The following is a 56425-nucleotide window of genomic DNA, read 5'->3' as shown; positions in this document are numbered from 1 at the left end:
AAAAAATTAGATTTAATCCTGAATATGAAATTACGCCACTTTTACATTTCTTCTCTGATAAAATAGTAGAATCTTTCTTGACTAAGAAAATTAAAACTGAAGTATCATGAGAGGACATTAGCCATGTGGAGTAAATTTCAACAAAGATTATTGTGGATATTGACTTACTCTCCCCTAATAATTGTTATGATTTATAGATTTATCGCGGGAAATGAATTCTTCGGAATAGACAAATGGATTAAAACCAAAGAGTGGATATCAATAGAAAGCGTTTTTATAAGTTATATGGCACTAGAAGTCTATTTCATTCTTTTTATCTTGATCTATACTTACGCTATATACAAATTAGCTATCAAGTGGTTTTTGTCAGGATATGAAACTCGAATTGTGAGAGGTCAAGAAGGAGAAGATTTTTATATTAGAAAAGCTGAGAAGTTAAGTGCTAATGATTACTCTTTTTTTCTATTGACCTTACTTTTACCTTTAATTTCTCTAGACCATTCATCAATTACTAATCTTGTTGTATCTTTATTAATTATATTTTTTGTAATATCAATTTATGTTAACACTGACGCTATTAGTGTTTGTCCAATTTTGTTTTTCTCCGGAAGAAAGATATACAAAGGAATAATTTCAACAGGAGAAAAACAAGAGGAAGAAGATAATCCAGCTTTAAGAAAAGAAGTAGTATTTATGATAAAAAAAGATAAGATCACCTTTGATAAAAAGGTTCGAGGCGAAAGTTTGGTTAATGGCTTTTATTATTTGACGAATAATAGTGAAGATTAAACATTACTAAACACTATATTAAATATTAAGAAGAATAGAGGTGACTTAATGGCAATTCCAGGCTACCAAGAATTCATGTATCCGTTTCTAAAAATGCTTGAGGACGGTCAAGAGCATTCACTTCGCGAGTCATACCTCCGCCTAGCAGAAGAGTTTAGGCTTACAGATGAGGAACGGGAAGAAATGTTGCCAAGCGGCAAGCAGCGGATTTTACATAACCGCGTAGGATGGACAAGAACGTACTTAAAAAAGGCTGGTCTTTTAAATACTATTCGTCCAGGAGTCTTCGTAATAACTGAGCGTGGAAGGCAATTACTTGAAGATCCCTGTATTACAGCAATTGATAATGCATTCCTTATGCAATACGATGAATTTCGCCAGTTCAAAAACAAAGGCGACGATCAAAAGAATGTAACCATTTCTCCTTTGACAATAGAAAGCACGCCTTTAGAGGAGATTGAAAGCAATTACAGAATCTTAAAAGAAGAAGCGAAAGAAGACTTACTCGACAAAGTTAAAAACGGAACTCCTTTATTCTTTGAAAAACTTGTAGTTGAACTTCTTGTAGCCATGGGCTATGGCGGCTCCATGAAAGATGCTGGTCAAGCAATTGGGCGATCTGGCGATGAGGGAATTGATGGAATCATCAAAGAGGATATTCTTGGTCTCGATATGATTTATCTTCAAGCGAAGCGCTGGGAGAACACCGTTACTCGTCCGGAGATCCAGAAGTTTGTAGGGAGCCTTTATGGACAGCAAGCTAGCAAGGGTGTTTTTATCACTACTTCTTCTTTTTCAGATGGTGCTAAGGAATATGTTCAGAAGATTGATAAAAAGGTCATTTTGATCGATGGGGAAGAACTTACGGAATATATGTTTACTTATAACATTGGAGTTAATCATGAAGAGACTTTTGTTATTAAGAAAGTGGACGAAGATTATTTCGGTGAAGAGTAATGCTAGTAAAGAGAATCGCAATGGCTACTAAATTAGCTCAACTATATGGCTTAATGATTTAGGTAACGAGAATGCCGAAAACGAGGTACAGAAAATGGCTGATTTGAAATTTGAAATTATTGAGACGATTGGTACATTGTCTACAAAACAGAACGGATGGAAAAAACAATTAACACTAATAAGTTGGACCAATCGAGATCCTAAATATGATATCCGCTTTTGGTCAGAAGATCAAACTGAAATGAAAAAAGGGATAACTTTTGATTTATCTGAATTACAAACTTTAAAAGGATTGCTGAATCAGATGCCAGAATTAAAATGATATTTAAAAGAGCTGCCTGTGATGGCTTTCCTTATAGTAAGGAAGCCATTACAGACAGCTCTTTTTATTTGGTTATTTTCGCAAACCATGCTGGTTGATGAGAGGTTGTTATAGATCCATTTTTCATAAATCGGAAGAAAATACTATGTGATTTAAAAGATGCCAGCATCTCTTCTAATTCTTCATTTCCAACTACCCAGATGGTTTCAGATTTTTTTCGTTATCGATAACCTCGATTCCTTTGGTTTTTATGATCTCCAACATTTGATCGACTATTGTCACTTCCGAAAGACGTTGGCCTGAGATCATTTTTTCTTGTATCAAAAATGGGTTTAACGATTTAGTTTTTGGAACTGCTTTTACGATGTTTTGTTCATTTCTTTCTAACAGAGTAATCGACCAACAAGGAAGATAATCGGTGCTCTTAAATCCGTTCTTATGGAAAGAAAAAGAATTGTTTTTAGGTGCAAACCGTTCCAATTCGTTTTCGAGATTCGCCGATCCAAGAACAACTATGGTGTATTCAGAATCGGTTTCCAAAAGCACATTAAAGCCTTCGTTAGTTAATAAGTCTTTATACTCTAAGAGCGTTTGATTTGCTGACAAATTTTCTTTGCTCCCAACAATTGAAATGGCATCGATTAAGTCAGCTGCAATAGGTGAATCGGTTAAAGCTTCGAATTCAGACTCCGTTTCGTTTTTGGTCAGGATAGAAAATGCTCTTGAAAGTTCATCATTAATAGGAAGTTGAACGTCCACTTGCTGATTATCAAAAACCGAAGGATTTTCCAGGTCGGAAACATTAGCATCGCCCAACTCGAAACTTGATTCGTTTCGAGTTTTATTATTTATGTCGGCTTTGATTTTATTGATTTCCTCTGTGGTCATGTCGATAGTAGCTTCTTCTGCATCCGCCAGTTCCGAAATTTTCGGGCTCCATTCAAGATAAGGGCGGATGCCCATTTCATCCAGTCGCTGCCATAAGCTTTCCAATGCTTTTGAAGGGTTGAGGTAATAAGTGCTTCCCAGTACCCGCCAGAAACTCCAACCTGCCCGCTCAAGTACGCGCTGTCTGCGGAAATCATTTTCCATATCCTCTGATGATGTATGCCAATGATCTCCGTCGCATTCCACTGCCAGTTTAGCATTTTCCCCCATTACAACCAAATCAATTCGATAACCAGCGACTTCGTATTGAGTTAGTACACGATACCCTTTACGAACAATTGCATCGAAAACATCTTTTTCAAATTGGCTATCACATTTTTCGCGATTGCCATCTTGTTCTTCTTTTAAAGGGTTTTGAATATAGTTCAGCAATTGGTATCTCATGCAGTCAGAATTGTTAATGTCATTGACTGTAATGGAATGCATTAACCATATCTGATCTTTTGCCCGGCTGACTGCGACATTAAAACGCTGGCGATACGGTTCACTTGTCAACGAAGTAAGCCTTGTTGTTCCTTTCGCAGCTACCATGGATAGGAAGATGATATCACGTTCATCCCCTTGGAAAGCATACGCGTCGCCACAGATAATATTACGTTCTTCCATGGTTTCTGCTCCGATTTCAGTTAAAAGCAATTGCTGGATCAGGCTGGCTTGGCTGTTCCCTTGAAGGGAAATGACCCCGATGGACTTTCCATTGTAAGCAGGGTTGGAGACACATTTCTTAATTTCTTTGACAATTTCCTTAGCTTCAACTTCATTTATTGCAGATGTCGAACTTCCTTCACGGACTCCGTGTGGAAGATACTTTGATTTGATCGGTTCCAAGCGATTCGCCGGATATTGACGCAGAGCGAATAAAGGCTGATCTCTATAAGCGATCCTATTTGAGAACTCAATGATTTCTGGCATGCAACGGAAGTGCTCGCGGAGCGTAATCGTGTTTTTGAATAGAACATAGGCAACATCGAAAAATGAATTTCCAAGATTTAAAGTATCCATAAATGGATAATCGATCGGCTTCAAATAGCGATTTTGGAGTTTAGCCACGTCCTCGACTTGTATCCCTATTTTGCTGGGGCTGATTTGTTTGTCATCGCCGACAATGATGATTTTTTTCGCAATATATTTCAATAGTATTGCTTCGTGCCAGGACTGGCTCGCTTCATCTATGATTACAACGTCAAACAAATCAGGCTTCACTTCAAAATTCTCGAATACTTGATAAAGTGGCATAATCCAGGCAGGGATGGCATCCTTGCATTTCTCCATATGTCCCTGAGCTTCTTTACGGTATCTCGGAGCATTTTTTCCGGTTCCTTTTCCGACACGTTTAACAGCCTTGGTCCAAGCTTTTAAATGGCTATTCTGCAGATCTGTCATGGAAGTAAGCATGCTGTTCCACGCTTTTAATGCGCCGATATCAGTGATAGTCGCTTTAATGGATATTTCTGTTCTTTCATATTCATCAGCAAGATCTTTCTCGTTTTTATTTGAAAAATCTTTTAACCAAGTTTCTGCCATTCGCCAGTGAGCGGCTTTAGACCAATTCTGCAGCCGGATAGTCCATGCAGGATCAGAAATAGTTTCTTTAAGGTATCCCAAAAGCTTAGGATTGATTCTTTCTAGAAAGTCAGAGCTCTCTGTAATCAACTTATCTCGGTTCAGGATTTTTTGTAGATGCTGATAGCTTTCATGTTGCCGCTTCAATTCTTGCTTGTCACGCCATATCATACTTTCCAACAAACTCTTATAAACCGGATTAGTAGAATCAGAGATGGATGCCTCCATAGAACCTTGCACGTTATTCATGTATTCTTGAGGAACTTTTAATTCGTTCTTTTTCTCAAAGACTTCAAAGTTCTTTTGGAAAATCCCGATTTTTTCTAAGTCAAAATTAACAGCTGTAAGATAGTCAGTGGCTAAAATTGTTTGTTGTCGCCAAACTAATATACCTTGTACCGTTTTTAATTGATTAAAAATCCCTTTGCATTCTGCTAAATCGATTTTGGGATTTACTGGTTTAAAGGGAATCTCTATGGAATCCATTAACCTTTTTATTTCTGTGTAGGCACGTTCAAAATCGATATAAGCCCTTAGCTTCCGGGCTTGGCTTAAATCTTTAATAGGTTGACCATCATATTTAATTTCAGGGTATTCATTCTTGTACTCTTTAAGACCTTTGGTTTAAAGAACAGATTTCCGAGTCCTTTACCGTTCTCAAAAAGGTCGATCAATTGATTATTGATATGCTGAACAGTTTTAAATGGTACGTTCCCAGTATCCACTGATGACAACTCGAAAGAATCGATTGTTTCTTCCATTATTTTAATATTCTGCTGGAATTGTTCGGTTGCAGAAGCCCAATAATGGCCTCGATTTTGAAAAACATCTAAAACAGCTTTCTTCAGGAAAGGGTAATTGACAAAGAAAAGCTTGCTTTCTATTTCTTGATAAGAATCGAAAAGAGACTTTAATTTTTGATAATCAACTTCAGATAACCGGTTTAAATATTGTTGGACAGTTATATCTTCTAAATGTAATATTTGCCGGTATTGTTCTAATAAAAGTGCTTCTTGTTCAATAAACTGAACAACTTGCTCCAAATCAAAAAAATGATCCAGTGAAGGAGAAGCAAAGTTTTTGTAGTTCTCTGAAACATCAAGATCTGTTTGGTGCAACTGAATATAATTTGCAACGGCGGATTTTTCCTCTTGAATATCTTCTTCTGTCAAATTCAGTATGTTTTCATTCAAGTACCAGCTATTGGAGTCTTTCTCATTGCTTACAGTGTTTGCGATTTGCTGAGCCGTACCCATATAGGGAGTTCCCAAATCATGTCTGTAAGTCTCTTTTTCCCTGACTGCAAATAGCTCTGATTTAATCCGGTTTAAATCTTCCTTTAACGCTTTTAATGCCACCTCTTTTTGTGCGATGTTGCTAATGGTTTTAGTGGCTTCGTAAAACTCTTTTCTCATAGAAATCGTGCTCACAACAGTCTCTAAATCTTTTAATGAGGATGAATCGCCGCCCAGGAGACTTACACATAAATTCTGTAATTCAGCAGGCAGCTTTTCCTTAAGAACACTCAAAGCTTTTGCAGTTTGGCTGGTGATCAACACTCGTTGGCCAGTGGCTAATAAATGAGAGGTAAGATTAGCGATGGTATGAGTTTTTCCGGTTCCTGGGGGACCTTGAACCAATACACTGTCTTTATGTGTAATTGCTGCAACGATCCGGCTTTGCTCGTCATTCGATGGGAGCGGAAAATAAAACTCCCTGTCATAGGATTCCTTCTCACTTTCATCTGAAATGTTTTCGGCATTTCTTTGTTCAGGGCTGAACATATTGAATAAACTTCCCGGAATCAAATCTTCGTCACTAAGCTGCTCCAATTGCTCTATCGCTTGATCACAAGCTTTCTCAATGCTTTTTTGTGGTCGTTCTCTAAGTATAAATGAAGGTGAAAGTGAGACGATGGGGTTCGGTAAAGACTTTTTGTTTCTCATAATTTCATCGATGTAGACACCTCTAGAATCTAGAGATGAAACAATCGCCTTTAAAAGAGAAGTGACTGAAGCAATGTCAGTATCTTCTTCATTGAGAGATTCCAGCATTTCACTTACACTTTGCAGGTCCATGCTATTTAGTCTATGTTCTACTTCTAGCATATCTTCCTCAAACAAGAATTGGAGGCCTGTAGAACTCGAGGAAATAGTGAAAAGTGCTTTTTCACGTTCAAATTTCAATTCAACTTCTGTGGTCAACAAATGACGTTTAACATCACGATCGTTTGGAGTATTCCAAGAAAGAAGGCCGATGGCAAAAACGAATTGAACAGACTCCGATCTTGATAGAAGTGTCTGGTGAATACTAAAAAGTTTATCGTAAAGATCTTGAAGCGGTTTGACTCGTTTTTTTTCAGCTATGTAAGGATTCCATTTTTTTTCAAGAAAAAGTTCAAATTCACTTTGGATCCTTGGGGCATCTGACAATAGATACTCTACATATTCAGTTTCATTGTTTTCGGTTAAGACAGCTACTTCGATTTTAGTTTTTAACGAAATTCCGTCCTTTAAATCATTGAAAAGTACCCAGTTTTTTAGTGATTCGCTAATCTCTGGTTGGGACGGAATGTATGGCTTTTTAACAATCAAGAGATTATCGTTCACTTGGGGAAGGCTAAAATCGCATTCAGTTTCATTCGGGAAAGTATCCGTCCATAAAATCTCATCATAATTAGAAAAATTATAGATAGGTTTTTGGGTCAACTGGGTGAGCCCTTTAATATATTTTATTAAATGAGCAGCATCTTTGGGTGTTGCAGTTTTGGTCATAATTTCACTCCTTTATGGAAGGTATTATACCATTTTTATGTCAAAAAACGTAGAAAATCATTGCTGTATTTAAGGGGTCGCCACCTTGTACCAAAATAGCTCTATATACAAAAAGTTGTATACGATATTGCGCGAAAAATCAATAGAGCGGAATCGTTTCAAATATTTATAGCGATCTAATACGAATACCGAAGGGCTGGAGAAGGCAAAAGAGTAAGGGGTTTTTGGCCATTGCCTTAGATGTTTAAAGTATTAGATAAATCTTTAGTTAAATAACCATAAATTATTAGCAATTCTAGGTGAATGGAAAATAATTGTATTTACTTGTATCTTTTATGATACGATTTACACATTAGATGAAATAGTCAAATAGTTTTAAAAACTGGAGGAGGAATTCCATTGGCTGAACAAAAGAAGATTCGTACAACTGCTCGTGATGAAATTTTAACCGCTGTGCAGAAAATCACAAGAGAGCGGGAAGAAAAACAATTTGATTTAAGCGAGGTTCTGCAATATATGAAAGATGATGGAACAAGCTACAAAGAAAGTACGATTCGTACACATATCACTTCCAGATGTTGCTCTAATTCGCCTAATCATCACGGTTCTGTATTTGATGACTATGAACGAATTGGGAAAGGCATCTATCGACTGGTGTTGTAATGGGTGGAAATGCATTTGAAAATTCATTCTATTGGGCGAAGTCTCAAATAATAGAGAAATAGTCTCGGCGTATCAAAACTTAATGAAAAGCAAAACAGTTTTTCGAGAAGAGGTTAATGATGGTTAAGCAAACTACCAAAGCTGTCCAAGATCAATTGTTTCAGTTAGGCAAAGATTTAGGGTTTTACTCTTTGAAAGAATACACATTTAAATCGATAATTAATGCTTACGCACCACGATATGATGTTGTGTGGATGTTGAACGTTCAAACATTGAACTTAAACTCCTTGGACCACCTTCAATTAATTGAGGGTAAATATCTACCGTTCGCTGCTTTTGAACTCGAAGGCTCGACCACTTCTTCTAAAAACCAGGTAGGTAATGTAGGGAACCTACAACTATCGCCATGTTATTACAACTTCATGGTTGTAAATAATGCTAGTGCTGCGAAAGAAAATGATACATATCGAAGAGGTATGAAAATCGTGCGGTCGCTGCAGAGAGTAAACGGGGAGCGGCAATTGTTTTTCCTCGACAGCAGTATGCTAAAAAAACTTCCGATATTTACAAAAACAACTATTGTGCCACTTATAAACAGAGAAAATCGGCTTCCTCGAAAGAAGGGTTCGGGTGGAGAAAAACAGTCGATTTTAGTCGCAGCAAAATTAATGCCCAAACTTTTATTAACAGATTTGGATATAGCATATGACCGCAAACCGGATTACTTTAAATGGATCTATCATATTGATCAGAAGTTCCAGCAAATAAAAGTCCCGGTAAAATCTAAATACTTATTGAAACAAAGCTTTACTAAATCGCCGGTTCCTCTTCTAAAAGGCGAAGTAAAGTCAGCGAGTGACTACTATTACATTCCAGAAATTGACGTGGCAGCAGGTTTTAGCATCGAAGGAGGATATGTTCAGTTTCTGCACTTTCTCGCACAGCGAATAGGCGCAGATGTGATTCACTTTCCTTTCCTGCAGTACCTGTTGGATATACAAGAAGAAACCATTTATTTTCCTCTTCTCGGCATAGAAATTGAAATTAGTGAATCAAAGCATGCATTGGGTGGACTGATAAACCTGGCCAATTTTCAATATGTGGGGTGGCTCGTTTCTCCTGGAACCATGAAGCCGTATGTGGAAACCTATAAACATCATTTGGGCATGCAGAATGTCCATCATATTGAAGTGGAGGAATATCTAGTATGAATATATTGCTGGTACAACCATATAATAACTATAAATATGACTATCAAAAACTATACGATCAAGTTCTTAAGATAATAGAGAAAAAGTTAGTTGATCTGGTTGTCTTTCCGGAAAATTTTATAGACAGAGTTAGTGAAAACGAAGCTTGGGAGATAGTCGAAGGATTAGCAGAATTCTTAGATACACCTGTGATTTGTGGTATTTCCTTTGCTGATGGCACAGAACGGGCATTATATGTGAATTGGGCTCCAGCAGAGGGAGAGACGGTAGACTCTGTTTTTATAAAGCATTCTTCAGCTGAGAAACTTGTTTTTGAATTGGAAAAAGATGAACTAGAAGATCCAGAACTATACGAACCAATCCTTTTAAATGGTCAACGTATCCAGGTCTATATTTGCCATGATATGTTTTTCCCATTAGTCACAGAAAAATTGGAACAAGAAGGTTTAGACATTCTTATCAACTTAACCGGCGGCAATGTGAAGATGTCAAAATGGTGCAACGTGCTGAAAGGGCGATCCATTGAGCTGGATACAACCGTTTTATGCACCATGGCCAATCGGCCGGATATGAAACAACCTTCAGATCGAATTAGTTTTAAATCCGGAGAGCGTTTGAAAGCTAATTATAAATTAGGCAATGGTGAGAAGACGCATGCATTTAGCCTGTTCTCCACGGATGATCCAGTTATAGAAGAAGTGACAGTTGAGCATCTCTACAGTGATAAACAATACACGCAATTTACAGTGGGCCTCGATGAAGACGCGGATTGCACAATTGATTTGGATAAGTGGGAGATTTACTCATCCAAGCTACTCGATGCGGGTGAAGAGGAGACATCCTTGCATTTAACGAAAAATGGGGAGTCCATCCATGTTCATGTGGCAAACTATGAAGAATTATTCGATCGAACTTATTTTTACAAACAGTCCAAAGCAGAAGAGGGACATCATCTTGTGATTTATCTGTCCTATGGGCCGATAAATGAAGAAGAGGCAATTGCTCTGATGAAGCTTCGTGCAATAGAAAATCGCATAGGCTGTATCGTCGTTGCGGATAATCTCTTTGTTGCTGCTAAAACTAACCGTTACAAAGACATTCAATTGTTCAAAGCTACTGATAACAAGATAGGGTTTGATCTGCAATTTATGCAAGGCATTAATGGTCTTTTCCAAAACTCTGCAAGCAGTAAACAAGGGATTCCGGTACGATTTAAAGAGCAGTATTTAAGTCTATTGAAAGTGCCGGAAAATACGAAGTGAAGGAAATTAATTATGCCAACTAGAAACAGCAAATTACTTATTAAAGATCCCTTTATTATGAATGAAGACACTGTCAATGAGGCTGTTTGGAATTTCATCAAATCAGCCGGCTTTCATTGTCCTGACTTCTTGACTGGAAATAAAATAGGTGTTGATGTTGAAGGGGAAAAACATGGTTGGAGAATCTATGTCGAATCCAAAGGTTCCCATGCGAACACGCATGATCTTGATACTGTGTTTGATTCAGGTCAAATTAAAACACATACGTATATGCAAATTGGAAAGTTGATGGAGTACCAAACAATCGGAAAAGAAAACTCGCTGTACGTGATGGCAAATCCGGATATACCAAGAATAAGAAATAGAGTGGATAAAGTGATGAAATCTATTAATTTTGCTGGTTTTATTAGATTTTGGATTAGGGAAGATGGCAGTGTGGAAGTCGATTACCCAAGACATGTTGAAAAGACACTATTGGAAATTGGATTGATTCAAAATTAAACTTATTGTCGATTAGGAGGGGTATTTTGGAAGAAAAAGAGCTTTCTGAAAGTAAAATAGGAAAAATGTTAGATTGGGCATATGAAAATTCATTAGAAGGAATACCTGGAATGGATTCGGCTTATGAAATGGCAGAGAACTTTTTATCCAAGCATGATTCAACTGATAAGGCCATAGATAGTTTGATTCGTTGGCAAAATACTAAAGCGGCTACTAGCGGGTTTCTTACAGGCTTAGGTGGAATAATTGTTCTGCCCGTAGCCATTCCTGCTAATATTGCTTCAGTTATGTATGTTCAGATAAGAATGATCGCGGCAATATCACATATGAGAGGCCATGATTTAAAAGACGATCAAGTTAAAACGTTCGTGTTTGTTTGTCTAACTGGACAATCAGCATCAGGTATATTGAAGAAGTCAGGTATTCAAGCTGGCAACGCATTTGCCAAACAAGCCATAATGAAAATTCCAGGAGAAGTAATTAAAGTTATTAATAAAACTGTTGGATTTAAACTAGTAACGAAGTTTGGCCAAAAAGGCGTGGTTAATTTAGGGAAAGCTATACCGATTGCCGGCGGCGTTATTGGCGGCACTGTAGACGGTATAGGAACAAATATAATTGGAAAGACAGCTAAAAAGGTTTTTGGGTGACGAATTAAAGAATAATAATGAGAAAGAGGGGGAGTATGGACAAATTTATAGATTACTACACATTGCTAAATATACTGCCAAAAGCAAACGAAGAGCTGATCAAGCGCGCATATCGTATCCAGTCTAAAGCAATTCACCCTGATCAAGGCGGGGATGAAAGGCACTTTATTCTTTTAACCGAAGCCTATGAAGTATTGAGTAATCCGGCAAAAAGAAAAGCATATGATCAGGAATATGCCTATTATCAACAGACCAAAGAGGGAACAAAGGAACGTCCCAAAGAAGAACGAGAAAAATCGAATCACCAAGACGCGGCATATTCCCAAAAAGATTATCCTAAGTTCTCTTTTGACTTTATCCGTTATGGAAAGGTAATGATCGGAGCTCTTATAGTTCTCAGTATCCTGGCAAAAGCAATAAGTGCTATAGACGATAATACTGAACCAGAGATTCCAGTAAATCCTGTTGTCTTTCCAGTGGAAGCGAGTGACCAATCCAGTGATAGAACCCCAAGTACTGTTGTGAGCGAAGAATCACTAGATAATAAGGAAGAGTCAGAAGTGGAAGCAAGCGAACAATCCAATGATATACCTTCAGACACCGAGGCCAACGAAGAATTACTAGATGAAAAGCAAGGGGCAGAAGCCGCATCGGCTTATGTAACAACCGATTCCTCTTCACTATATAATCGATACCTAGATCGAATTTATAAACTAGAAGAAGATTTTCTTAGCTATGGAGAAGTTTGGGAATCAGGAAGCGATGCTGAAATTACGCAAGCGTCTCAAATCCAATTAAAAGCTTGGGATGATTTGCTAAATGAAATTTATCAAACTCTAAAAATGGAGTTAACTGATGAAGAATTTATTGCCTTAAGAGATTTACAACGTTCTTGGGTGGTAAAGAGAGATCGAGTTTCAGATGCAGCTATAGTCGATTTTACTGGAGGGTCTTGGGAAGTTCCTGTCTATAATGATGCACAGTTAGAAGAAACAAGAAAACGTTGCTATTGGCTAGTAATGAATTATATGAATTGAATCAAATCGCGCCCCTTTAACAATTACAATTCCGCTCAACCAAAATATATAGTAACTAAAGCAGCCTCCTTCAGTGAAAATAACTAAATTTCGAAGGTGGTTGCTTTATATTTATTTTTAAATCTAAGTATTTAGAAGTAAAACAAAGAGGGATTAGCGATGAAACAAATTTTTCTATACGTTGCAACTATGCTTGGCGGCGGTTTGCTGACTTATATCGGAGAGCGCTGGTTCGGTGCGGAATGGCTTTTCGGTTTATTGACGGTTGCGTTGTTCGGTTTATTTTTAGAGGGATGGAAGTGCTGGGGCACTAGTGGTGGCGGGCTCGTCATAGTCACAGCGTTCCTGTTGCTCACACTCGATTCAATCTTTTTTGTGCAGTATTGGGCGGTGTTTATCTGCAGCTTGCTGATGGCTGTTTTGTTGATGCCGCATTATCGCAAACACCGGGATGGCGTTGCGGCATCAGTGATTTTCGTGGGGCTCAATATGCTGAGTGCACTTGAGTTCATACCCAGTGAATTGATGTTATGGCTAATCGTATTAGCGACAGGAGCTGGGTCATTAATCGGTTTTCGCTTCAAATTTCCGCTTGTTAAGGCCAGCTTTGCTGCGCTGTTTTCGATCTCTGCATTTTTCTTGCTGTTCTTTCAGCTTTTCGATGGCTCTCCGTTGCTCACGGTTCTGGCATTTTTAACCGTCGCCATTTTTATTGTCAGCATGTACCGTCTGAATAGGTCGGCTACTGCTTGAGGTGCCGGCTATACCTTCAGAAATGCCGGAACGTTCATTGGCCGTCACCTTAAACAAATTGCTGAAAACAAAGCCGCAATGAAGAAATACTGAACACTCATTTTCTTCTGGCAGAAGCAGCGAATAACTAAATAAAATATTTCCGGTTATTGTGAAAGGGTCTTAACAAGGCCTTTTTTTGTTTGGCTAAAAATATAAAGAGAAGAAAAAGAATATGGGGTTTTAAGGAAATAATAAATAAGTATTTCCGTTAATTTACATTTAATTAACGCTCTATTCATACCTACAATATATTCATTGCTTACACTTGGGTTATCACATACATAAGGAGTGGATATTTTGAAACGAATGATGACGATTTTAGCGGCAAGCCTTGCGATGACAGCTTTTACCGGACCAGCACTTGCTGCTGAAGACGGAGAAGCAGGTAAAGTGATATCAAAACAGCAACAGCAAGAGATGGTGAACGTTGCACATCGCGGCGCTTCCGGGCATGCGCCTGAGAATACGATGGAAGCTTTTCAAAAAGGGTTTGAAATGAAGGCAGACTATATTGAAATTGATGTGCAAATGACCAAAGATGGAGAGTTAGTTGTAATTCACGACACTACTGTCAATCGTACAACAGACGGAACTGGCAAAGTGGGCGATTTAACATTAGCGGAAATTCGGCAGTTGGATGCCGGCAGCTGGTTTGGTGATGCTTATGCTGGCGAGAAAGTTCCTACTTTTGAGGAAGTATTAAATGAGTTCCGTGGGAAAGTTGGGATTTTAATCGAGTTGAAGGCACCTGAACTTTATCCAGGAGTGGAAGCGAAGATTGCTGATGCTTTGATCGAAAGAAATATGGATACAGCGAATAATGAAAAGATCATCATCCAATCGTTTAATCACGAATCCATGAAAACATCGAAAGAACTTTTACCGAATCTCTCTCATGGTGTTTTATTAGGTGGAAATTGGGCAAATGTAACGGAAGAACAATTAGCTCAATTTGCTGCTTATGCTGATTATTTCAATCCATCGATGTACATTGTAACGGAAGAACTGGTTGGTGACGTTCATGAAGCGGGGATGGACATCTATCCTTACACTTCAAGATCACAAGAACAAGCTTTGCGTCTATTCGATTTGAATGTAGATGGAATCATTACTGATTATCCGGAGCATGTCTATGCTCATCCTGTAAAAAACTAAGAATTCAATAGTGTGCATGCCAGGCAGAGAATTCTAAAATTCTCTGCCTGTTTTATTTACACTCGTATAAAAACGCGTCCCTGTGAAAAACACAATTAAGGGAAAGTGCCGCAATACCAAACTGTGCATTACTAGGTACACAAGCAGTATCATTGACGGTATAAACTATGAGGAATAAGATGATGTTGCATACATATTTATTTCATGGCATATGTAATCAAATATTTAGTTTGATTTTTTAGGGGTATACATTCCATTCTCCTATCTTATTAAAAGCATTCAAGATTAAAGAACTCACAACTCAGGAGGAATTTTATTATGAAAGCAGCAGTATGGTATGGAGAAAAAGATATTCGCATCGAAGAAAGAGAATTAAAAGCATTAAAAGACAACGAAGTATCGGTCCGTGTCGCATGGGCTGGTATTTGCGGCAGTGATTTGCATGAGTATCAAGAAGGGCCTGTTTTTGTTCCTACTGAAAAAGAAGATCAACTAACTGGTCAAGTAGCACCCCTTATCATGGGACACGAATTTGCGGGTATTATTGAAAAAGTAGGATCCCAAGTAACCAAGTTTAAAGTGGGGGATCGCGTTGCAATCAATCCTACTTTAACCTATGGCAACAAACCAGAAGATATTGATCAATACGATGGTTTCAGCTTTATTGGTCTTCATGGAGATGGAGGCTTCACTACTTTTGCCAATGCACCCGAATCGAATGTTTACCTTCTTCCAGAAACATTAAGTCTGCAAGAAGGTGCGCTCGTTGAACCAACTGCCGTTGCTGTACAAGCAATCAAAGAAGGTGGGCTTCGCTTTGGCGATACTGCAGCAATATTTGGTGCTGGACCTATTGGATTGGTGACCGTAATTGCTGCAAAAGCTGCAGGAGCAAGCAAAATCATTGTTTTGGATTTATCAGAAACGCGCCTTGAAAAAGCAAAAGAATTAGGTGCAACGCATATTGTTAACTCTGGGAAAGAAAATCCTGTAGAAGCAATTCGCGCAATTGTTCCAGAAGGGGTAGATGTATCATTTGAAGTTGCCGGTGTAGCACCAACATTTACACAAGCAATCGAGTCTACAAAAGCCCGTGGAACGATGGTGATTGTGTCTATTTTTGCTAGACCAATCGAATGGAATCCGATTCAATTGACTAATACAGGTGTTAAAATAACGTCTTCTATTGCATATACACCAACTTCGTTCCAACAAACGGTAGACCTGATGGGGACTGGCCAATTAAACCCACAAAGTATTGTAACATCTCAAATTCAATTAGATGATATTGTTGATAAAGGTTTTGAGGCTTTAACGAAAGATAAAACACAAGTAAAAATCCTTGTAGAATTAAGCGGTGAAAAGTAAGCATTAAGTGTTTCTTCTTTTAAATGGCTATATGCAGCAAAAGAACGCAACAAAATCCGCATGCCATATATCAGTGGATGATGAATCTTTCAGACAGATAACAAAAGGCGCTTCCTGTAAACACAGGAAGCGCCTTTTGTCGTTTATGCTTTATACTGATAAGTTCATGTCAGCCCTCCCAAAACCGGGACAGTCACAATCGCTTTCTTGTTATCCTTCTCGCTTTTCAACCGGAACGTATTTCTGCATGCCAGGCCCGATGTATTCCGCACGCGGACGGATCAGGCGGTTGTTTGAATACTGCTCAAGGTACACAAAAGGAGGATGTTCGATGGGCAAAACAAAAAACAGGTGGCTGATTGCATTAGCGGCGATTGCAATCAGCACGATTTTCTTCGTGATGCTGTTGCGTTCACAATGCTTCCGAACATCACCAACGTATTGATATTCCAAGCTTTGATATTGGTCATTGTCAGCTACTGCTGCTGCGGATTATCCAATCTTCCCGCATTTTTCGAGGATCTTTTCGGAACCAAGCATTTGGGTGCGATTCACCGTTATTTATTGACGACTTGGTCAATGGGCGGCATTATCGGACCGGCAATCGTTTCGCAGATCTGAGAGCGGACAGACAGCTATGTTCCGGTGTTTTACTTCTTCATCGTCCTGGTTTTCATCGGTTTCCTGATTTCGCTGTTGATCCGCTGGGACATCAAGCGAATTGAAGGGAAAGCACAGCCACAAAAGACAACAACCGCTTCAAAAGGGCTTAATCTTCAAGAAAGCAGTACCAAATAAGTATGTAAAACCTAGTCAAAAAAGTCGGTTCCTTAATCCTTATTGGTTTTTGGAACCAGCTTTTTTGTTCGTTAAAACCCCGTCCCTGTAGCAAACATAAAGAGGGATGGACAATGAATGTATCGTAAGTAACAATAAAGGAGTGATTTGGCAATGAACAGGAAACGAGTGCCACGCATCATCGGTGGGTTTATCGGTTTCGTAGTCGGAGGTATTGGAGGTGCTTTCTTCGGCTTAGTTGTGGGCGGGACTTTTTTAGGCGGACTCGATATTTATGAATCTACCGGACTTGAAGGTTACGAGTTAGCCGCATATGTGGGGGCTATAGCAGGCGCCATTGTGATGACAATAGTCGGGGCTAAATTTGCACAGAGGGTTGCTGACAAAAAGGGACAAGGGAATTTTAAATAATTAAAAGCAGGAGAATTGATCTTCTAGGGGGTGAAGGGTTGAAAGGGTTGAATCAACTAATCCATGAATACACGAACCAGTTGCAAGACGGTGAACTTCAGGCTGCGTACAAAGGGATTTTAGCGTTTATCAGCAAATTGCGAATAGGGTTGATCAAAAAATACCCACAGAACGAAATCGGCTCTATGTATCAAGGGCATATGGATATGACATTTTTTTCATTCAAGACAGAACAGCTAAAAGATAAAGGGTTGAAAATTGCCATTGTTTATTTACACGAAAAAGGAGCCTTTGAAGTCTGGCTTTCTGCTCGGAACAGGGATATAGCGAAGAAATATGAACTTCTACAAACCAGTGACATGTCAGCTGACATTATGGTGTTTCATGATGAGGCAAATTTAGAAGCAATCATAGAGTGCACATTGACCTCTACACCAGATTTCGAGGATCCCGATTCGCTTGCATCTGTGATTGATCAGGGAGTTAACAAGTTTGTCGATGCTGTAAGCGGCCACTTATAACAAGCGTGTAGAAAAAAAGTTAAAAGGGGACTGAAGTTATTTGGTTCGGCCTCCCTGAAGATGTAGCCTTTCTGCGGACGGTGAAGTTTGAGCGCTTGGAGCGGCTGGAGATGCTGCAAAGAGCGCTTAAATAGAGTGAGTGGCTATTATAACGGAGCTTTCTTCAATTTTTCTGGTGAATATTGAAGAAGGTTCCTTTTTCAGAATTTGAATGTGGTATTCTGAATTAACAAACTTGTCTAACATACCGTCAAATTGCATTGCAAAGGGGACCCGGGAAATGGTGAAAAAATATCAAGAACAAGTAGACCTTATTTCAGAAGAGGTGCCAGATATACGCTTATTGCCAATGTCTAAAAATGATCTTGCATTCATTGGAAAAAGCATTGAGGAGGTCCAGGATTGGTTTAAGTTCTATTTGCCAGGCAATAAATATCAGTTTAAGAGAAAAATGACCGCACCAAAAGGGACATTGGTTTTATTTCAGTTCCGAGGCCGTTTGATCGCTTCTGCCCTGCTTAAAAAAACAGTAAGCTATGATGAAGTGAATGAATTTGGATACAGTGGGTATTATAAGTTTTCAAAGTCGTCCATTTTCACTTTTGATCCTCTGGATATAAAAGATGTTCAGAAAATATGGAGCGGGATGAAAAGCTTCAACCAATCACATCAGACTCTTGACGCTGCCCAATATCCGGCGCTTAAGAAGTTGCTAGCAAAGCGGCAGTTACGATTTGTGAAGTTTAAGAATGATGAAGATTATCAAAAAGCCATAGAAGAAATAACAATAAAGAAGGCAGTCGTTGAAGATCGACCAAAAGAATTGATTGAAAAAGGAAGCCAAGCATCCAAAAAAATGCAATGGGGAAGAGCTCCTTTGACAGCTAAAAGAGCCATTGTACAAGCTGATTTTAAATGCGAAGTGGATGCGTCGCATGAGTTTTTCGTTTCATCTGTGACAGATGAAAATTATGTAGAAGCGCACCATCTTATACCTCTGGAGTTTCAAGCTCAATTCGATAATAGTTTAGATGTTGAAGCGAATATTGTCTCACTTTGCGCAATGTGCCATAAAAAGATTCACCATGCCCCCGGAAGCGAGAAATTTCAGATGGTTGAAATATTGCATGACAAGAGAAGTGAGCGTTTGAAGAAGTGTGAGATTTACATTGGGAAAGAAGATTTGAAAATGCGTTATTAGCATTGCTCGAGCTAAGGGATAAGGAATTATTGTCCCGCTCTTTGCTAGCGTAAGATAGTAAGCAATGAAAAGCTGCAGTCCAGTATTACCTAGGACTGCAGCTTTTAAGTATCCTTTTACCTTAATCCAACCCCAAAGCGTCCAACCCAATACCAGCAAGCACTGCCTGGCCGGCATTGGTCGGATGAATATCGCCTTGGATGACGTATTCAGCTTGGTCGTTGCCGAATGCACTGTATGCGTCAGCAACATAGACATCACTATAGGAAAATGCCAGTCCTATAAATCCAAGATTTATCTGCGGCAGGACAGCATCGGCCACATAATGCAGCGGATCGTTCAACTGAAACGGATTGTAGACATTGTACAAAACAATCGGCGCATCGGTCAGCGAGCGAATTTCTTCGATTGTTTCACCGATATTCGTGAAAACGTCGCTAGTGGAGAGCTTTTGCTGCAATAATTGCTGGAACAAAAGCTGATTCCCTGCACTTTCTGCAGCTGCAGCACGCAGAATGGATAAGAGATCGTTGCTGCCAATCGTTACTGACACATAATCGGCATGGTCTAGGGCTTGGCGATATTTTTGGTCTGTTTCCAATGCGTCTAACAGCTGAGCGGACTGCCATCCGGAAATCCCTAGATTGCGAACCCGCAAATCGCCATCTTCGCCAATCAAATAAGGGTAGCTGGTTTTCGCGGGATTCTGGTTGTTCTGGCCAAGGTTAAAGCCGAACGGAATTGAATCCCCCAATGCGACAAGCGATTCCTTGGCGTTGTCATTTTTGGCAAAAGCAGCTGGAGCTGTAAGTGAACTGACAAGCAAAATAGCAGTAGCGGTTTTGATGAGTCTTTTCATACAACACTTCCTTTCTTGGTCTTAGATTCTAGTATAAAAGAAGTAGTTTGAATATTCTATAAATATGTTTAATTTTTTATAATTGCCCCTAAATTCACCTAATAACAAAACACCCTCAACAAGAAATAATTTTAGAGACTGGAAGGAGAAAGGGAAGTGAAGAAACTAGTTTCGGCTATATTTGTCTCATTGATTGTCATTGCAAGTGGCTGCAATCATGAAGTGACTGTCTCAGAAGAGCAGGCAAAGTCCAGTGTTATCGAACTCCGAAACGGAAACATCGGCAAAGTCGAAATTCTTTCAACAGAACTCAAGAGAGGCAACTATCTAATTGAGTGGAAAAACGAAGAAAATTGCGAGCATGGTGTTGATTCTGTCAACGCGGAAACTGGGGAAATTGAAATGATTACAGCTGCGATTTGTTGATGAATGGGCCCTTAAATTGGATGCTTTTTTCGTATTTAGTTCACGATAATTTTGCAGTACATCGCAGCAGTTCCTAAATTGCTTCTACTCCGCTGAACTTTTTTCCATCAAGAAAACAGCCAGTTCCAAAGCTCGAATCCGTCTCGCTAATAGCGTCCGTTGCGGACTGCCTGCCTTTGATTTGTGGTATGCGTTCTCTAGCGAGGGGAATAAGCCGGCTAAAACAATACAGGCTTCTGCCAATTCTCCATCGCTGTATGGCTGAGGTTTTTGTTGCCAAACGTTTTCGAGTACAGCCAAGCCGACATAATGGGCTTGGAGGCGCTTCTGTAATAGCGTCGTATTAACGCCTTTCTCGGTCATCTGCGCCAAGGCTTTTTCTAATTTACTGATGGTCGATCGGAAAGATTCTACCGATTCCTTTTTTACAGCCATTGATATGGAGTCCATGGTCATGCTGCCTCATTTCATTATAGGTTTCCAGTGAATCAGCATTACAAAAGCAGTTCTTCTTTTAACAATAAATCAAATGCTGCCACCACACATCAAGTTTTTCCTTGGACTGTGGATAATCATTAACATTCCATGTCAGACCTAGTTACCAGTTTTACTTATATTTCCTGCTTCAGGTCGTTTCAACTTTCATAGCATTTGGGCAATTAAGCGTCATTTATTGAAGTGCAGAAAAAGCAAAAAAAGGATGGCTCCCCAATTTATTGCTGAATTGCGGAGCCATCCTTTTCTCTTTGCTGTATTATTCAAATTCGATTTTCGTCGTGATGACTCTGCCTGTCGGATGCGGGTCGAACCCGGTGATGTTTTCCTTGCCGGCAAGAGTTGGCGATGTGTGGACGAGCGGAATGACCGGCGGATCTTCGTGCATGATCACTTGCGCTTGTTTATATATTTCATTGCGCTCTTCTTGATCGGTCGTTGTTCTTGCTTGGTCCAGGAGCTTATTCAACTCCGGATTATCATATTGCGTCGAGTTGGTGGAACCAATATTGTCACCGTGCCAAAGCGTGTAAAGGAAGTTATCGGCATCACCGTTCATGCCCGTCCAGCCGAGCAGGAATGCATCTGCTTCGCCGTTCAACGCTTTTTCGATATAAGTGGCCCACTCAAACGTCACGATTTCCGCTTTGACGCCGATTTCTGCAAAGTTCGACTGCAGGTATTCAGCGACTTTCGCGCCGTCTGGCATATAGGGGCGTGAAACCGGCATTGCGTAAAGTTCCATTTCAAAGCCGTCTGGCAGCCCGGCTTCAGCAAGAAGCTCTTTGGCTTTTTCGGGGTCGTATGGGTACGGTTCGATAGCGTCGTTATAGCCTTCAACAGCCGGAGGAATCGGGTTTTTCGCGGCAATCGCCCCTTCACCGAAGAACGCCTCGACCAATGCGTCTTTATTGACCGCGTGGCTAAGCGCCTGGCGGACAAGCGGGTCATCGAAAGGTTCGTGTGTTAAGGTCATGCCCAGGTAGCCAAGGTTAAGGGGCGGCCTCGAGAACAGGGCCAATTCCGGGTTTTCTTCAATCTGTGCGTGATTCTCCGAATCCAAGCCGGCAATCAAATCCACTTCGCCGCTCAGCAGTGCATTGAGGCGGGCGGAATTGTCCGGGATGGTGCGGAAAATGACTTGTTCAAGTTTCGGATAGCCATCCAACCAGTATTCGCTGTTTTTCTCAAGAACGATGCGGTCGTTGCGTACCCATTCTTTGAAGATGAAAGGTCCGGTCCCGACCGGATTGCTTTTGTATTCTTCGCCGGATTGTTCAATCGCTGCCGGACTTGATATCGAGAGCGGCGTAAGCGCCAGGTCTTTTAGCAGCGTCGGCTGCGGGCCGTTGAGCTTGATCTCTACGGTTGACGCATCCACAGCACGAACAGAAGCGATGTTATGCGCAGCGTCCGCTTTATAGCCGCCGAACACGCTGCCGTACATCGGGAAGTTATCCGCGTTGCCGTTCATCCATCGTTCGAAATTAAAGACGACGGCTTCAGCATTGAAATCCGTTCCGTCGTGGAACTTCACACCTTCGCGAAGCGTAAACGTATACGTGAGGCCGTCTTCCGACTCGTTCCATTCGGTTGCAAGCATTGGCTCTACCGTTGTTTCACCTTCCGCAAACGTCGTCAGCGTCTCTAAAATACTTTGGGCGACGTTTTCCGATTCGCCATCGGTCACTTCTGACGGATCCAATGACACCGAGTCGCCGCCGCGGGCGAAAATGAGCGTGTCTTGCGCAGCTGCAGATTCTGAGCCGCCGGATTCTTCGCCGGAACAGGCCATTAAGATAAAGGGGGATAGGCAAATTAAGATAAACATGACTGTGATGGATCTTTTATTCATTCGATCACTCCTTGGTTTGGGATGGGATTGCTGCTGTATGTACATGTCTGCTGGAAATAAAACCACTGCCGAAATTACAAAAAAGTTTTATTCAGCTGGATCCTTTAGCCATAAGATAAACGTAAAACAAGCCGGGTTCTTCAGGTGAATTCCTGAGGGACCCGGCTTGTTTGTATTGGGCCCAGCGCAAAATGCGTTGGATTCTTTCATCAAATAATGCCCTGCATGCGCAAAATCACTTCTGCGATGACGGCCGATCCCAAGAAAGTGCCCAATAGGACGAACATGCCGATGACGATGGTCCGCCAGCCCAATTGCACGAAATCGAACCACGAACGGCCAATCGACACACCGGCGTATGCCAAAATCGGGGTAGCGATGGCGAGGAGGCTGACTTCAGCCGTCCACGCGACAATTTGTTCCGAACCGGGCATATTGGGAAGGGTCAAAATCAACCCGAGAATGCCGATATAGGCGATGCTCGGCAGTTGGAAAGGCAGGAGACGGTGGATGACCAAACCGGCTAAACTGATGCCGATCAATACAGCTAATCCTGGCAATGCGTCAAGCGGCATGATGTCGTAGCCGATCCAGTTGCCGATCAGCATGATGGCGCCGATGATGATAAAGACGATGACCCATTCTTTAAGGTTTTTTAACATCTTCGGCACCTCCTGCAGCTTTCAGATCTCTTTTTCTGGATAGGATTTCATACATTTTCACCGTCAACGGCAAGCCGACGAATATGCTCATATACAAGCCGGAGACGGACGAGATGAGGTTGCTGACGCCGGAAAAGGCGGTCAGTTCTGCACTCATATCCGGATAGGCGGCGATAAGCGGCCCGAGTGATGCCGCTGCCATACTGCCGCTCCCGACGCCGGTCGCCATCGCAAAGGACAAGGGATGAATCGGTGTAACGGTCGCCAGGAAACCTGAAATCAGCCCGATGAAAATCGATCCGAAAACGGTACCGAATATGTACATCGCCATGACGCCGCGGCCTTCAGGAGAAGACAAGCCGTATTTATCGGTGATCAACGCCAGATTCGCTTCCCGGCCGATCGAATGCGTCATGCCGATGCTTTCCCGTTTCAATCCCAGGAAGACGGCTAGCGGAAGGGCCAGAAAGATCGTTCCGAGATTTCCGAATTCCTGCAGCAAAAGGGCAGGGCCCGCTTCAATAATCTGGGGGATTGCAGGACCCGCCTGTACGCCGAATTTCGCAATCAGCACGGCAACCGATAAAAATACCAGTGGTTCCGCATTGATCGATTGTTTGTCGCTGACGAGCGGCGTGAAGTACAGCGCCAGCCCGATGATGACCGCATACAGCATCGGCAATAATAATATGGCGCCAGGCCCGAGGGGTATCGAATGTGTGCCGATCGATTCTGCAACAATGACAATGGCGAGCACAACCAAGTGCAAGCGCCAGTCTTTCCATAACTTCAACGATTCCTGAGCCAATGTCCATCTCTCCCTTAACATGCCTAGTGCATTTTTATTGAGCCGTTTCCGCTTCTTTTGCGGCTTCGTTTTTCTGGTAATTCAACGTAGCGGATCCGAGCACCTTTGCGGCGATCAGCAAAGCGCGTTCATCGATATCAAATTTCGGGTGATGATGAGGGAACGTTTCCTGCGCCTCGGGATTTTGGGCTCCGGTGAAGAAAAAGGTTCCTTTGACGTTTTGCAGGTAATAGGAAAAATCCTCTCCTCCCATGACCGGCTCGGTTTCATTGACAGCTTCAACGCCCGGCACTTGAGGGGCTAGCGCTGCGACAAATTCCGTTTCTTCTTTGTGGTTGACCGTTGTGGGGTATCCGCGGGTATAGGTATATTCATACTTCGCGCCTGCCGCATAACAGGTTCCTTCGATGATCCGTCCGATTTCCTGTTCAACCAAACTGCGGACGTCTTCTTTGAACGTACGGACTGTGCCTGACAATACAGCGGTATCGGCAATGACGTTAAACGGGTTTTTGGCTTCGAAGCTGCAGACGGAAACCACTGCCGATTCCAACGGATCAACGCGGCGGCTGACGATTTGCTGCAGATTGCCGATCAATTGGCCGCCGATGACAATGCTGTCTTTTGTTTGGTGGGGATAGGCGCCGTGCCCGCCTTGACCGATAATCTTAATATCGAAACGGTCAGGCGCTGCTTGAAGCGGGCCGGAGCGGTAGGCGATTTCGCCAAGCGGCATCTGGGCTTGCAGATGGGTCCCGAAGATCACATCGACGCCGTCCAAACAATTGTCTTCAATCATGGCAATCGCACCACCCGGCAATAGTTCTTCAGCGTGCTGATGCAGGAACAATACGGTTCCTTCGATATCCGATTTCATGCCGTTCAATGCTTTGGCCAGCCCCAGCAATGTCGCCGTATGGCCATCGTGCCCGCAGGCGTGCATGACGCCATCATTGACCGATTTGAACGGAACATCGGTTTCTTCCTGTATCGGCAACGCATCAAAATCAGCGCGCAGCGCAATTGTCGGACCGGGTTTGTCTCCTTTTAAGTAAGCCAAGACACCATTGCCGCCGACATTCGAGCGGACTTCATGCCCTAGTTTCTCATGAAAGTCTGCGATATACTTTGCTGTTTTTTCTTCTTGGAACGACAATTCCGGGTTTTGATGAAGGTAGCGCCGAATTTCAACAATTTCTTCGTATAGTTCGTCTAAGCGGCTGAATAATGGGTTCAAATGAATGCACTCCTTTAATCCTTGGGATTAGTTTGATTTTTCTCACATTAGCATACCTATGCAGCTCTGTACATGGAATATACAATTTTGAGTCCTTAGGCTTATTACGGTGGTCGAAATTTTTTAGGCGAAGCTGAAAAATGGTCAAAATGAATGGCGGGCAATTGGCAGGGAAAAGCTGGAGCGAAAAAACTTTAGCATTCCGGATTCCGGTTAATGGTTTACCGAAAAAATGCAGCCTCTTTCCGCTGAAAAATAAGGTAAAATTAAATGCATAAGACGTAAAAAAGGATTCGGGGTGTTCAAGTGGATAAGTCGCTCGTCTGCATTACCAAATATTCCAATAAATTCTGGAAAATCAAAGTGCAAGGCACTATGTTTATCGTTTCCTACGGGAGGATCGGAACGGTGGGTTCAGTGAATAGCCGGGAGTTCGCAACTGAAGAGCTTTGCCGGAAAGAAGCTCACAAGCTGATCGAGTCGAAGTTCAAAAAAGGCTACCGGGAAATTGAGGAAGAAGAAGAAGGCGTTCAAACGGCCAGTATGCCGGAAGAAACGTTCTGGGAATTGCTGGCCTTAGCACATAAAAAAGGGGAAGACTGGGAAGAGCAGCTGGAATGGCTTGTTGCCAAGCTTTCCAAAAGACCGGTGAACGACATCATCCAATTCGATTTTCATTTCAACCAGAATTACTACCGCTCGTATACGTCCGGCTTGTGGGCGGCAGCGTATATCATCATGGGCGGCTGCTCGGATGATGCCTTTGATTATTTCCGGGCCTGGCTTTTGTTTCTTGGAAAAGAGCCGTATGAAGCGGCGATCCGCAATCCGGAAAGCGTCATCCCATATCTGAAAGAATGGGATACCGACATTTTTGAATTTGAAGATTTCCTATACACAGCCAGCCTGGCGTTCGAAGAAAAGACGGAAATGGACCAAGAAGCTTACCTCGATCTTTACTGGAAACTGTCTGGAGATGATTACGAACAGCCGGACATGGAGTTTGACTGGGATGAAGACGATGAAGAAGGGCTTAAGAAAAAGTTCCCAGTGCTGTGGGAAGTGTATGGGGCGAATCCATTGGGTTAGAGTCATGCAGAGTAGAACAGTAAGGCGAAAAAAAAAAGCATATTTTCAGTCGTCAGAGAACAGCTTGGCTGTTCTTTTTTCTTTGCTTTATCAAACCTTTTGGAATATATTAGGTAGTAGAAATAAAACCAATAATTAACAATATTTATTGTATATTACATGGAGACAAGAAAAGTTCTTAAAATGAAACTAGTGAGGTTAGAAAACATGAAAACTAAAGCTTTATTGCTAGTGGCAAGTGCATTGCTGTTGGCTTCGTGCGGAGAGCAGGAAACGCAAGAAAAAGAAGCAGCACAAGAAGAGAAACCTTTGGCGTTCTCTATTAACGAGCCCCAGAAAATAGAAGGTGTAGTGGAATATGACATCATCAATGTTTCTGCATCCGAACAGATCAAACCACCGAACCCAGCTTCCGTTACCACGGTGATGGAAGTGGAAAATTCAGATTCCAGGTTTCTCGATATGACCGTCAAAGTGAAGAACTTGAATTCAGCTGACAAGACAGCGCCAGAGCTGATCGATGTCACCTATACCATTGGCGGACAGGAGTATGTTGCTTTCCAGAGAAATGAACACAATAATGCGAGTATGTTGAGGGACGGGGAATTCACTTCCATTGCGCCATTAAGCAATGCGGTCGTCCATTATATTGCAGAAGTGCCGAAGTTCGAACCTGAAGAAGAAGTACAAATAAAAGCGGAAATCGGGGGCAAGGCGTACCTATCCGAATTCACCCTTGAAGATTTTAATGGAACGAAAGAGTTTATTTCCATTGGAGACACTCTGGAAGTGCCGCAATATGCGAATTTATCGCTGGAAAACATGTATTACACTGAGCGGGTGGAGCCGCCGAATCCAGGTTCCGTTTCAGGGATTTATGAGCCTGAAGCCCAGACGAATACGTTCCTGGTTTTGGAAATGAAAGTGAAGAATCTAAAATCAGCGGGACTTCAAGCTGATTCTGTATTTGCCGCAAAAGTGATTTATGACCAATACTATGAATTTGATGGGTTTCCTGAGCTGATTAGTGCAGATGGATCGAATTTGGAGTCAGCGAACATTACCTCAATCCCTTCTTTAAATGAAAATACGATCCTATATATTCTCGAGGTGCCAAAAGAGTTGAAGGATTCCGAAGGTGTAGTGTCAATTTGGTTCAATAATGATTATTATCACGTTGAGGTAAACAACCAAGTTTCAAGTAAACAAGCGCGCGTGCCTGAGGAAGCGAAGTCTTTTACAGCCAGCGGAAGTAATGGAGACATCAGCCCAAGCGATGGCAGCGCACCGACTGAAATGGATGGGGAACGCCAAAGTGCTCCACAAGGCGATATCAAAAAAGGGCATACACAGATGACGACTGAAGAGACCTTAGCTTTGATTTCCCATAATGAAGGCATTGATTTTTCCACACATAGCTATGAGATGTCTTTTGATGAAAACGATTATTTAATCATTGATGTTGGATTGGGGCAAATGGCCGTCGGCACCTATAAGATTGATGGAGATGGGACATTGCTGCAGTTGGATGTTGCAAACGGCGTTTATCTGCCAGCGGAACAAGTAACGAATGGCGGTTCATAATCTTTTACAGCAATCAAGAAAACAAGCAGCCACAGGAAGCCCTGCAGCTGCTTGTTTTTTAATGATTTAAGTAAAATAATTTTCAAATATTAAACAGTTTTGCGGCCTTTGCCTCTCTGCACCAGTCTATGTGGTAAAATGGGGAAAATACTCGATTAGGTGTGGAAATGATGAAAAAGAAAACTAAAACGAAAAGGCGCAGGCGGCTCAAGCTCTGGGTGATGGTCATGCTTCTTCCTGCAACTGTCGTGATGGCTTCGATATTGATCATGGTTTTTTACACGATCATTCCGGATGCGATCAAGCACAATATAAAAGAGACGCCGAAAAATTTATTTGAAATCGAATTGCCTGAAGAAAATATCCCGCTTTACCAAGAAGCGGCGGACGCATACGGCATCCCGTGGACGCTGCTCGCTGCCCATCACCGCATTGAAACGAAGTTTTCGACGATGGACCCGCTCCTGTCGCCGGTCGGGGCAGAAGGGCATTTGCAATTCATGCCGTGCACATTCGTCGGCTGGACCTATCCGTCTTGTTCAGGGCTTGGCAAAGGGGACATTCCGGAAGAGGCTAAAACCGATCCGGCAGTCATAGCTGAATACGGTGGCTACGGCGTTGATGGCAATCAAGACGGTGTCGCAGATCCTTATAATTTGACCGACGCATTATACAGCGCGGCAAATTATCTATCGAAAAACGGCGCAGCTAAAGGGGAGTTGGAACGCGCAATTTTCCAATATAACCACAGCGATGAATACGTAGAAGATGTGCTGCATTATTACCATCTGTACGAAAAGGAATACGCGGCCGAATAGGGGCTGCACATAAAAAAATCCCGTCAGCCATGTGGCTGACGGGATTTTTGTGTTAAGAATGTGTTAACTTATGCTCTTCTGCGGCCTTTGCGCATTGAACCCATGATCAAGCTCAATACGAAGACTAGGATTAAAGCACCGATCAATGCAGGGACGATGAATACTCCCCAGATTTCTGGACCCCATTGTCCTAATAGCATGCCGCCTAGCCATGCTCCGACGATACCGGCGATGATGTTACCAATAATTCCGCCCGGAATGTCTTTGCCTAGAATCATACCTGCTAGCCAACCGATAATACCACCCATGATCAAGTAAAGAAGAAATCCCATTTGTTCCAGCTCCTTTTAAGTTATGAATAATTGCTTACACTCTAGATATAACCTGAATTGGGACATTTGAAACATCAATTTGAAAAAAATTATTTCAGCTCGGCTCCAAGGGTGTTTTTGAAATGGCGCAAAGCCCATGCATGCCCTTCCGGATCAAAGCTCGCAACAGCCTCTTCGTGGACAACGATGCTATAGCCTTTATTGTAAGCATCGGTTGCCGTATGAAGGACGCAGATGTCCGTGCATACGCCAACGATATGCAATTCCTGGATGCCGCGCTCTGACAGCATCAGCTCCAGATTCGTTCCTGCAAAAGCGCTGTAACGCGTTTTGTCCATCCAAATGATGCTGTCCTGGTGTTTTTCATAAACATTGGCAAGCTTCCCGTATAAATTTCTGCCGGCCGTCCCGCGAATGTTGTGGGGAGGGAAGAGCTTGGCTTCCGGATGCAATTCATCTTCCCGTTCATGCAGATCCACCGGAAATACCGTAAAATGGCCTTCTGCAACAAACTCTTCGACCAATCCGCAAATCTTCTCCTCGATTTCCTGTCCCGGTTTGCCGACCGTCAACGCACCGTCGTCTGCGACAAAATCCACTGTATAATCCACTACCAATAAAGCTTTTTTCATGTTTATCCTCCTCTTTTAATAGCTCCGGAGCCATAATGCTGGCTCTTAGCAACAGCTTGTTGCTGCCTTTCAATACCATACCCAAATTTCGTAAAGCAATCGCAAATTATTTTATTGATATTTGTCAGAAAAATTTGTATACTCTCTAAAAGGAGATGACAGCTATGCAATATGAAAACGTAGAAAAATTAAACCGCCAAGGTCTCTGGTTCGTTGTCATTCACACATTAATCCTGTTTAATTTCGTAATCGACTTTGAGTTTTTCATGTAGGCACTTAAACGAATAGCCTGTCCCTGTAACGGGGACAGGCTATTTTTTGTGCTGGTCAATCCCTTTTTAGCCGAGTCAGCGATTCTTTCAGCATGCGGGAAGCGGAATCGAGCGAAACACCGAGAATTTCCTGGATTTCCTCGAGGTTCTTATGTTCCACCGCATACAGGTAATGCACGTAAGCGAAGCGGATGTCGCCGGACCGGATCGGCGTGCCGACAAAATCCGTCAGGGCCTCGGTGTAATCCGACAGCGAACCCATTTTGAACATCGAAAAGCCGTCTTTCGTTTTCGATGACAATAAATACGGTGTATTGCGGAAAACAGCGCGCTCCATTGCATCCCGCAGCACCGGAACTTCTTTGCCGGTGAACTCCAATTGGCAGGCATAGCCGTCTTTCTTCTCGAATGTCAGCGCAAGCGTATCGCCGTGATCGGCAAAATCATCCACTTCGATTGCCACCATATCCCGCAGGCGCAAACCGCGCATATATAGAAGGAACAGGATTTTCGCATTTAACGACAACTGGCTGGACTCCAAGACAGCGTCTTTCTTTTCCAGCAAATCTTCGTAATTGATGTGGATGTCCGCCGGCGTCAAATCAAGCTTTTGCGTCAGTTTGAACTTCGGCATAAAATCCACCGGAATCTTCCCGATCTGCCACATATAATCAAACCATTGCCGGATATGGATCAGCTTGCGGTTCAGCGTGCTGTCCTTGATGCCGGTTTCGTGCTGCTCCTGCAGGAATTTCTGGATATCAGAGGGCCGAATTTCATGCGGCTCCACCGTTTTTTTATAAGTTTTTCGAAGATAAGCGAAGAGCGCACGGATCAATTGGACCTCGTGGATGACCGTATTCGGGCTAATGCCGTTTTTCAAGCGGTACTTCTCATAACCATAAGGCATAAAGCAACACCTCTTCTCATATTTATTCCTTAATTATACCATTGTTTCAAAAGAATAGAACGTACTTTCCCTTGTGGAACCGCGACAGGACAGGGTTTTGGCAAGCAATATATTAAATAGTAGAATGAGTTGAAGATATTCCGCAAAACCGCTACGAAGACATGTACCCAAGAATTGGGGCAATGCCTTTGCGACGAAGCGCACAGCGCTGCAGGAGCAGAGTTCTTTTGCAGGGTCTCAGCTGTCTCGCTATCCCGCAGGCGTCTCCGGGGTTTTGCTCCATATCTTCTTAAAGTCACTTGTTTTTAAGTGAGTTTATCTAGCGCAGGCGCGAACACGGGCTGGGCGGAGCAGAAAGACAGGCGCTCTTTGCCTGGCTTTTTGCGTAAGCCAAGGAGTCGCCAAAAACTTTTGGCAACTCCTTTGCGACGAGCTTGCGCAGGAGCAATCGTCTTTGCTCTACCCTGAGCGTCCGAAGCGTCCATCCACCCGAATCTCGGATTGAAGAAAAAATGCAGGAAAGTTTTTTATTATATAGAATAATAGGGTATGCCAATAATGAAGCGTATTTATGAAGGAGGAAGGAGTGGACGAATGTATAAAAAAGACAACGAAAAGATCAGAACAGAAGTGCTGGATGCGGTCGATGGTCTGTCCGATGATCAGCTCAACAAAAAGCCGGCGGAAGATGAATGGTCGCCGATGGAAATCCTGGAGCATTTGAATTTGATGGAAACGTATATCTCAAAGAACATATCTCGGGAACTGGCTTCCGAGCGCAGTGAAAAGGTGATGAAAAAGCCGATCCAATTGACCGTCAGCCGCATGGTGAAAGTGGACGCTCCGGCACCGGTCGCGCCGAGCGGTGAATTTATTCCCCTTGAAGAGATGAAGTCGCGCCTTGTGAAGTCGCGTCTGCTGCTCGACAGCATTTACGACGGTACGACAGAAGACGTGCTTGAAAACAAATCGATGAAGCATCCGGTGTTCGGCCAAGTGCCGCTCATCCAATGGTTTCCGTTTATCGGCCTGCATGAAAAACGCCATTTGAAGCAATTGGAAAAAACCATCGAAAAAATCAAATGATAACCAAAAAGGTAATTCGAAAAACTTATCACATTCTATAATTTTAATGTAATTTACTTATGCTTTTGTTTTCGTTATGATGGAAGAGGAGAAAAGACTCTATTATAAGCCTTTTCAGAAGATTTAAAGGAGGAACATGATCATGGCAAAAAGCAGTTTGCACAACAGCCGCACTTCTTTTGAGCTTAATGGCAAAACGTATAACTTTTACCGTTTAGCTGCATTAGAAGAAGCAGGAATCGCGAAAGTATCACGGCTTCCTTATTCGATTAAAGTACTTTTGGAATCCGTGCTGCGCCAGCATGACGGATACGTCATCAAAGACGAGCACGTAGAAGAATTGGCAAAATGGGGCAAGGATGCGAACAAAGAAGCAGAAGTTCCATTCAAACCTTCACGCGTCATCTTGCAGGATTTCACTGGAGTACCTGTAGTCGTTGATTTGGCAGCACTTCGTTCCGCAATGGCGAAACTTGGTGGAGACCCAGACAAGATCAACCCGGAAATTCCGGTTGATTTGGTAATCGACCACTCGGTGCAGGTAGACAACTACGGCACTGAAGATGCTTTGCGCATCAACATGGAACTTGAATTCGACCGCAATGCGGAGCGTTACCAATTCCTCAACTGGGCACAAAAAGCCTATGACAATTACCGTGCAGTTCCACCAGCAACAGGTATCGTACACCAAGTTAACCTTGAGTACTTGGCGAACGTTGTCCACGCTGTACCGAACGAAGACGGCACTTTTGAAACATTCCCGGATACATTGGTGGGAACAGATTCACATACGACAATGATCAATGGAATCGGCGTACTTGGCTGGGGCGTTGGCGGAATCGAAGCGGAAGCGGGCATGCTTGGACAGCCTTCTTACTTCCCAATTCCAGAAGTTATCGGCGTGAAAATGACTGGCGAATTGCCAAACGGTGCAACAGCTACCGATTTAGCGCTTAAAGTGACTGAAGAATTGCGTAAAAAAGGCGTAGTCGGCAAATTCGTCGAGTTCTTCGGACCTGGCGTTACGAAATTGCCGCTTGCTGACCGTGCAACGATTGCCAATATGGCTCCTGAATACGGCGCAACTTGCGGATTCTTCCCAGTTGACGAAGAAGCTCTTAACTACATGCGTTTGACTGCACGTACAACAGAACAAATCGCGATCACAAAAGCATATTTGCAAGCGAACGACATGTTCTTCACGGTTGAGAACGAAGATCCGATCTATACAGACGTTGTGGAAATGGACCTTTCAACAATCGAACCGAACCTTGCTGGACCGAAACGCCCTCAAGATTTGATTCCATTGTCTCAAATGAAGACTGAGTTCAACAAAGCGGTAACGGCTCCTGAAGGCCCGCACGGTTTTGCGCTTGATGCGAATGAAATCGCGAAATCAGCGACGGTTAACTTCAAAGACGGCCGTGTTGCTGAGATGAAGACAGGGGCGCTTGCAATTGCCGCTATCACATCTTGTACGAATACATCGAACCCATATGTAATGCTGGGCGCTGGTTTGGTCGCTAAAAAAGCGGTTGAAAAAGGCTTGACGCCGCCTGCATACGTGAAAACTTCATTGGCGCCAGGTTCTAAAGTTGTAACTGGCTACTTGAACGATTCTGGTTTGCTTGATTACATGAACCAAATCGGCTTTAACCTTGTCGGCTACGGCTGTACAACATGTATCGGTAACTCAGGCCCATTATTGCCTGAAATCGAAGATGCGATTCTAGACAACGATTTGCTGGTTTCTTCTGTACTTTCCGGTAACCGTAACTTTGAAGGGCGTATCCACCCGCTAGTCAAAGCCAACTACTTGGCGTCTCCGATGCTCGTAGTCGCTTATGCACTAGCTGGAACAGTTGATATCGACTTCGCTGTTGACCCAATCGGCAAAGACAAAGAAGGCAACGATGTGTTCTTCAAAGACATCTGGCCATCAACTGAAGAAGTGAAAGAAGTCGTACACAACACTGTAACGCCTGAATTGTTCCGCAAAGAATACGAGCACGTATTCAGCGAGAACGAAGCATGGAACGCAATCAAGACAAACGACGATGCGTTGTACGCATTCGACGAAGATTCGACTTATATCCAGAACCCGCCATTCTTCGACGGCCTTTCGAAAGAACCGGCTCCGATCCAGCCATTGGCTGACTTGCGCGTAGTGGCTAAGTTCGCTGACTCGATCACGACTGACCACATTTCACCAGCTGGGCAATCGGCAAAGATACGCCAGCAGGTAAATACTTGCGTGAAAAAGGCGTCGAGCCTCGCAACTTCAACTCTTACGGCTCACGCCGCGGGAACCATGAAGTGATGATGCGCGGAACGTTCGCGAACATCCGCATCCGCAACCAGGTTGCACCAGGTACGACAGGCGGTTACACAACGTACTGGCCGACTGGTGAAACGATGGCAATCTACGATGCAGCGATGAAATACCAGCAACAAGGCACTGGCCTTGCGATCTTGACAGGAAAAGACTACGGCATGGGCTCGTCTCGCGACTGGGCTGCCAAAGGTACATTCCTGCTTGGCATCAAAACGGTTATTGCTGAAAGCTACGAGCGGATTCACCGTTCGAACTTGGTGATGATGGGCGTCTTGCCGCTTCAATTCTTGAACGGCCAAAACGCTGAAGTCCTTGGCTTGACTGGCCGCGAATCCATCTCTGTCAACTTGTCTGATACCGTGAAACCACGCGATATCCTGACAGTGACTGCAACTGCTGAAAATGGCGACGTAACTACTTTTGAAGTACTTGCTCGTTTCGACTCAGAAGTGGAAGTTGATTACTACCGCCACGGTGGGATCCTTCAGATGGTACTCCGCAACAAATTGCTGGAAGTGTAATAAATTCATAAAAAAGCGTCCTGGGATTGTTTCCAGGACGCTTTTTTTGCGTAGGGGGATGGAAAGTATTTTGTGAGGCAAGGGAAGTAAATACTTAATTTTACAAGTAGAACAGCTTTATCAGCTGCTAACAGTCGTTTTTACTTGTAACAGACAGGCTTTTCTTTTTTTATTCCACTCATACTCTTGTATACTGAAGGGAGAGGTGAAGGAAGAATGTTTATTAGTGAAAAAGAGATAGAGATCCGCTATGCGGAAACCGACCAAATGGGCGTTGTCTACCACGCCAATTACATCATTTGGCTGGAAATCGGCCGTACAAAGCTGATTGAGGACTTAGGATTTACTTACGCGGGGATGGAGAGTGAAGGCTACCTGTCGCCAGTTACGGATGTATCGATCCAATACAAGGCACCGATGCGCTACGGCCAGAAGGCACTTGTCCGCACGTGGGTCGAAGAACACGGCCGCCTGCGCACGACATATGGCTACGAAATTTTGCACGAAGACGGTACGCTTGCAGCAAAAGCGACGTCAGAGCACGTTGTTGTGAAAAAAGAGACATTCCGCCCCGTTTCGATCCAAAAGGCGTTTCCGGAATGGCATGAAAAATATCAGGAAGTGAAAAGGAAGGATTCGGATGGCGTTCGGAATTAAGCGCGAAGAGCTCGTGCGTTGGAAGCTCGATGTGGAAGAAGGAAAAATCGCCTTTTTGACGCATTATTGGGTGGATGAACGGTTCGTGGGCTGCTCGACGGTGACGAAAGTCGGCTGCAGCGATCTGGAAAAGCTCGAACAATGGGGGCGCCAATACGGCTTGAAGCCGGAATGGATGGACCTGCGCAATAATTATCCGCATTTCGACTTGTTCGGAGAACACCAAGTCCGTATTTTAACCGAAGAAAACATGCTGCACCAATTGCATAAATTCAAAAAAGACAACGCGTGAAGTTTCTCACGCGTTGTCTTTTTTGTAATCGTAATCCAATTCTTTCAAGTCGTCGTTGACGCTCACCAGCAAATCGTGGCCGTCAAAATACCAGAGATCGGTTTCTTCGATGTAATAAGTGACGTCGTTTTGTTCGATGCTGACTGCCGCTTCTCCGGGATGGTCTTTCGTTACACCGAGCGAGAAGCCCGGCTGAAATTTACTTGAGCCGCCGTAGCGGACGAAAAATCGGACTTTGTCTCCAGCTTCTACTTCCATTTCTTTCGAGAACCATTCGAATGCATCTTCACTGATGTTGATCTGCATGCGCTGCACGCCCTTTCAATGGCATTTCACCATTTGATTTTCGGCTCTGTGCCGGCCTTGATCCGTGCGATATTCGCCCGGTGGCGGTAGATGATAAAGCTTGCCAAAATGAGTATGACAATTAAAAATGGATAATCTTCTGAATAAAATGTATAAATAACTGTATAAATAACTGCAACTACTGCTAAAATAATGGAAGACAGCGAAACCATTTTTGTAATTTTTAGGGCAATCAGCAATACAGCGACCGCTAACAGGAACAATGGCCATTGGTAGCCAAGAAGGATGCCGCCGGATGTGGCAACCGCTTTTCCACCTTTGAATTTCGCAAAGACCGGATACATATGGCCAATGACCGCTATGACGCCGAAGACGAGCGGGTGGATCGGTGTGTCGATGTAAAGCGGAATCATGGTTGCGGCGGTCCCTTTCAGGATGTCGAGAATCGTTACGGCGATGCCCGCTTTTGCGCCGAGTGTACGGAAGGTGTTGGTGGCCCCTAGATTCCCACTGCCTTTCGTGCGGATATCCGTTTTGTAAAACAATTTCCCGACCCATAATGCGGATGGGATCGAACCGAGCAAGTAAGCTAAAATAAGGGGAAGCAAAATGTCCATGAAAAACTCCTTTGGGCCATACGTATTTGTTTTTTAAGTTTAACATGAAGCGAGTTCATTGAACAATATCCGATCGTTTATTCAACATCGCAGCAGAAATCATGTATGATAGAATAAAAGGACAGGTGAATTGCATGCACAATCCAAGCCGTGAAAAAATCAAAAAAGTTCTTGATGATTCCAAAACGATCGCTGTAGTGGGCTTGAGCCCGAATCCTGACCGCACCTCTTATATGGTGTCGGAAGCGATGCAGCGGGCGGGCTACCGGATCATCCCGGTGAATCCGAGAGCGGACAACGTGCTCGGCGAGAAAAGCTACGCGACGTTAGCGGATATCCCGGAACCGGTCGATATCGTCAATGTCTTCCGCCGCAGTGAATTTCTGCCTGAACTGGCGCGGGATTTCAAAGCCATCGACGCTCCGGTATTTTGGACCCAATTGAATGTGGTGGACGAAGCGGTATTCGATGACTTAACCGATGCAGGCTATACGGTGATCATGGACCGCTGCATCAAAGTGGAACACGCTATCCTCAAATAAAGGCTTTTTTAGGATAAGAGGGCACCTAGCTCTCTTTTTCTATGATTATTGACAGAAGTGCCGGATGGCGATACGATTAAAAGACAAAGAAATGCGAACAGATGTTTTGTTGGAGGGAAAAAAGAATGGCCAAAACGAAAAATACGGCATACAACGAAGAAGCAATTCAAGTACTCGAAGGCCTAGACGCCGTTAGAAAACGCCCGGGTATGTATATCGGTTCGACAGATGCCAGAGGCCTGCACCATTTGGTGTACGAAATCGTCGACAACTCGGTGGATGAAGCACTTGCCGGATTCGGCGACAAAATCAGCGTAACGATCCACGAAGACAATAGTTTGAGCGTCCGCGACCACGGACGCGGCATGCCGACGGGAATGCACCGCAGCGGCAAACCGACGCCGGAAGTCATTTTGACGGTGCTCCACGCAGGCGGCAAGTTCGGCCAAGGCGGCTATAAAACAAGCGGCGGGCTCCATGGAGTCGGCGCATCGGTCGTCAACGCATTGTCCAAATTCCTGGAAGTGACGATTCACCGCGACGGCAAGAAATACCGCCAACGCTTCGAAAACGGCGGCAAGCCGGTCACTACGCTTGAAGAAATCGGAACGACAAAAGAAACCGGCACCGAAATCCATTTCCTGCCGGATGAATCGATTTTTTCCGTGACGAAATACAATTACGAAACCTTGAGTGAGCGCCTGCGCGAATCGGCATTCCTGTTAAAAGGCTTGAAAATCGACTTGACGGACAAGCGCACTGGCATGCAGGACTCGTTTTTCTACGAAACCGGCATCGAAGCGTTTGTTGCGTACTTGAACGAAGAAAAAGACGTGCTGCATAAAGTCGCCTATATCGAGGGCCATCAGGAAGAGCTCGAAGTCGAGTTCGCGTTCCAGTTCAACGACGGCTATTCGGAAACGATTTTGTCGTTCGTCAACAACGTCCGCACACGCGACGGCGGGACCCACGAAACCGGCGCCAAAGCGGCAATGACGCGTGTCTTCAACGATTACGCACGAAAAATCAATTTATTGAAAGACAAAGATAAGAACTTGGAAGGCTCGGACATCCGTGAAGGTTTGGCCGCGATCATTTCGGTCCGCATTCCGGAAGCGCTGCTCCAATTCGAAGGGCAGACGAAAAGCAAGCTCGGTACGAGTGAAGCCCGCAGCATTGTTGACGCGGTCGTGTCGCAGAAACTCATGTATTTCATGGAGGAAAACGCTGATTTGAGCGCTTCGCTCGTCCGCAAAGCGATTCGCGCGTCACAAGCGCGCCTGGCTGCACGGAAAGCGCGCGAAGATGCCCGCAACGGCAAAAAGCGCAAGAAATCGGATGCGTTATTGTCCGGCAAATTGACGCCGGCGCAATCCCGCAACGCCTCGAAAAACGAATTGTATCTCGTGGAGGGCGACTCGGCCGGCGGTTCAGCGAAACAAGGCCGCGACCGCACGTTCCAGGCGATCTTGCCGCTGCGCGGGAAAGTCGTCAATACCGAAAAAGCGAAGCTCGAAGATATCATGAAAAACGAAGAGATTTCGACGATCATCCACGCAATCGGCGGCGGAGTGGCGGCGGATTTCTCGGTGGCGGACATCGCCTATAACAAAATCATCATCATGACCGATGCGGATACCGACGGCGCGCACATCCAAGTGCTCTTGCTGACGTTCTTCTTCCGCTACATGAAGCCCCTTATCGAAGCGGGCAAAGTGTTTATCGCATTGCCGCCGCTTTACAAAGTCTCAAAAGGCGTCGGCAAAAAAGAAGTAGTCGATTACGCCTGGACGGAAGCCGACCTGGAAGCATCCACGAAAAAAGTGGGCAAAGGCTATATGCTGCAGCGCTATAAAGGTCTTGGTGAGATGAACGCAGACCAATTATGGGAAACCACGATGAATCCGGAAACCCGGACATTGATCCGCGTCACGATTGAAGACGGGGCACGCGCTGAACGCCGCATCACAACGCTGATGGGCGATAAAGTGGAGCCGCGCCGCTTATGGATCGAAAACAACGTCGACTTCGGTATGGAAGAAGACGGCAACATTTTGGAAAATGATTTAATTCATGCTGAGGAGGAAGTTGTATGACACAAACCGAACGTTATCAAGATCTGCCATTAGAAGAAGTCATCGGCGATCGGTTTGGGCGTTACAGTAAATACATCATCCAGGACCGCGCACTTCCGGATGCGCGCGACGGGTTGAAACCTGTTCAGCGCCGGATTTTATATGCCATGTACAAAGAAGGCAATACCAACGATAAAGCGTTCCGGAAATCCGCCAAAACGGTCGGTAACGTAATCGGTAACTACCACCCGCACGGCGATACGTCCGTGTACGAAGCGATGGTGCGCTTGAGCCAGGATTGGAAAGTGCGCCACATGTTAGTTGAAATGCACGGCAATAACGGTTCGATGGATGGCGATTCGCCAGCCGCGATGCGTTACACCGAAGCTCGTTTGTCGGCGATTGCCGGCGAATTGTTGCGCGATATCGACAAACGCACCGTCGAATTCATCCCGAACTTCGATGATTCGGATATGGAGCCGACGGTCTTGCCATCGCGTTTCCCAAACTTGCTGGTGAACGGTTCGACCGGGATTTCTGCCGGCTACGCGACGGATATCCCACCGCACGCGTTGCACGAAGTGCTTGACGCTGTGCTTATGCGCATGGACAACCCGAACGCGACGGTTGAGGAGCTGATGACGGTCATCAAAGGGCCCGATTTCCCGACAGGCGGTATCATTCAAGGCGTCGACGGCATCCGCAAGGCGTATGAAACCGGTAAAGGCAAGATCATCATCCGCTCGAAAGCGGATATCGAACCGCTTAAAGGCGGCAAAGAACAAATCGTCATCACCGAAATTCCCTTTGAAGTCAATAAAGCCAGCATGATCAAAAAAATCGATGACCAGCGCTTCGACCGCAAACTCGAAGGCATCTCGGAAGTCCGCGATGAATCCGACAGAACCGGCCTGCGCATCGTCATCGAATTGAAAAAAGACATGGACGCCAATGGCATCTTGAACTACCTGTATAAAAATACGGATCTTCAAGTGAGCTATAACTTCAATATGGTCGCCATCCACAAACGCCGGCCAACGATGATGACGCTGCAGACGTCGCTTGACGCTTACATCATTCACCAGAAAGAAATCATCACGAAACGATCGGAATTCGATTTGCAAAAAGCGAATGATCGCATGCACATCGTCGAAGGCTTGATCAAAGCATTGTCGATCCTCGATGAAGTCATCAAAACAATCCGCGCGTCGAAAGACAAACGCGATGCGAAGAATAACTTGATTTCTTCATTCGCCTTTTCTGAGGCACAAGCGGAAGCGATCGTCAGCTTGCAGCTATACCGCCTGACGAATACCGACATCACAGAATTGCGCAACGAAGCGGAAAGCTTGCGAAAGCTCATCGCCGAATTGACCGGGATTTTGACAAGCGCCACAAAGCTGAAAAATGTCATCAAAAAAGAATTGGCCGTCATCCGCAAGCAATTTGCAGAACCGCGCCGTTCGGTCATCGAAGACAAAATTCAGGAAATCACCATCACGCGTGAATTGCTGATTCCAAGTGAGGACGTCGTTGTCACCGTGACGAAAGAAGGCTATGTGAAACGCACCAGCCCGCGTTCCCATGCAGCATCGAACGGCCAGGATTTTGCAATGAAAGATTCTGACCATCTGTTGTTCGAGCGCAATTTGAATACACAGCACACGATCTTGATCTTCACAACTGGCGGGAATTTCGTCTACCAGCCGATCAACGAATTGCCGGACATCAAGTGGAAAGACCTTGGCCAGCATTTATCGAGCATCGTGCAGCTGGAACCGAACGAATCGATTTTGGCGGTTTATCCGTTTGAGAACTTCGATGCCGACGCCAGCATCCTGACCGTTTCGAAAAACGGCATGGTGAAGCGTTCGGCATTAAAGGATTATCACATCCAGCGCTACTCGCGTGCCATCAAGACGATGAACCTCAAAGGCGACGACAAAATGATTTTTGCCGGAGTCGTCACGAAAGAGACCGAATTGTTCATTGCAACGAATCAAGCTTATGGTGTGCGCTTCCCGCTCGAAGAAATTCCGATAACGGGACTACGTACAGCAGGGGTAAAAGGCGTGAACTTAAAAGACGGCGACACCGTCGTATCCGCTATCATGATCGATCCGCAGCAAAAGCAGGACCTGGTATTGGTCACGCAGCGCGGAGCTGCCAAGAAGATGAAGCTTCAAGAATTTGAAATCGGAAGCCGCGCGAAACGCGGCGTCGTCATGCTGCGGGAATTGAAATCGAATCCGCACCGTGTCGTCTGCGTCTTATCGGTAACCGGTTCAGAGGAAATCTTAATGGAAACATCCAAAGGCGTCCGGCTTCCACTTGCGGCAACCGCATTAAAAACAGTTGACCGCTATTCGAACGGCTCATTCCTTGTGGATGAGAGCTCGGATGGAAAAGTGACAGCAGTCTACAAGAAAGAAATGCCCGCTCCAAAAGAGCAGGCGTGAATAAGGTGAAGGGAAGGGAGGGTCCACACTTGTGGATCCTCTCTTTTTTCGTGTATTGAACTCTAAAAAGGGGGGAGGGGTTGGGTATAAGTAAATACTTATGAATTTGATATAAATATTATGTAACCTTTTGTTTACGTATTTATCTGTTCTTATAAATCTGTATATAAACAAGTTCTTATGTAATAAATATATTAATTATGTAAACTAAAATAGTTCCTAAGTGGTTCAGCTATTTTTGATAAATTCCGACTACTTCGTTGACACAGTTTTACCAGGTCCATATACTTGCTATATAACAGTTTTGATTACTACAGATACCGGAAGGGGAAATGACCATGTTTGCACCATTGACGCCGTTAGATTGGAAGCGCCGTGCTATCAAGTATTATCCGGAGAAAATTGCAGTCATCGATGAAGACAAGAAGTTTACATACAAGGAATTCGGAAAGCGCACGGACCAGTTGGCGTTCGCGCTCCAAAACGCTGGGATTTTAAAAGGCGACCATGTCGCTGTCATGCTGCCGAACACGCATTATATGTTGGAATGCTTCTATGGCATCTGCCAGCTCGGAGCCGTCATGGTGCCGCTCAATTACCGGCTGGTCGCCAAAGACCTTGAGTACATCATCCGCCACAGTGATGCAAAAATGATTATCGTCGATGCGGAATTCGGCAAGTTGATCGAAGGGATCCAAGGCAACCTGCCGCTCGAAAAGTTCATTATCGTCGATGTGCCGGGCCATGACTCTGCGCTTGAAGGCGTTTCGTACGAGGAATTCATCAGCGAGATTCCGGCAGATTCGGTCCTGGCGCCAGTCGATATCGACGAGAATCAGATGCTGACGCTCAATTACACGAGCGGCACGACGTCGAATCCGAAAGGCGTCATGCTGACGCACCGTGCGAATTACTTGAATGCCGCCAACTTCATGTACCATTTGAATGTTGTGCATGACGATGTTTATTTGCACACCTTGCCGATGTTCCACGCGAACGGCTGGGGCGGCGTCTGGGCGCTGACGGCTGCAGGCGGCACGCATATCTGCCTGCGGAAAGTGGATCCGCCGCTCATTTTGGAGCTTTTTGAAAAGCACAACGTGTCGTTATTATGCGGTGCACCGACCGTCGTCAACATGCTTGTCAATGAACCGAAAGCGAAAGAAGTCAAGATCACCACAAGCCCCCGCATGGCGACAGCAGGAGCTCCTCCGGCTGCAGCGTTGATTGCCAAGGCGCAGGCAGTGCTCGGTTTGAACATGATGCATGTCTATGGCTTGACGGAGACGTCGCCGTTCATCCTTTATTGCGAATGGCATAAGGCCTTTGACTCGCTGTCGCCAGATGAGCAGGCGAACATCAAAGCGCGCCAAGGCATCGAGCTCGCGTTCAATGGCGAAACGAAAGTCGTCAGCCAGGAAGACGGCCGTGAAGTGGCATGGAACGGCAAAGAGCTGGGCGAAATCGTCACTCGAGGAAACGTCGTCATGAGCGGCTATTACAAAGATCCGGAGAAGACCGCTGAAGCGATTCGCGATGGCTGGTTCTATACGGGCGATTTGGCAGTGACCTATCCCGACGGTTATATCGAAATCCAGGACCGCATCAAGGACATGATCATTTCCGGCGGCGAAAACATTTCGTCGACTGAAATCGAAGGCGTCCTGTACAAGCATCCGGATATCCTGGAAGTGGCCGTTATCGCGGTGCCGGACGAGAAATGGGGCGAGGTGCCGAAAGCCATCATCGTGCTGCATCCGGGCGCAACGTGCACCGAACAGGACATCATCGCCTACACGCGTGAGAACATGGCGCATTTCAAGACGCCGAAAACGATCGATTTTGTTGAAGCGCTGCCGAAGACAGCAACCGGCAAGCTGCAGAAATTCCGCTTGCGTGAAATGTACTGGAACAGCTCGAAAAAAGTGAATTGATGAAATGGGAAAAGCCGGCTCGTTCGAGGAGCCGGCTTTTTGTGGCGTTTATTGGCGTTGCGCGGCTAAACGCGCGTAAAATTCGCTGGGCGCTCGTAAATTGTTGTGAACGCGCATAAATCTTTCTGAACGCACGTAAATCCCGCTGAACGCACGTAAATCTTCCTGAGCGCGCATAAACGCATTCTGCCTGCCACAATATCGATTCCGCGTAGATTCTCGTCTGGCAGAACTGGAATTTTCTGTGTATGATTGAAACAGACTGAATATCAGGAAGTGATTAGCTTGCCGGATTGGACGTACCATACGATTTTTAAGCCGGCGCTCGATAAAATGCCGGCTGCAAAGAGCAGAAACTTTATCCACCGCGGCATGAACGCGGTTTCTTCGTTCCCCGGAGGCGGGGCATTCATTGAAATACTGGGCCATACCGAACCTTCTAAGAAGCTGCAGTCGGTTGTCGCTGGGCTTGCGTTGTCGAACCCGGTCGGTTTGAGCGGGAAAATCGACCCGTTACTCGCCGGAACGGCCACATTCGGCAATTTGGGCTTCGGCTTTATCGAAGTCGGTCCAGTATCGGCCGAGCCCCAAAACGGTGAGGCTGTCGGCTTCAATAAAACCACCGGGAGGATCGCGTTTTCCCGTCAAGGGGAATCGCTTGGGGTAAATGAAACACGCGATAAACTAGCGAAGTTAAAAAACTTCAAGAAACCGCTGCTGATCCGCATCGACCCAGAGGCTTCTATAGAGGAAACACTCCGAATCACAGCGAGTCTGCGTGATTCAGGCGACGCCTTTATCACGGCTAACCCTTTCGCCGCGAACGACTTTCAAGCATTGAAGCACGCGGCAGGAAACAAGCCGCTCCTATACGCATGCGATCTGGCAAACCTCGATCTTCCGCGCCTTAGCGAATTGGCCGGAAACGGCTGGATCGATGGAATCCTGGTTGAAGAACGCGGCATCGAGTCACCTTTTGGCATCGAATTTCCTGATGGCCAGACGGCTGAAATCGGAGCGGCAGTAAGGTGCATGAAAGCCGAACTCCACTTGCCGGTCATTACGGTTGGCGGCATTGCTGAACCCGGGGACGCCGTCACGCTTTTCCGCTCCGGCGCTGACGCGGTCATGTTGTCCAGCGGCTACGTCGAAACCGGTCCGGGATTGCCAAAACGGATCAATGAGGCCTTCCTCCACGACCGGGAGCCGCAACAAGCGGATAACAGCGGCTGGCATTGGCACTGGCTGTTCGGCTTCATCATGGTGCTTGCTGGCGTCGCAGCGTTGGTTGTCAGCCTGACGGTTGTTGTGCTGCCGTACGATGAGAAATTCCTGCGCTTGACGCGGGAAGAGCTGATGGCGCTGAATCCGCGGATCTACCGTTTCATGCAGCATGACCGCATGACGGTTGCCGGCACGATGATTTCGGGCGGTTTGATTTACATGCAGCTTGCGCGCCACGGCGTCCGGCGCGGCCTGCACTGGGCGAAAAGTGCGATCCACATCGCCGGAGCTGTCGGGTTCCTCGGCATCCTGCTGTTTTTAGGCTTCGGTTATTTCGACTGGCTGCACGGCTTGTTGTGGCTGATTTTGCTGCCGCTGTTCTGGAAAGGCTTCCAGGCATCGAAGCCGCTGAACGAGCAGCCGAAATCGGAAAATCGCACGAACCACAAAGCATGGAAACGGAGTCTTTGGGGCCAGCTCGCTTTTGTGTCGCTTGGCGTTGCGTTGGCAATTGGTGGACTGGTCATTTCGCTGATCGGCGTAACGGGCGTCTTCGTCGCGACTGACATCGCCTATATCTGCATGCCGCCTGAACAGCTGGCGTCGCTTAACGGCCGGCTGATCCCGGTAATTGCGCATGACCGTGCAGGCTTCGGCAGTGCACTTTTCAGCGTCGGCTTGCTGGTGCTGATGCTGGCGCTATGGGGTTTCCGGCAAGGGGAAAAATGGGTCTGGCAGACCTTTCTGTTCGGCGGCATTCCGGCATTCAGCGCAGCCATTTCCGTGCATTACCTCATCGGCTACACAACATTCATCCATTTATTGCCTGCGTTTATCGGCTTGGTGCTATACGGCACCGGCTTATGGTTTTCAAAGGACTTTTTCTTCTATAAGGAAGCGTGAAGGGGTCCGTATAAGGGGGATAATAAAAAATGAAATGGGCGCAAAGAGAATTCAACGCAAACGGCTCAGCTTACGCCATTCGGCCAGCTGAGGAGCGGGATGCAGAGGAGCTTTCCAGGCTGCGGCTGCAGGCGGATGGGGAAACTGAAAACCTGGACAGGGAGCCCGGAGAAGACTTCATGGATCGGGACGACTTCGTTCGTTTGATTGAATTGGACACGGAAAGCAGCCGCAGCCTGTTTCTCGTAGCGGAAGCGGATGGGAAGCTTGCAGGCTTTTCCCGCTGCCAGGGAAGCCATCTCAAGCGTTCTGAGCATAAGGTGGATTTCGGCATCATGATCCTGCAGCCCTATTGGGGCATCGGCATCGGCCGGAATCTGCTCCAGGAGTCGATCCGCTGGGCTGACTCAAACGGCATAGCCAAAATCGCTTTAAGCGTTGTCGAAAGCAATGTTACAGCCATCCGCTTATACGAAAAAATGGGCTTCAGCGTCGAAGGGGTTTTAAAGAACGATAAACTTCTTTCCGGTGGCCGCTATTGCAATACGATTGTGATGGGCCGAATCAACGGTGAACGTCAGGGCTGTTAGCTCCGGCGCTTAAAACAGGCATCTGTGGTATCGTAATAGAGGGAACGGACATGAAGACAATGCAAAAGGAGACAAGGGCTATGGATGCTAATTTGCTTAATATCATTGGCGTGCTCGCGGTATTCGCTTTAATCGTAATCGTACCGCTGGCTTTCGTATTCGGAATTTACACATTCAATAAACGCAAACGCAAATAAAAACTGTTTTAGCTTCAACGAGAGGGAAGAGCGAGGAGATATCGCTCTTCTTTTTTACGTTCTTATTTCCGCTTTACGTAAAAATATTTTTTAATGAAGGTTGACTCTTGAGTTTTTATCGTTAAAATTAATTTTAACGATAAAATATTATGAGGAGTGAACGAATGCTAAAAAATGCTGCAATACGCAATCTATGGTTGGGGCGGCTGGTTTCCGTTTCGGGAGACAGCTTGTATGAGGTGGCGGTCATTTGGTATGTCTTTGAATTGACGCGAAATCCTTTTTATACGGGATTGGCTGCCGCCATTGTGATGATTCCAAAAACCTTGAATTTCCTGTTTGGGCCGATCATCGAAGAGCTCAATAAAAAGAGGGTATTGGTCTTCGCCCAATATTTTCAGTTTCTCCTCATGCTCGCCATTCCAGCCGGGATGCTCGTTGGCGTCGAATCGGTTTGGCTGGTATTAACTATTTTGTTCCTGATTTCATTCCTTGAGAATTTCCAAGGCACTGCAGAAATAGCCGTCGTACCGGAAATTGTGCCGGCAGAGCAAAGAGGCGCATTCAACTCTTTGGCCGCTAGCTCGCAGCTATTGGTGGACATCGCCATGAAAGCGGCATTTGCCGGTTCGATTCTGTTTATCGGCATCGGCGGCATTTATCTTTACAATGCCTTGACCTACTTGGCTGCCGCATTTTTCTTTGGCTTTCTGAAAACTGACCGCCCACAACGGCAGCGGCCGGCGCCGCAGAAAATGGACTGGCCAAGCTACCGCGAGAGCCTGAAGCAAGGATTCAGCTATTTTTTTACAGGGGGCTTGCTGGTCATCTGCCTGCCGTTTCTTGTCGCGAACTTTTCCTTCGGCCTCACAAGCGCCGTTTTGCCGGTCTATGCCGCAGAACGCGGAGGCGGCGCTGTCTATGGCTATTTGATCCTCGCACTGACAATCGGCAATTTGATCGGAACCGCAGTGGTGCCGAAACTGATGAGGTACCCGCTTGGCAGGCTGATGATTGTGCTGCCCGGCTGTTCATTCCTGTTATGGACGTTTTCAGTGGTTGCCGGCAATTTATGGGTCTCCATTTTCGTCTTCGGGCTCGCTTTTGTGCCGTTCGGCATGATGAGCGTCCTGTTCATCACTTTTTTGCAGACGGCCATCGACGAAGACAAGCTGGCGCGCGTGTCGTCGATCATCGACAGCGTCCTCGTGTCCGCCATGCCGCTCGGTGCACTCCTTGGTGGAATTTTTGCGCCGCTGATCGGAGCGGGGAATATGATGCTGCTCGGCGGGGCAGGGCTGGCGGTGATTGCGCTGTACTTTACGGCGAATAAAAAAATCCGCTCCATGCCGAAAATAGGAGCGGTCCATTTGAATGAATAGCAAAAACCTGCCGCCATCAATCGTCGGCAGGTTTTTGTTCGCTTTCATACGTCAAAAGCGAAAATGTGTATTCTTTTGCGCCTTCTTTTCCTGCTGAATCGCGGGAATCCAGCATAAAGCGGATCATGTCATTGACCTTGAGCCATTCATCGTGCGTCAAAGAAGCGGTCGCTTCGGTGTACATGGAGCGGGAATAGGTTTGTTCCGGATCCTTTAAGCCATGCTCCAGGTCATCTTTCAGCAAAGCGACCCCTTTGTTCACCGACATCAAAATCATCGGCAACAAAAAGTCAGCGTTGCGCGCAGCGAGCTCGCCTTCGAATTGCATCGTGTCGCCGCCGCCGAAAAGGTGCTGGGACGAATAATACTTTTCAATCAAGTTGCCCACTTGTTTTTCTTCGCTGACTTCCAGCAGTCCGGTAGCCAGGAGCTTTTGGATCGGGTAGTACAGGCGGGAAGGCTTTTCCTCGATTCCGCTCGCGATTTCCTTGACGGTTTTGCCGGTAGTTTTCACCGCGTGCAGGATCGCTTCGGTTTTCGGGTCAAAGATCAACTTCATCATCTCTAGATTGCTGGCCATTTTTTCGCCTCGCTTTTATCGTTTAATTAAATATTAACGCAAGAAGATTTTTTAACAAAGCTTTTTGGACTCAGAGTGTAACTTTTCTCTTGTGGAATTGGTCATATCGCTTATAAGCCGCTTATGAACGTTTCGGTCAAGAAAAAACCGACGCAGTTAGCGGCATGAATAAACCTTCTTATCGAGATGAGACCACTCACGGTCCAACTTGTTCTCATCGATCACTTTCCATGGATTGAAAAAGGTCTGGCCGTTTTTATTGAAGAAAAGATCATTGCCAAGACAAAAAGAAGCATGTTGGACGATGCCTGCATGATTTATCCAGATCACCACATCTCCAGGGGCTGCTTCTTTTTCAATCAAACTGTAGTTTGCGCGGTGAAGGCCGTGGCTGAACGTTTCGGGATGTACCCATTCGCCAGCCATCCATGCGTGGCCAGTGACGGCGAACAAGGTGGCCGATAAGCAATTGCTGCCGTGGCTGTCGCTGTAGCGATTGGCGAACTGCTGCAAATGGGAAGGTGCATTTGCAGGAAGCTCATGGCATTCGGGACTGTCCCATTGCACAGCGTATTCTTTTAAGAAACGTTTCTTAATTTTAATGGGCAACTTTTTCCACCAGCTATACTGCATGATGATTAGGGCGGCTCCGTCCCATTCAATAGAGAAATCCTCAGGAGCTTCCGGAAGCATCGGAGCGGGAAAGACCAGCCCTCTGCCCGAGCCCGCTTGAACTTCGAGCAGGTGCTGCTTCTTTTGCAAAGCCATTCGCTCGATCCATTCCGGCGGTGCGACAAGTACATAAGACATACGGTCTGCGATATTCCAATACATATAGCTGTTCGCAAGTTGAAGGCGCTTGTAGACCGCATGCGCCATGAATTCACTTCGCGGCACGACTAGGACATCTGCCAATTCTCTTTCGAAATAAGCCAAATCCGCCTCTTCAATAAGAAACAGATCTTGGTTCGGGACAAAGGTGTCGATCCACGATGCTAGTTGCTTCTCGGTTGGTTCGATGGTGATTTTCATCTTTACATGCTCCTATGCTGACAGTTAGTTTGGGTACGGCAAGGTGTTGCAATAATAAAGGGGGGAGGCTGATGAAAAAAGCTGGTTTGATTTTGCTGTCATTCGTTTTATTTGCTTGCCAACCGAAAGAGGAAGAGCAAAGCATTAAAGACGGTATGCCAGAGGAGATGCCGAGTGATTTCAATTTTTCTCTTCAATTCGGCATCCAGCAAAAGAATGAAATCAATACATTCGAAGGGAAGTTGACGAAAGATTTAATAGCAGACGGGGTTGCCACTTCTGATTTGATTTTAACAGAAGACGAGATGGAAGATATTTACGTTCGAATGCGGGAGATAAAAATAGCAGAACCGAAGGATTTTACACCTGAACCTGTAAACGGGGAGGTTTGTACCCAAGAACCGCATGAAGAAGATGAATGGAACATCGTGATTAATGATGAAACGCTGCCGCATTCAATTTCAGGGAGTTTTTGTGAGCCGACGGACGATGCGGAGCAACTTATTAAGCTAAGGAATGAAGTAGTTAATGAAATTAAGAGGAAAGAGGAGTATAAATCATTTCCTGAGTCACGTGGGGGATACGAATAGGGTGGATTACGTAACTGGATAGGAGAAAATCGCATCTGACGTCCATCTTCGACCTCAACAAGGGGCGTTTTGAAGATTTATGCGCGTTCAGGAGGATTTACGAGCGTTCAGGAGATTTTATGTGCGTTCAGAAACATTTACGAGCGTTCAGCGGAATTTATGCGCGCCCAGAATAATTTACGCGCGTTCAGCAAAAATCGGAACTATCAGTCCCCCAAAACGTATAGCAAACTAAGTTACTTTCTGGGGGGATGCACATATGAAACCAAGTACAGCGTTATATAGTTTATTAGCATTGATGCAGGTGCTCATTTTAGCGCAAAGCACGTTTTTGGCAGCGGAATGGAGCGGGATTGTTATGTGGCTGAGCACAATCATTTTTCTGGTGGCCACAGGTGTCTTTGTTCAAAGCCAGTCGAGTGAGCGGAAGAATAGAAAACCGTAGAAAAAAAGTGGATTCATTGACTCTCATTGAATATTGATGATCCACATTACCGAATACGCCATGGCAATAAATTCTATTAATAGCGTGGGGGTTCATTGCGATTTTATGGAGCGGCCCATCAACGATTAAAAAACGCAATAATTTTGGCTGATGCCAAAAAGGGTTGGAGACATAAATCTCCAACCCTTTTATGTTAATTATCGTCTAGCAGATCAGCAAATAGATCAAAAGTTAATACGCGGTCCAGCCACCGTCTGCCGTGACGACTTGGCCGTTGATGAAGCTGGCGTCGTCCGATCCGAGGAAAATGGCGAGTTTCGCAATTTCTTCCGGCTGCCCGACGCGCGGATTGATGGCCATGCCCAATTGTTGGCGGTTCATGCCGGCTTCGCTGAGGTTGCTCATCGTGCTGCCGATGTTCGTTGCGACAGCGCCGGGTGCGATGCCGTTGCAGCGGATGTTTTTGTCGGCATACATGAATGCTGTATTTTTCGTGAGCCCAACAACCGCGTGTTTCGATGCCGTATAAGCTGCGCCTGCGCGTGCGCCGTAAAGCCCGCCAGCTGAGATGTTGTTGATGATGACGCCGTGTCCTTGTTCGAGGAAGATGGCTGTTGCGATGCGCATCGCGCGCATGACCGCCGTCGTATTGACCGCAAACACTTTGTCCCAGCGCTCATCGGAAATTTCACCGACCGGCTCCATGCCGTCCATGATGCCGGCATTGTTCACCAGCACGTCGAGCTTGCCGTAAGCCTGTTTCGTTTCGGCGAACAACGTCTCCAAATCCTCCAACGAAGCCACGTTCGTTTTCACCGCAATCGCTTCGCCGCCATTTGCTATGATGGCGTCCGCAACCGCTGTTGCACCGTCCAAATTCAGATCCGATACGACCACTTTCGCGCCTTCTTGTGCGTAGCCTTCCGCAATAGCCTTGCCCATGCCGGATGCTGCGCCTGTTACGATTGCCACTTTGCCTTCGAATTTCATCAATGAAAACCCCCTGAATTTTATTGAACAACTGTATAATAAAATTATAATCCCAGCAACGAAGCACTAACAACCATCAAAAGCGGGGGTTATGTTCAATAACCGACGTTTTCTGATAATTTGTTCAATAAAGGGGAGCGAAAAATGAAAACCGATCTGCGGGTACTGAAGACGAAGGATGCATTGCACGAAAGCCTGCTTAGCCTGTTAAAGGAACGGGCGCTGGAATCGATCTCCATCACAGAAATCTGCAAAGCGGCCAAAATTAACCGCGGCACGTTCTACCAGCATTACGGCAAAGTCGAGGATTTATTCGAAGAGTATTTCAAGGAGATCATGAAAGACCTGGCGGAATCCTACCAGGCGCCTTACAAGTATGTGGAGCGGATTGAAACGACGAAACTGAATCCAGCGACGATCCGGATTTTCCATCACATCGAGAAATTCAAGAAGTTCTATTTTATCGTGTTTTCCAAAAATGTGCCGCTGGCGTATTACTATCTCTTGTTCGATGAAATCCATGTGCTGATGAAAGAAGATTTCATCGCCCACCAAAAGATTGATAAAGACGTGGCCGTCGATATGCTGAGCGCTTATCAGTCGAACGCGATCCTCGGCATGGTCATCGAGTGGTACCGGCAGGACTTCAACAAAAGCGCTGCCGAAATGAATGAACAGCTCGTGGCCATCTTGAATCTGCGGCTCGGCGGTTGACCAATTGCGTTTGGACTGGGACGTATTATGATGAAAATGTTAAGTGAATATATCCTCTATAATGAAGAAAGCTAACAACGGTGAACTCCTGGAACAAGCAATAAATAAAAAATCGCGAAATTATTAAAATGCCTTAAAACATACTACAATAGATGTATCTCCAAAGTACTTGTACATAAATTATTAAGAAAGGTGATGGCTTAAGATGGCAAGGATTGATGAAATTGCCCCAAATGTCTTTCGAATTTCTATTTATGTGCCGGACTTTGGCATGCAGTTTAACCAGTTTCTTCTAAAGGATGCAGAACCTCTGTTGTTTGCCACCGGATTTAAGGCTTTTTTTCCGGAAATGCAAGAAGCAGTGGCCAGACTTATTGATCCAAGCGAGCTACGGTGGATCGGATTCAGCCATTTTGAATCGGATGAATGCGGCGCGTTAAACCAATGGTTGGAAATTGCTCCTCAATCACAAGCAGTGACCGGGTTAGTCAGCGGAATGGTGAACATAAACGACTTTGCTGATCGGCCTGCCCATGTCTTGCAAAACGAAGATGTGTTAAACATTGGCAAGAAGAAATTGCGTTACATCAGCACGCCGCACGTGCCGCATGGCTGGGATGCAGGTTTGTTCTTTGAAGAAAGCGACCGGACTTTATTAACATCGGATTTATTTCACCATAACGGTGATACGGAACCATTAACGAAGGAAAGTTTGGCGGAGCGGGCAAGGGGGGCTTTGCTAGAATTCGAGGAAGGGCCGCTTGCAGGGTATGTGCCTTATAATCAAAAGACCGATAGGATTTTGCAGAACCTAAGTGAACTCGACCCGAGTACGCTCGCGATCATGCACGGCTCTTCCTTTTATGGGAACGGCAAAAAGGAAATCCTGAATTTACGGGAAGTTTGGAAAAGTGTTATGGAAGAGTCTTATAATCAAAGCCAGTTCAACAATCACTAATAAAGCAACATGGGTTTTCAATTGTTTTGAAGAACTGAAAGAATAAATAACGAAGAATTTAAACAATCTGCTTTCAGTAAATGAAGGCAGATTGTTTTATTTATCAGCTAAGGACGAGGAGCGGTCGATTCCCTGCGGAATACCCCAGGCGACGTGCCGACCGCTTTCTTGAACGCCTGCTGGAAATGCGTGGCGCTTTTATAGCCCGTCTGAGCGGCGATTTCCGGAATGGTGCCGGCTGTTGTCAATAACAGATGCTGTGCGGTCTGCATGCGGCACTGGATCACGTATTGGATTGGGCTGACACCCGTCAACTCTTTGAACAGGCGCGCGAAGGCGTATTTGTTCAAGCCCAGCTCCATAGATAAGTTTTCCAGCGTGATGTCACGTGAATGATTCTCTTCTATATAATGCTGCGCTTTGCGGATCACTTGATCAATATCCGGCGTTTCGTTTGCTGCGGCAGGTGCCAAGGCGCGTTCAAGCGTGCAGAAGAACAGCGCAAGCAAATGGCGGAGCATGGTTCGGTCTTGCTGTTGCTGGATAATCCGTTCAAGCAATGACTGCAATTCTGAAAAGACACGCAAAAATTGAACAGGAGCCAGTTGCTGGTTACGGACGTGGCTGATTGGCAAGCCTTCTGCCAAAGTTCCGGAACAGGAAAGGTACAACGCTTGGAAAGGGGAGCGGGGGTCCACCCGTGCTTCTTGCCAGTCGCCAGCATTGCATAACACGATGCTCCCGGGTCCAGCACGGTAGCTTTTTCCATTGATGGTGAAGATGCCGGTTCCGGATGCCACCAACAACATCTCACACGCATCCGCATGCTGATGGAGCGGTTTCGTATAAATTTGGCCCATAGCGGCGAAGATGTGGCCCGCTGTATGGTAGGTTTGCAAAGGATTCATGATGTTTTCCACTCTTTTCACCCCAAAGTTTCTTAAATCCAATTATATCAAGAATTAATAGGTTTTATTTATGAAATCAATAAATTATTAAATAAAATTAATCCTGTTTCGCAAGAATCGATAGATTTATCGATATTTATCCGTGCTAAGTTGATTTTTTCAAAGAATTTAAGAACAATTGAAACAAGAATCAGGAAGAGGTGTATGCTCATTTATTTCTTACCTGATTTAAGAAGTGAAAGGTGAAAAGCACTGCCCTTTAATGACAAATAAGATTTAGAGGAGCAAGGCCTCTTTACTAAAAAAAGCAGCAGTTCCTCTACAAGCGAGGAACTGCTGCTTTTTTTGTCCTGTGTTCATTCAACGACTCATTTCACACAGCTTTATGATAAATCGTCACTTGCATGAGTATTGCCGAGTTGTTCCGCCAGGCCGATTAGAATCCCTTCGGTTCCACGAATATAGCAAAGCCGATACGAGTCCTCGTACTGAACCACTTCACCAACGAGCTGAGCACCGTGCTTAGTGAGCCTTAAAACCATTTCGTCTATGTTTTCAACAGTGAACATGACACGCAAATAGCCAAGTGCATTTACAGGAGCGGTCCGGTGATCTGCTATCACAGGCGGCTTGAGGAATCGCGAAAGTTCGATCCGGCTATGTCCATCAGGTGTCACCATCATAGCAATCTCTACGCTCTGGGAACCCAATCCCGTCACACGGCCAGCCCACGCACCTTCAACCATGGTTCTGCCTTCGAGTTTCAAGCCAATCTCCTCGAAAAAAGAGATTGCATCATCCAGGGATTCTACAACAATGCCGACATTATCCATTCTTAATAAGTTGTTTTTTTCCATCATTTTATCTCCTCCTGCATGAAATTAACTTCATGAGAATTGAACAATCGCTACTCTTATTTAAGGAAGCTCCAAATGCTACGGGAGATGCATAAGCAACTTAACTAACGCGTTCAATTAGCCCTTCATAAGCGATGAACATGGAAGATCCGCTGCTTCTGCATCACGGGTCACAAGTCACGCCTTTAGTTTGGTAACCAGTTCAAGGAGTTGGGTCGTATGAGACGTGTTCATCACGTTCATCGAGCGTTAATACGCATACTATATAATAGATTGGAATAAATGCAAAGTGGACTTTCCTTGAACAGAAGCACTGGCGTAGTTGTATATCCTCAACAAAAGTCCCTGCAGCAAGATTCAATAAGATTTTAAGTATAAGCCGGTGTTATTTCAGCATATTTTATTTTCATCAGCAAGAATCAATAGGATGGGAGTGGATAGGGTGCCTTCATCCGTTAATCGGTGACAGCCCTATACTGCTATAAGGAGGAAAGCGCAAGGGAGGGGGAACCGCTAAAATCGTGTGGCAATAGCTCCCAATACGCTTTATAATGGCGTTAATACAGCTTGTGGAGCGGCACGAAAATTCAAATTGAGGGGGAATTGCATTGGCAAAAGAATGCTGGATCAATCTGCCGGTTAAAGATTTGGAGAAATCGAAAGGCTTTTTCAAATCACTCGGATTCAGGCTCAATGAACGGTTTTCAGATAGCGATGCAATGGCAGGCGTCGTCATTGGCAGCCATAACGCGATGGTCATGTTGTTTCCGGAAGAGACATTTATGTCGTTCACAAATAACACGATTGCGGATACGGAAACCTGTACGGAGTTTTTGATTTCCATTTCAGTGGAAAATGAAGACGAAGTCCAGGAGTTGACGCATAAAGCGGCTACGGCGGGCGGAATTATTTTTGCGGAGCCTGGTGAACGAAACGGCATGTACGGAGCGGGATTTTGCGATCTGGACGGACATCGGTGGAATTTGCTGGTGATGTAGCGCAGAAATACGATTTGCGTAAATAATCGATTACGATGTGCTTAGTGAACAATTTGCGATTAACACACATAAAAACCCATCGGCTCAGACATCAAAAAGCGGGAATCGTGGAATTGGCTTATGATAAGACGCCGGTTGCCTCGGTCAAGCAGATCCTGGTGTTCATGGACATCGTGCGCGAAGACTTGCCGAAGGTTCAATGCCCGGCGCTGATTTTCGTGTCGCCAGAAGATCATGTGGTCCCGCCCCAATAACGCGCAGATGATCTATGAAGGGATTGCTTCTGCAGAAAAAACATCATCGAGATGCCGACAGCTACCACGTTGCA

54 protein-coding genes and 2 pseudogenes are annotated in these 56425 nt (G+C 45.0%); 37 read left to right on the top strand and 19 right to left on the bottom strand.

Annotated elements, in window-relative coordinates; translation table 11 throughout:
* Positions 1–123: 123 nt before the first annotated feature.
* From EGV91_RS08370 to EGV91_RS08360, 3 genes are all read left to right on the top strand, one after another.
* Positions 124–789, top strand: a complete 666-nt coding sequence (locus EGV91_RS08370) for a hypothetical protein (protein ID WP_135502587.1) — start codon at positions 124–126, stop codon at positions 787–789.
* A 48-nt stretch (positions 790–837) separates the two neighbouring features.
* Complete coding sequence (locus EGV91_RS08365; RefSeq protein ID WP_135502585.1) at positions 838–1746, top strand: restriction endonuclease; 909 nt, start codon at positions 838–840, stop codon at positions 1744–1746.
* A gap of 94 nt (positions 1747–1840) precedes the next feature.
* Complete coding sequence (locus EGV91_RS08360; RefSeq protein WP_135502583.1) at positions 1841–2068, top strand: YdbC family protein; 228 nt, start codon at positions 1841–1843, stop codon at positions 2066–2068.
* Between the two features lie 192 nt (positions 2069–2260).
* Here the strand turns inward: EGV91_RS08360 and EGV91_RS08355 are convergent, their stop codons facing one another.
* Together EGV91_RS08355 and EGV91_RS08350 are read right to left on the bottom strand one after the other, a co-directional pair.
* Entirely contained in the window at positions 2261–5065 is a 2805-nt protein-coding gene (locus tag EGV91_RS08355; RefSeq protein WP_135502581.1) for an AAA domain-containing protein, read from the bottom strand.
* Positions 5066–5130: 65 nt separating this feature from the next.
* A complete protein-coding gene (locus tag EGV91_RS08350; protein WP_135502579.1) occupies positions 5131–7353 on the bottom strand; it encodes an AAA domain-containing protein in 2223 nt (740 codons plus the stop codon).
* Positions 7354–7752: 399 nt separating this feature from the next.
* Here EGV91_RS08350 and EGV91_RS08345 point away from each other — a divergent pair, with 399 nt between their 5' ends.
* The 9 genes from EGV91_RS08345 to EGV91_RS08305 all read left to right on the top strand — a co-directional run bounded on the left by EGV91_RS08345 (position 7753) and on the right by EGV91_RS08305 (position 15995).
* The gene (locus EGV91_RS08345; protein WP_135502577.1) at positions 7753–8016 is read left to right on the top strand and encodes a DUF7669 domain-containing protein; all 264 of its coding nucleotides are present in this window, start codon (positions 7753–7755) and stop codon (positions 8014–8016) included.
* A gap of 116 nt (positions 8017–8132) precedes the next feature.
* Positions 8133–9227 carry a hypothetical protein gene (locus tag EGV91_RS17385; RefSeq protein WP_241666145.1) on the top strand — a complete coding sequence of 365 codons (1095 nt, stop codon included), beginning with the start codon at positions 8133–8135 and terminating at the stop codon, positions 9225–9227.
* The gene (locus EGV91_RS08335) at positions 9224–10489 is read left to right on the top strand and encodes a carbon-nitrogen hydrolase family protein (RefSeq protein ID WP_135502575.1); all 1266 of its coding nucleotides are present in this window, start codon (positions 9224–9226) and stop codon (positions 10487–10489) included. Before EGV91_RS17385 ends, EGV91_RS08335 begins: the two co-directional genes overlap by 4 nt.
* A 12-nt stretch (positions 10490–10501) precedes the next feature.
* A complete protein-coding gene (locus EGV91_RS08330; RefSeq protein ID WP_135502573.1) occupies positions 10502–10990 on the top strand; it encodes a hypothetical protein in 489 nt (162 codons plus the stop codon).
* Between the two features lie 26 nt (positions 10991–11016).
* A complete protein-coding gene (locus EGV91_RS08325) occupies positions 11017–11640 on the top strand; it encodes an EcsC family protein (RefSeq protein WP_241666144.1) in 624 nt (207 codons plus the stop codon).
* A 35-nt stretch (positions 11641–11675) separates the two neighbouring features.
* Positions 11676–12677 (top strand): DnaJ domain-containing protein, encoded by a 1002-nt coding sequence (locus EGV91_RS08320; RefSeq protein WP_158290590.1) that lies wholly within the window; start codon positions 11676–11678, stop codon positions 12675–12677.
* Positions 12678–12836: 159 nt separating this feature from the next.
* Positions 12837–13430: a hypothetical protein gene (locus EGV91_RS08315; protein ID WP_135502568.1), complete on the top strand. Its 594-nt coding sequence runs from the start codon at positions 12837–12839 to the stop codon at positions 13428–13430.
* A 348-nt stretch (positions 13431–13778) separates the two neighbouring features.
* Positions 13779–14627, top strand: coding sequence for a glycerophosphodiester phosphodiesterase (locus EGV91_RS08310; RefSeq protein WP_421958245.1), 849 nt, complete (start codon positions 13779–13781; stop codon positions 14625–14627).
* Between the two features lie 318 nt (positions 14628–14945).
* Positions 14946–15995 carry a 2,3-butanediol dehydrogenase gene (locus EGV91_RS08305; RefSeq protein ID WP_135502564.1) on the top strand — a complete coding sequence of 350 codons (1050 nt, stop codon included), beginning with the start codon at positions 14946–14948 and terminating at the stop codon, positions 15993–15995.
* 210 nt (positions 15996–16205) lie between these two features.
* On the opposite strand, the pseudogene EGV91_RS17380 reads toward EGV91_RS08305, so the two are convergent.
* Positions 16206–16304: pseudogene (locus tag EGV91_RS17380) on the bottom strand (citrate/2-methylcitrate synthase); the annotation flags it as partial.
* Positions 16305–16319: 15 nt separating this feature from the next.
* Here EGV91_RS17380 and EGV91_RS17205 point away from each other — a divergent pair.
* From EGV91_RS17205 to EGV91_RS08280, 4 genes are all read left to right on the top strand, one after another.
* Positions 16320–16616: a hypothetical protein gene (locus EGV91_RS17205; protein ID WP_175580286.1), complete on the top strand. Its 297-nt coding sequence runs from the start codon at positions 16320–16322 to the stop codon at positions 16614–16616.
* A gap of 330 nt (positions 16617–16946) precedes the next feature.
* On the top strand, positions 16947–17204 hold the full coding sequence (locus EGV91_RS08290) for a hypothetical protein (protein ID WP_135502562.1): 258 nt from the start codon (positions 16947–16949) through the stop codon (positions 17202–17204).
* A gap of 38 nt (positions 17205–17242) precedes the next feature.
* The gene (locus EGV91_RS08285) at positions 17243–17725 is read left to right on the top strand and encodes a DUF7000 family protein (protein ID WP_135502560.1); all 483 of its coding nucleotides are present in this window, start codon (positions 17243–17245) and stop codon (positions 17723–17725) included.
* Between the two features lie 280 nt (positions 17726–18005).
* Entirely contained in the window at positions 18006–18926 is a 921-nt protein-coding gene (locus tag EGV91_RS08280) for an HNH endonuclease (RefSeq protein WP_158290589.1), read from the top strand.
* Between the two features lie 121 nt (positions 18927–19047).
* Here EGV91_RS08280 and EGV91_RS08275 read toward each other — a convergent pair whose 3' ends face one another.
* Positions 19048–19785: a GDSL-type esterase/lipase family protein gene (locus EGV91_RS08275; RefSeq protein WP_135502556.1), complete on the bottom strand. Its 738-nt coding sequence runs from the start codon at positions 19783–19785 to the stop codon at positions 19048–19050.
* 156 nt (positions 19786–19941) lie between these two features.
* On the opposite strand from EGV91_RS08275, the gene EGV91_RS08270 reads away from it, so the two are divergent.
* On the top strand, positions 19942–20211 hold the full coding sequence (locus EGV91_RS08270; RefSeq protein WP_135502554.1) for a hypothetical protein: 270 nt from the start codon (positions 19942–19944) through the stop codon (positions 20209–20211).
* 84 nt (positions 20212–20295) lie between these two features.
* Here EGV91_RS08270 and EGV91_RS08265 read toward each other — a convergent pair whose 3' ends face one another.
* The 5 genes from EGV91_RS08265 to EGV91_RS08245 all read right to left on the bottom strand — a co-directional run bounded on the left by EGV91_RS08265 (position 20296) and on the right by EGV91_RS08245 (position 25268).
* The gene (locus EGV91_RS08265) at positions 20296–20661 is read right to left on the bottom strand and encodes a hypothetical protein (protein WP_135502552.1); all 366 of its coding nucleotides are present in this window, start codon (positions 20659–20661) and stop codon (positions 20296–20298) included.
* Positions 20662–20965: 304 nt separating this feature from the next.
* Entirely contained in the window at positions 20966–22561 is a 1596-nt protein-coding gene (locus EGV91_RS08260) for an ABC transporter substrate-binding protein (RefSeq protein ID WP_135502550.1), read from the bottom strand.
* 209 nt (positions 22562–22770) lie between these two features.
* A complete protein-coding gene (locus EGV91_RS08255; protein WP_135502548.1) occupies positions 22771–23223 on the bottom strand; it encodes a hypothetical protein in 453 nt (150 codons plus the stop codon).
* Positions 23207–24031, bottom strand: a complete 825-nt coding sequence (locus tag EGV91_RS08250; RefSeq protein WP_241666143.1) for a DUF3100 domain-containing protein — start codon at positions 24029–24031, stop codon at positions 23207–23209. The genes EGV91_RS08255 and EGV91_RS08250 overlap by 17 nt, the downstream gene beginning before the upstream one ends.
* A 34-nt stretch (positions 24032–24065) precedes the next feature.
* Positions 24066–25268: a M20 family metallopeptidase gene (locus tag EGV91_RS08245; RefSeq protein ID WP_135502544.1), complete on the bottom strand. Its 1203-nt coding sequence runs from the start codon at positions 25266–25268 to the stop codon at positions 24066–24068.
* 306 nt (positions 25269–25574) lie between these two features.
* On the opposite strand from EGV91_RS08245, the gene EGV91_RS08240 reads away from it, so the two are divergent.
* The 3 genes from EGV91_RS08240 (at position 25575) to EGV91_RS08230 (ending at position 28759) form a co-directional block, all read left to right on the top strand.
* Positions 25575–26357 (top strand): DUF4240 domain-containing protein, encoded by a 783-nt coding sequence (locus EGV91_RS08240; RefSeq protein WP_135502542.1) that lies wholly within the window; start codon positions 25575–25577, stop codon positions 26355–26357.
* Positions 26358–26564: 207 nt separating this feature from the next.
* The gene (locus tag EGV91_RS08235) at positions 26565–27941 is read left to right on the top strand and encodes a hypothetical protein (protein ID WP_135502540.1); all 1377 of its coding nucleotides are present in this window, start codon (positions 26565–26567) and stop codon (positions 27939–27941) included.
* 170 nt (positions 27942–28111) lie between these two features.
* Positions 28112–28759, top strand: coding sequence for a lytic transglycosylase domain-containing protein (locus tag EGV91_RS08230; protein ID WP_135502538.1), 648 nt, complete (start codon positions 28112–28114; stop codon positions 28757–28759).
* 68 nt (positions 28760–28827) lie between these two features.
* Here EGV91_RS08230 and EGV91_RS08225 read toward each other — a convergent pair whose 3' ends face one another.
* The 3 genes from EGV91_RS08225 to EGV91_RS08215 all read right to left on the bottom strand — a co-directional run bounded on the left by EGV91_RS08225 (position 28828) and on the right by EGV91_RS08215 (position 30905).
* The gene (locus tag EGV91_RS08225) at positions 28828–29091 is read right to left on the bottom strand and encodes a GlsB/YeaQ/YmgE family stress response membrane protein (RefSeq protein WP_135502536.1); all 264 of its coding nucleotides are present in this window, start codon (positions 29089–29091) and stop codon (positions 28828–28830) included.
* A gap of 89 nt (positions 29092–29180) precedes the next feature.
* Positions 29181–29723 (bottom strand): cysteine hydrolase family protein, encoded by a 543-nt coding sequence (locus EGV91_RS08220; protein WP_135502534.1) that lies wholly within the window; start codon positions 29721–29723, stop codon positions 29181–29183.
* A 327-nt stretch (positions 29724–30050) separates the two neighbouring features.
* The gene (locus tag EGV91_RS08215) at positions 30051–30905 is read right to left on the bottom strand and encodes a site-specific integrase (protein WP_135502533.1); all 855 of its coding nucleotides are present in this window, start codon (positions 30903–30905) and stop codon (positions 30051–30053) included.
* A gap of 594 nt (positions 30906–31499) precedes the next feature.
* Between EGV91_RS08215 and EGV91_RS08210 the strand changes: the two genes are divergently transcribed.
* The 4 genes and pseudogenes from EGV91_RS08210 (at position 31500) to EGV91_RS08195 (ending at position 35796) form a co-directional block, all read left to right on the top strand.
* Positions 31500–31991: a DinB family protein gene (locus EGV91_RS08210; RefSeq protein WP_135502531.1), complete on the top strand. Its 492-nt coding sequence runs from the start codon at positions 31500–31502 to the stop codon at positions 31989–31991.
* A gap of 142 nt (positions 31992–32133) precedes the next feature.
* Positions 32134–34847: pseudogene (gene acnA / locus EGV91_RS08205) on the top strand (aconitate hydratase AcnA).
* A gap of 216 nt (positions 34848–35063) precedes the next feature.
* Positions 35064–35504 carry an acyl-CoA thioesterase gene (locus EGV91_RS08200; protein WP_135502529.1) on the top strand — a complete coding sequence of 147 codons (441 nt, stop codon included), beginning with the start codon at positions 35064–35066 and terminating at the stop codon, positions 35502–35504.
* Positions 35488–35796: a hypothetical protein gene (locus tag EGV91_RS08195; protein WP_135502527.1), complete on the top strand. Its 309-nt coding sequence runs from the start codon at positions 35488–35490 to the stop codon at positions 35794–35796. Before EGV91_RS08200 ends, EGV91_RS08195 begins: the two co-directional genes overlap by 17 nt.
* A 6-nt stretch (positions 35797–35802) precedes the next feature.
* On the opposite strand, the gene EGV91_RS08190 is transcribed toward EGV91_RS08195, so the two are convergent.
* Positions 35803–36102 (bottom strand): HesB/YadR/YfhF family protein, encoded by a 300-nt coding sequence (locus EGV91_RS08190; protein ID WP_135502525.1) that lies wholly within the window; start codon positions 36100–36102, stop codon positions 35803–35805.
* 26 nt (positions 36103–36128) lie between these two features.
* Positions 36129–36719, bottom strand: a complete 591-nt coding sequence (plsY, locus tag EGV91_RS08185; protein WP_135502523.1) for a glycerol-3-phosphate 1-O-acyltransferase PlsY — start codon at positions 36717–36719, stop codon at positions 36129–36131.
* Between the two features lie 134 nt (positions 36720–36853).
* Here plsY and EGV91_RS08180 point away from each other — a divergent pair, with 134 nt between their 5' ends.
* The 7 genes from EGV91_RS08180 to EGV91_RS08150 all read left to right on the top strand — a co-directional run bounded on the left by EGV91_RS08180 (position 36854) and on the right by EGV91_RS08150 (position 48025).
* Positions 36854–37261: a CoA-binding protein gene (locus EGV91_RS08180; RefSeq protein WP_135502520.1), complete on the top strand. Its 408-nt coding sequence runs from the start codon at positions 36854–36856 to the stop codon at positions 37259–37261.
* 125 nt (positions 37262–37386) lie between these two features.
* Complete coding sequence (gene parE, locus EGV91_RS08175; protein WP_135502518.1) at positions 37387–39357, top strand: DNA topoisomerase IV subunit B; 1971 nt, start codon at positions 37387–37389, stop codon at positions 39355–39357.
* A complete protein-coding gene (gene parC / locus EGV91_RS08170; protein WP_135502516.1) occupies positions 39354–41795 on the top strand; it encodes a DNA topoisomerase IV subunit A in 2442 nt (813 codons plus the stop codon). The genes parE and parC overlap by 4 nt, the downstream gene beginning before the upstream one ends.
* Before the next feature lie 338 nt (positions 41796–42133).
* A complete protein-coding gene (locus EGV91_RS08165; protein ID WP_135502514.1) occupies positions 42134–43729 on the top strand; it encodes a long-chain-fatty-acid--CoA ligase in 1596 nt (531 codons plus the stop codon).
* A 276-nt stretch (positions 43730–44005) separates the two neighbouring features.
* On the top strand, positions 44006–45856 hold the full coding sequence (locus EGV91_RS08160) for a dihydroorotate dehydrogenase (RefSeq protein WP_421958244.1): 1851 nt from the start codon (positions 44006–44008) through the stop codon (positions 45854–45856).
* A gap of 29 nt (positions 45857–45885) precedes the next feature.
* Positions 45886–46446 carry a GNAT family N-acetyltransferase gene (locus tag EGV91_RS08155; RefSeq protein ID WP_135502510.1) on the top strand — a complete coding sequence of 187 codons (561 nt, stop codon included), beginning with the start codon at positions 45886–45888 and terminating at the stop codon, positions 46444–46446.
* A 361-nt stretch (positions 46447–46807) separates the two neighbouring features.
* Positions 46808–48025 (top strand): MFS transporter, encoded by a 1218-nt coding sequence (locus EGV91_RS08150; RefSeq protein ID WP_158290588.1) that lies wholly within the window; start codon positions 46808–46810, stop codon positions 48023–48025.
* 16 nt (positions 48026–48041) lie between these two features.
* Here the strand turns inward: EGV91_RS08150 and EGV91_RS08145 are convergent, their stop codons facing one another.
* Positions 48042–48605 (bottom strand): helix-turn-helix domain-containing protein, encoded by a 564-nt coding sequence (locus EGV91_RS08145; RefSeq protein WP_135502506.1) that lies wholly within the window; start codon positions 48603–48605, stop codon positions 48042–48044.
* A gap of 156 nt (positions 48606–48761) precedes the next feature.
* The gene (locus EGV91_RS08140; protein WP_135502504.1) at positions 48762–49637 is read right to left on the bottom strand and encodes a hypothetical protein; all 876 of its coding nucleotides are present in this window, start codon (positions 49635–49637) and stop codon (positions 48762–48764) included.
* 71 nt (positions 49638–49708) lie between these two features.
* On the opposite strand from EGV91_RS08140, the gene EGV91_RS08135 reads away from it, so the two are divergent.
* Positions 49709–50227 (top strand): hypothetical protein, encoded by a 519-nt coding sequence (locus EGV91_RS08135; protein ID WP_135502501.1) that lies wholly within the window; start codon positions 49709–49711, stop codon positions 50225–50227.
* 259 nt (positions 50228–50486) lie between these two features.
* Positions 50487–50672, top strand: a complete 186-nt coding sequence (locus EGV91_RS08130) for a hypothetical protein (RefSeq protein ID WP_135502499.1) — start codon at positions 50487–50489, stop codon at positions 50670–50672.
* Positions 50673–50903: 231 nt separating this feature from the next.
* Here the strand turns inward: EGV91_RS08130 and EGV91_RS08125 are convergent, their stop codons facing one another.
* Positions 50904–51662, bottom strand: a complete 759-nt coding sequence (locus tag EGV91_RS08125) for an SDR family oxidoreductase (protein ID WP_135502591.1) — start codon at positions 51660–51662, stop codon at positions 50904–50906.
* 144 nt (positions 51663–51806) lie between these two features.
* On the opposite strand from EGV91_RS08125, the gene EGV91_RS08120 reads away from it, so the two are divergent.
* Positions 51807–52376: a TetR/AcrR family transcriptional regulator gene (locus tag EGV91_RS08120; RefSeq protein WP_135502497.1), complete on the top strand. Its 570-nt coding sequence runs from the start codon at positions 51807–51809 to the stop codon at positions 52374–52376.
* 205 nt (positions 52377–52581) lie between these two features.
* A complete protein-coding gene (locus tag EGV91_RS08115) occupies positions 52582–53334 on the top strand; it encodes an oxygen-binding di-iron domain-containing protein (protein WP_135502495.1) in 753 nt (250 codons plus the stop codon).
* Positions 53335–53441: 107 nt separating this feature from the next.
* Here the strand turns inward: EGV91_RS08115 and EGV91_RS08110 are convergent, their stop codons facing one another.
* Both EGV91_RS08110 and EGV91_RS08105 read right to left on the bottom strand, forming a co-directional pair.
* Positions 53442–54254: an AraC family transcriptional regulator gene (locus EGV91_RS08110; RefSeq protein WP_135502493.1), complete on the bottom strand. Its 813-nt coding sequence runs from the start codon at positions 54252–54254 to the stop codon at positions 53442–53444.
* A 371-nt stretch (positions 54255–54625) separates the two neighbouring features.
* Positions 54626–55099 carry a VOC family protein gene (locus EGV91_RS08105; protein WP_135502589.1) on the bottom strand — a complete coding sequence of 158 codons (474 nt, stop codon included), beginning with the start codon at positions 55097–55099 and terminating at the stop codon, positions 54626–54628.
* Positions 55100–55707: 608 nt separating this feature from the next.
* On the opposite strand from EGV91_RS08105, the gene EGV91_RS08100 reads away from it, so the two are divergent.
* Together EGV91_RS08100 and EGV91_RS08095 are read left to right on the top strand one after the other, a co-directional pair.
* Positions 55708–56097, top strand: coding sequence for a VOC family protein (locus EGV91_RS08100; protein WP_135502491.1), 390 nt, complete (start codon positions 55708–55710; stop codon positions 56095–56097).
* A gap of 44 nt (positions 56098–56141) precedes the next feature.
* On the top strand, positions 56142–56351 hold the full coding sequence (locus EGV91_RS08095) for a hypothetical protein (RefSeq protein WP_135502489.1): 210 nt from the start codon (positions 56142–56144) through the stop codon (positions 56349–56351).
* Positions 56352–56425: the final 74 nt, after the last annotated feature.

It is taken from the genome of Planococcus koreensis, assembly GCF_004761975.1.
GTDB classification, from domain to species: Bacteria; Bacillota; Bacilli; order Bacillales_A; family Planococcaceae; genus Planococcus; species Planococcus koreensis.
The sequence above is the reverse complement of the archived record's forward strand: the minus strand, read 5'-3'. Positions and strand labels throughout refer to the sequence as shown.

What these genes read in the sequence shown, in the direction of transcription:
- EGV91_RS08370 (WP_135502587.1), top strand. Translation starts at nt 124, where the DNA reads ATGTGGAGTAAATTTCAACAAAGATTATTGTGGATATTGACTTACTCT.
- EGV91_RS08365 (WP_135502585.1), top strand. Translation starts at nt 838, where the DNA reads ATGGCAATTCCAGGCTACCAAGAATTCATGTATCCGTTTCTAAAAATG.
- EGV91_RS08360 (WP_135502583.1), top strand. Translation starts at nt 1,841, where the DNA reads ATGGCTGATTTGAAATTTGAAATTATTGAGACGATTGGTACATTGTCT.
- EGV91_RS08355 (WP_135502581.1), bottom strand. Translation starts at nt 5,065, where the DNA reads ATGGATTCCATAGAGATTCCCTTTAAACCAGTAAATCCCAAAATCGAT.
- EGV91_RS08350 (WP_135502579.1), bottom strand. Translation starts at nt 7,353, where the DNA reads ATGACCAAAACTGCAACACCCAAAGATGCTGCTCATTTAATAAAATAT.
- EGV91_RS17385 (WP_241666145.1), top strand. Translation starts at nt 8,133, where the DNA reads ATGATGGTTAAGCAAACTACCAAAGCTGTCCAAGATCAATTGTTTCAG.
- EGV91_RS08335 (WP_135502575.1), top strand. Translation starts at nt 9,224, where the DNA reads ATGAATATATTGCTGGTACAACCATATAATAACTATAAATATGACTAT.
- EGV91_RS08330 (WP_135502573.1), top strand. Translation starts at nt 10,502, where the DNA reads ATGCCAACTAGAAACAGCAAATTACTTATTAAAGATCCCTTTATTATG.
- EGV91_RS08320 (WP_158290590.1), top strand. Translation starts at nt 11,676, where the DNA reads ATGGACAAATTTATAGATTACTACACATTGCTAAATATACTGCCAAAA.
- EGV91_RS08315 (WP_135502568.1), top strand. Translation starts at nt 12,837, where the DNA reads ATGAAACAAATTTTTCTATACGTTGCAACTATGCTTGGCGGCGGTTTG.
- EGV91_RS08310 (WP_421958245.1), top strand. Translation starts at nt 13,779, where the DNA reads ATGATGACGATTTTAGCGGCAAGCCTTGCGATGACAGCTTTTACCGGA.
- EGV91_RS08305 (WP_135502564.1), top strand. Translation starts at nt 14,946, where the DNA reads ATGAAAGCAGCAGTATGGTATGGAGAAAAAGATATTCGCATCGAAGAA.
- EGV91_RS17205 (WP_175580286.1), top strand. Translation starts at nt 16,320, where the DNA reads ATGTTCGATGGGCAAAACAAAAAACAGGTGGCTGATTGCATTAGCGGC.
- EGV91_RS08290 (WP_135502562.1), top strand. Translation starts at nt 16,947, where the DNA reads ATGAACAGGAAACGAGTGCCACGCATCATCGGTGGGTTTATCGGTTTC.
- EGV91_RS08280 (WP_158290589.1), top strand. Translation starts at nt 18,006, where the DNA reads ATGGTGAAAAAATATCAAGAACAAGTAGACCTTATTTCAGAAGAGGTG.
- EGV91_RS08275 (WP_135502556.1), bottom strand. Translation starts at nt 19,785, where the DNA reads ATGAAAAGACTCATCAAAACCGCTACTGCTATTTTGCTTGTCAGTTCA.
- EGV91_RS08265 (WP_135502552.1), bottom strand. Translation starts at nt 20,661, where the DNA reads ATGGACTCCATATCAATGGCTGTAAAAAAGGAATCGGTAGAATCTTTC.
- EGV91_RS08260 (WP_135502550.1), bottom strand. Translation starts at nt 22,561, where the DNA reads ATGAATAAAAGATCCATCACAGTCATGTTTATCTTAATTTGCCTATCC.
- EGV91_RS08255 (WP_135502548.1), bottom strand. Translation starts at nt 23,223, where the DNA reads ATGTTAAAAAACCTTAAAGAATGGGTCATCGTCTTTATCATCATCGGC.
- EGV91_RS08235 (WP_135502540.1), top strand. Translation starts at nt 26,565, where the DNA reads ATGAAAACTAAAGCTTTATTGCTAGTGGCAAGTGCATTGCTGTTGGCT.
- EGV91_RS08230 (WP_135502538.1), top strand. Translation starts at nt 28,112, where the DNA reads ATGAAAAAGAAAACTAAAACGAAAAGGCGCAGGCGGCTCAAGCTCTGG.
- EGV91_RS08225 (WP_135502536.1), bottom strand. Translation starts at nt 29,091, where the DNA reads ATGGGATTTCTTCTTTACTTGATCATGGGTGGTATTATCGGTTGGCTA.
- EGV91_RS08220 (WP_135502534.1), bottom strand. Translation starts at nt 29,723, where the DNA reads ATGAAAAAAGCTTTATTGGTAGTGGATTATACAGTGGATTTTGTCGCA.
- EGV91_RS08215 (WP_135502533.1), bottom strand. Translation starts at nt 30,905, where the DNA reads ATGCCTTATGGTTATGAGAAGTACCGCTTGAAAAACGGCATTAGCCCG.
- EGV91_RS08210 (WP_135502531.1), top strand. Translation starts at nt 31,500, where the DNA reads ATGTATAAAAAAGACAACGAAAAGATCAGAACAGAAGTGCTGGATGCG.
- EGV91_RS08200 (WP_135502529.1), top strand. Translation starts at nt 35,064, where the DNA reads ATGTTTATTAGTGAAAAAGAGATAGAGATCCGCTATGCGGAAACCGAC.
- EGV91_RS08195 (WP_135502527.1), top strand. Translation starts at nt 35,488, where the DNA reads ATGGCGTTCGGAATTAAGCGCGAAGAGCTCGTGCGTTGGAAGCTCGAT.
- EGV91_RS08190 (WP_135502525.1), bottom strand. Translation starts at nt 36,102, where the DNA reads ATGCAGATCAACATCAGTGAAGATGCATTCGAATGGTTCTCGAAAGAA.
- plsY (WP_135502523.1), bottom strand. Translation starts at nt 36,719, where the DNA reads ATGGACATTTTGCTTCCCCTTATTTTAGCTTACTTGCTCGGTTCGATC.
- EGV91_RS08180 (WP_135502520.1), top strand. Translation starts at nt 36,854, where the DNA reads ATGCACAATCCAAGCCGTGAAAAAATCAAAAAAGTTCTTGATGATTCC.
- parE (WP_135502518.1), top strand. Translation starts at nt 37,387, where the DNA reads ATGGCCAAAACGAAAAATACGGCATACAACGAAGAAGCAATTCAAGTA.
- parC (WP_135502516.1), top strand. Translation starts at nt 39,354, where the DNA reads ATGACACAAACCGAACGTTATCAAGATCTGCCATTAGAAGAAGTCATC.
- EGV91_RS08165 (WP_135502514.1), top strand. Translation starts at nt 42,134, where the DNA reads ATGTTTGCACCATTGACGCCGTTAGATTGGAAGCGCCGTGCTATCAAG.
- EGV91_RS08155 (WP_135502510.1), top strand. Translation starts at nt 45,886, where the DNA reads ATGAAATGGGCGCAAAGAGAATTCAACGCAAACGGCTCAGCTTACGCC.
- EGV91_RS08150 (WP_158290588.1), top strand. Translation starts at nt 46,808, where the DNA reads ATGCTAAAAAATGCTGCAATACGCAATCTATGGTTGGGGCGGCTGGTT.
- EGV91_RS08145 (WP_135502506.1), bottom strand. Translation starts at nt 48,605, where the DNA reads ATGGCCAGCAATCTAGAGATGATGAAGTTGATCTTTGACCCGAAAACC.
- EGV91_RS08140 (WP_135502504.1), bottom strand. Translation starts at nt 49,637, where the DNA reads ATGAAAATCACCATCGAACCAACCGAGAAGCAACTAGCATCGTGGATC.
- EGV91_RS08135 (WP_135502501.1), top strand. Translation starts at nt 49,709, where the DNA reads ATGAAAAAAGCTGGTTTGATTTTGCTGTCATTCGTTTTATTTGCTTGC.
- EGV91_RS08130 (WP_135502499.1), top strand. Translation starts at nt 50,487, where the DNA reads ATGAAACCAAGTACAGCGTTATATAGTTTATTAGCATTGATGCAGGTG.
- EGV91_RS08125 (WP_135502591.1), bottom strand. Translation starts at nt 51,662, where the DNA reads ATGAAATTCGAAGGCAAAGTGGCAATCGTAACAGGCGCAGCATCCGGC.
- EGV91_RS08120 (WP_135502497.1), top strand. Translation starts at nt 51,807, where the DNA reads ATGAAAACCGATCTGCGGGTACTGAAGACGAAGGATGCATTGCACGAA.
- EGV91_RS08115 (WP_135502495.1), top strand. Translation starts at nt 52,582, where the DNA reads ATGGCAAGGATTGATGAAATTGCCCCAAATGTCTTTCGAATTTCTATT.
- EGV91_RS08105 (WP_135502589.1), bottom strand. Translation starts at nt 55,099, where the DNA reads ATGGAAAAAAACAACTTATTAAGAATGGATAATGTCGGCATTGTTGTA.